Origin of the sequence: Actinoplanes sp. G11-F43 (assembly GCF_050589265.1) — a bacterium.
Classification (GTDB): Bacteria; Actinomycetota; Actinomycetes; order Mycobacteriales; family Micromonosporaceae; genus Actinoplanes.
Window position 1 is genome coordinate 114,373 of record NZ_JBNZCE010000001.1, and the last position, 55,478, is coordinate 169,850.

The window sequence follows — 55,478 nt, forward strand, 5'->3', positions numbered from 1 at the left end:
GATGGCGTCGAACAACAAGAAGCTCGGCACCTTCGAGCTCAGCGGCATCGCGCCGGCCCCGCGTGGCGTTCCGCAGATCGAGGTCTCCTTCGACATCGACGCGAACGGCATCGTGCACGTGTCCGCCAAGGACCTGGGCACCGGCAAGGAGCAGAAGATGACGATCACCGGCGGCTCCGCGCTGCCGAAGGACGACATCGAGCGCATGATGCGCGACGCTCAGGAGCACGCGGACGACGACAAGAAGCGCCGCGAGGACGCCGAGGCCCGCAACCTGGCCGAGCAGCTCCAGTGGCAGACCGAGAAGTTCCTGGCGGAGAGCGGCGACAAGCTCCCCGAGGAGAACAAGACCAAGATCAACGAGGCGCTCGGCGAGCTGCGTGGCGCCCTCGGTGGCACCGACATCGAGAAGATCAAGTCGGCCCACGAGCGGCTGTCCCAGGTCTCCCAGGAGGCCGGTTCGCTGCTCTACTCCCAGGGTGAGGCCCCGCAGGCCGCCGCGGGTGGCGCTCCCGGCGCCGCTCCGGGCGCTGGCGCCGGCACCACCGGCCCGGCGGCCGGCGGTGACGACGTGGTCGACGCCGAGATCGTGGAGGACGACAAGAAGTGAGTGCCAAGGACGACGAGAACGACGGTCAGGCGGCCGAGCGGGAAGTCATCCAGGGCGACATCGACGTGACGGCCGAGGAGACCCCCGCCGAGGAGCCCGCGAAGAAGCCGGCGAAGTCCAAGCCGGCCGGCGCGCACCGGGCTCCCGAGGAGGACGACGAGACCCCGGCCGTGGTGGCCGAAGAGCCCAAGCCCGGCCTCGGTGCCGAGCTGGAGGCGTTGCGGAGCGAGCTCGACGAGCGGACTCACGACCTTCAGCGCGTCACCGCGGAGTACGCCAACTACCGCAAGCGGGTCGACCGCGACCGGGGTGCGGCGGCCGAGCAGACGACCGGCAAGGTCCTCACCGACCTGCTGCCGGTTCTGGACGACATCGACCGGGCCCGGGAGCACGGTGACCTGGTCGGCCCGTTCGCCTCGGTGGCCGAGCAGCTCACCGCAGTGACCGGCAAGTTGGGTCTGGTGGCGTTCGGGGAGAAGGGTGACCCCTTCGACCCGAACCGGCACGAGGCGGTCGCGCATCTGACGTCCGCGGACGTCACCGAGGCGACCTGTGTCGAGGTGATGCGCCGGGGCTACACGCTGGGCGAGCGGTTGCTCCGCGCGGCGCTGGTCGCGGTCGCCGATCCGGAGTGAAATCAGTGACTGTGTCCCGCCCGCCGGTTCGCCGGCGGGCGGGACGTCGCCGAGTCGAGGAGGTGGACTGAGATGAGCTCGAAGGACTGGCTGGAGAAGGACTTCTACGCCGTGCTCGGCGTGAACAGGTCTGCCACCCCCGACGAGATCAAGAAGGCGTACCGGAAGCTCGCCCGCGATCTGCATCCCGACCGCAACCCAGACAACAAGGAAGCGGAAGAGAAGTTCAAGGCGGCCTCCGAGGCGTACGACGTGCTCGCCGACGACAAGAAGCGCAAAGAGTACGACGAGATGCGCTCGCTGTTCGGCTCGGGCGCGTTCCGGCGCGGTGCCCGGGGCGGTGCCGGCGGCACCCAGTTCGACCCGTCGGACCTGTTCGGCGGTTTCTCCGGAGCGGGCGGGCAGGCGGGCGCCGACCGGCGGTTCGGCGGCAGCGGCTTCTCCGACATCTTCAGTTCGATCTTCTCCGGCGGCCAGCAACAGGGCGGGCCGGCCCGGCGCGGGCCACAGCGCGGCCGGGACGTGGAGACCGAGGTGACCCTCGACTTCACCCAGGCGGTCCAGGGCACCACCCTGCCGCTGACCCTGCGGACGCCCGGCGCCTGTGACACCTGCCGGGGCAGTGGGGCGAAACCCGGCACCACCCCCCGGGCCTGTACGAAATGCCACGGCACCGGCCTGATCTCCAGCAATCAGGGGTCGTTCAGCTTCTCCGAGCCGTGCCGTGACTGTCAGGGCTCGGGCAGCATCGTGGACGAGAAGTGCCCGGAGTGCCGTGGCTCCGGCGGGGTCACCAAGACCCGCACGATCAACGTCCGGTTCCCGGCGGGTGTCGCCGACGGGCAGCGGATCCGGCTCAGCGGCCGGGGTGAGCCGGGCGATCGCGGCGGTGCCGCCGGCGACCTGTATGTGCAGGTCAAGGTGCGCCCCGACGACCTGTTCGGCCGCAACGGCGACGACCTCACCCTGGTCGTGCCGATCTCCATCGCCGAGGCCGTGCTCGGCACCGACCTGAAAGTGCCCACCCTGGACGGTCCGGTCACGCTGCGGGTGCCACCCGGCACTCCGAGCGGCCGGAAACTGCGGGCCCGGGGCAAGGGCGTGGTCCGTAAAGAGGGTCAGGCCGGCGACCTGATCGTCACGGTCGAGGTGCAGATCCCCTCCGGGGTGTCCGGCGAGGCCAAGGACGCGCTGGAGAGTTTCGCCAAGCTCACCCCGCCGCCCGCGCGGGACCGGCTCGACGCCCGTCTGCGCCGGGCTGGTTAGACCCGCACGGGAGGTGGCACATGTATGAAGAGATCAGCATCTCGGTAGAACAGGCCTCCGACGCGAAAGTCTTGATCATCTCGGTGGCCGCACGGCTCGCCGGGATGCATCCGCAGACCCTCCGGCAGTACGACCGGCTCGGGCTGGTGCAGCCCGGCCGGGCCGGTGGTGGCGGTCGGCGGTACAGCGAGCGCGATGTGGCATTGCTCCGTGAGGTGCAGCGGCTCAGCCAGGAGGACGGCGTCAACCTGGCCGGGGTCAAACGCATCATCGGGCTGGAACAGCTCGTCGGCGACCTCCAGCACCGGGTCGCCGAGTTGGAGCAGGAACTGCAGGCGGCGTACGACCGGGTCGCCCGGCTGGAGGCGATGAGTCCCTACTCGGGGCGCGATCTGGTCCGGCAGGAGACCCAGTCGACGGCTCTGGTCGTCTGGCGTCCCCGGCGCTCCCCGGATAGATGACAGAAACGGCGGCCCCTCTCTCGGAAGGGGCCGCCGTCACCGTTTGTGGTAACCGCGTGACTACTTTAAGTAGTCATCGGCGATTGAACAGGCCCAGTCGGCGCGGATAGCGCACCAGGCCGCCCTCCATCCAGTCGTGGTGGTCGAAGCTCTCCGGCCGGGTCATCAGCACCCGGCAGTTGTGCGCCCAGATCTGCATCGGCTCGTCGCCGACCTCCTCCGCGCGCTCCACGAACTTCTTGAGCCGGCGCTTGCGCTGCCCGCTCGCGTTCTGCCGCACCCCGTCCGCGGCGTAGATGTACATGCAGTGCTGCGCGAACCGGCGGGCCGGGCACTGCCGGTCCATGGCCAGTTCGAACAGCGTCGGGCCGAGCACATCGCCGGAGATCAGCAGATCCCAGTCTTTCGGCATGGTGTGCAACGGCACCGTGTCGGGGCTGTATGCCCAGGCCTGAATCTCGTCGGGCCGTGGATCGACAGGGTTACCGAAACCGAGGAATGTCGCTTCACGCACGCTCACGCCGCCGCCTCACTCAACCGTTCGCTTCACGGCCGGCATTACCCGCCGGCCATGGTGCCGAACGTCCCAATACTCAGAGTCGTCGCCGCGCAACGGTAGCGTGCGTCAAGCTGAGACGGAAGTGTCAAGGCTTCACATTCGGATACCTGACAGTAACTTAGGGCGTTTCTCAAAGAGACGCAGGTCACTCCGGTTTCAGTGCCGCCCGCTGTGCCGCCATGCGCTTGCGCAGCAGTTCCTTGAACCAGGCGTAGTCGGTCAAACGGGCCAGGAGCGGGCCGGTGACCACCGTGATCAGCACATAGGCGGCAGCCAGTGGAGCCAGCCGCGGATCGACCCCGTAGGACACCGCGAGACCGGCGATGACCACCGAGAACTCGCCGCGTGGCATCAGCGCCAGACCGGTCCGCCACCGGCCGGGCAGCGCGATCCCCGCCCGCCGGGCCGCCAGATAGCCGGTCACCACCTTGGTGGACATGGTCAGCACGGCCAGCCCGAGCGCGGGCAGGATCACCTTCGGGATGTCGGAGGGATTGGTGGAGAGCCCGAAGAAGACGAAGAAGACCGCGGCGAACAGGTCGCGCAGCGGCGACAGGATCTCGGTGGCGTGATGGGCGACCGGGCCGGAGATGGCGATGCCGACCAGGAACGCCCCGACCGCCTCGGAGACCTTCAGCTCCCCGGCGACACCGGCGATGAACAGGGTCAGGCCGAGCACGCTCAGCAGCAGCGCCTCCGGATCCTTCACCGACATGAAACGGCTGATCTCCCCGCCGTACCGGATGGCCACCACCAGCACCGCGACCACCGTGACCACCGCGACGCTCAGCGTGCTCAGCCCGCTGGCCAGACCCAGACCGGCCAGCACCGCGGTCACCAGCGGCAGGTAGAAGGCCATCGCCAGGTCCTCGATGACCAGCACCGAGAGGATCACCGGGGTCTCCCGGTTGCCGACCCGGCCCAGGTCGCCGAGCACCTTCGCGATCACGCCGGACGACGACACCCAGGTGATGCCGGCCAGCACCAGCGCGGCCTTCCAGTCCCAGCCGAGAAGCAGCGCGAACGCCGCCCCCGGCAGGGCGTTGAGCAGCATGTCGATCAGCCCGGCCGGGGCCGCCGAGCGCAGGTTGCCGACCAGCTCGTCGGCGGAGTACTCCAGGCCCAGCATCACCAGCAGCAGGATCACGCCGATCTGGGCGCCGATCGCGATGAACTCCTCGCTGGCCGAGAGCGGGATCAGCCCGCCCTGACCGAACGCCAGGCCGGCCAGCAGATAGAGCGGGATCGGGGAGAGGCCGAAACGACGCCCCAGACGACCGAGCATGCCGAGGCCGAACAGGAGCGCGCCGATCTCGATGAGCAGGATCGTCGTGTGGTGTTGCACGGCGTTCAGTCGTCGTCGCCGGCCAGGATGGCGGTCACGCCGTCCAGGCCCTGGCGGGTGCCGACCGCCACCACCACGTCATTCGCCTCGAAACGGAACTCCGGACCGGGTGAGGCGATCACCTCCCGGTCGCGCAGCACCGCCACGATGGAGGAGGTGGTGCGGCTGCGGGCCTGGGTGTCACCCAGCCGCCGGCCCACGAACCGGGAGCCGGCCGGCAATGCGATCTGCTCGGTCAGCAACCCGGCCGCCTGCTGCCGGAGCCCGGCGAGCTGTCCCAGCATCAGTGAGGCGCCGAGCACGTCGGCCAGGGCCTCGGCCTCGTCGTCGGTCAGCGGGATGGAGGCCAGGCTGGAGTCCGGATCGTCCACGTCGTACAGCACCAGGTCGCGGCGGCCGTTGCGATGGGACACCACCCCGACCGTCCGACCCGACGAGGTCACCAGGTCATGGCGGACGCCGATACCCGGCAGCGGAGTCTGTTCCACCCGTACACGCACGATCTCACAGTAGTGGGGTGAAAGATCCCGCGCGCGGCACCGGCCAGGATCGGGCGTGGCTCCCGTTACGACGCTACGGAGCCGTCCTACACGTCGGGTATCGTCTCGCGTACAACGGGGAAAGGAAAATGTCGATGCGTCGATTGTTTGTCGCTCTGCTGGCCGCGCCGCTTCTGGTGGTTCCGGCCGCCACACCGGCCTCGGCCGCCTGCGCACGGGTGCCGAGTGACTTCAACGGTGACGGGTTCGGCGATCTCGCCGTCGGCGCCCACAACCGGTACGAGCCGATCCAGGACGTTCCGTGGCAGGGCGCGGTCAACGTCGCCTACGGGTCGGCAGCCGGGGTCGGCAAGGGCTCGCTCGGCCCGGTGACCTTCACCGGGCATCCCACCAGCGTCGGTGAGGGCTTCAACGGGAGCATGCGTCTCGGGGAGGCGCTGGCGAGCGGCTACTTCGACGGGGACTGCTACGCCGACCTCGCCGTCAGCGCCGCCTCGGGCAGCAAGTTCCTGCTGCTCTACGGCAGCCAGTGGGGTCTGACCAAGGACCGGGCGATCGGGTTCGACCGGACCGCGATCCAGCCGGACGGCGCGTACGAGTCGGGAATCAGCTACGACCTGGCCGCCGGTGACTTCAACGGCGACGGCTTCGACGACATCGCGGCCGGCGCCCCGTGGACCGACGGCCAGCGGGGCGCGGTCGGTGTCCTCTACGGCTCGGACGCCGGCATCAGCGGCACCGGCAGCCAGTGGATCGATCAGGACAGCCCCGGCGTGCCCGGAGCGGCCGAGCCGGGCGACACCTTCGGCTGGTCGGTGGCCGCCGGTGACTTCGACGGCGACGGCCGGGACGAGCTGGTGGCCGGAGCGCCGAACGAGGCGCTCGGCGGCAACCGGGACGCGGGTGGCATCGTGGTCTTCCCGGGCACTGCGGCCGGCGTGTCGACCACCGGTTCGGTCTGGTGGGACCAGGACTCGCCCGGTGTGCCCGGCGCCGTCGAGAAGGAGGACCTGTTCGGTTACGTCCTGACCACCGGCGACACCGGTGGCGACGGCCGGGACGAGCTGATCGTCTCCGCTCCCCAGGAGTGGATCGGCACGAAGGCGGCCGCCGGCGCGGTGCATGTCTTCCACGGGGGCGCCTCCGGCCTGGTGCCGGGCGCCATGTTCAGCCAGGACGACGCCGCCATTCCCGGCACCTCGGAGAGCGGCGACTACTTCGGGACGGCGCTGGCGCTCGTCGACTTCAACCGCGACGGTAAGCGTGACCTGGCGATCGGCGTCCGTGGCGAGACCGCCGGCACGGCCCAGGCCACCGGCGCGATCAACGTGCTCTACAGCACCACCGCCGGTCCGGTCGCGGCCGGCTCGATCTACCTCGACCAGAACTCGGCCGGTGTGCCCGGGGCGAACGAGTCGCAGGACGGATTCGGCTGGACCCTGTCCCGGCTGGTCAACGTCCATGGCGGTGACACCCTGGTCGTCGGCGTTCCGGACGAGAAGGTCACCTACGACTGGGAGGGCGCCGTCGTCGTCCTGCCCGGCGCGGCCGTCGGTCAGACCCGGCCGGAGGGGTACGCCCTCACCGGCGCGAACTTCCCGGGTGGCGCCTCGGCCGAGTCGAACTTCGGCTGGGGTCTCGTCTCCTGAGGTTGGGCCGCGGCTTCTGAGGTTGGGCCGCGGCTTCTGATCAGCCCGGGTCGACGGCGTTCTTCGTCGTCACCCGGGCTGTCTCGTTCGCCGTTCGGGGCGGCCGGACGGCCAGCAGGATCAGCAGACCCAACACCGCCAGAACCAGATTCAGGGTGTACGCCAGCCGGAACCCGTACTCCTGGGCCAGCCCGAACAGCGGCGCCGACATGATCTGCCCGATCGGGAAGGTGTTGGCGAACATCGTCGACGCGCGGCCCGGGAACCGGGGCATCATGTCCTGGAAGTAGGAGATGCCTAGCCCGGAGACGGCCGCGATCAGGATCGCGTTCAGGATCTGGGCGGCGGCCAGCATCCAGACCGACGAGGCCGACACCGCCAGGGCCTGGTACCCGACGCCGCAGACCCCGCCGAACAGGATGATCCGGCGCAGTGGCATCCGGGTGGAGAGCTTGCCGAAGCCGAGCATCAGCGGGATCTCCAGCGCCGCACAGATGCCGAGGATGATGCCGGCGTCTCCGACCGTGCCGTCCAGTTCGGTGCGCAGGTACAGCGGCATCGCCTGGACGTTGAGCACCATGGAGGTCTGGATCAGCACGAAACCGGCCAGGATCGGGTAGACCTGCCACGGAGCCCGGGTCGAGACGGTGTCCCCGGGCGGGGGCGGGGCCGGCGCCTCCACCTCGGGCAGCCACTTGGCCGCCAGCAGGGCCGCCACCAGGTACAGCACGGAGGCGGTGCCGTAGACGTACTGGAAGTCGCCGGATTCCAGGAGGAACGCGGCCAGCGACGGGCCGCCCACCCAGGCGATCGAGAACACGGTGCGCAGCGCGCTGATGCCCATGGCCGCCCGGCTCGGGTCGTCCCGTTGCAGCGCCTCACGGGCGTACGCGAAGGATTGGGGGAACAGCGACCCGGCGATCGCGGAGGCCGTCGCGGTGAGCGCGAGCAGCACCCAGAAGTCGCGGACCACCGCGGTGAGACCGCTGCCGGCGCAGCCGGCGAGTGCCGCGGCGATCAGGATCGTGCGCCGCATCGGCCGCCGGTCCGAGACACGGCCGATCGCCCACGACATGGCCACGCCCGAGAGTGACGCGGTGATCAGGAAGAAGGTGACCTGGATCGGACTCGCCTGGACGGCGCTGCTCAGAAACAGGCCGAGGAACGGCCCGACGACCGCGGTGGCGATGCCGACAGTGAGGAAGACCAGACCGAGAGGGAGGAGCCGGCGGGACAGTGACACGTCTCCTGACGGTACGGGTTCCCGCCGATGCGCGACCCTGGCCGGTGGTGACTGTCACCGTGGTTCCGTCGCGCTAGAGTTGAGTGGAACACGCTCAAGTCTGCCGGTGCGTTCAGGGGAGCTGATGAACACCGAACGTTTGACCACCAAGAGCCGCGAAGTGATCACCTCGGCGGTCGCCGACGCCGGCCGCCGCGGGCACGCCACGGTCGAGCCGTGGCACATGCTGCAGTCACTGCTCGACACCGGCGGGTCCACCGCCACCGCCCTGCTGCGCGCGGTCGGCGCCAATCCGGCCGACATCCGCCGGGCCGCGGTCCGCGCCATCGAGCAGCTGCCGTCCGCCCGTGGCGCCAGCACCGTCGAGCCGAGCCTGTCCCGCGAGTTCGTCAACGCGATCGGGTCGGCCGACCTGATCGCCAAGCCGCTCGGGGACGAGTATGTGTCGACCGAGCACCTGCTGGCCGGTCTGGCCCGGGTCGGCGGCGCGGTCTCCCAGGTGCTGAAAGACGCCGGCGCCACCGAGGAGGCGCTGGTCGCCGCGTTCCCCCAGGTGCGCGGCGGGGAGCGGCGGGTCACCAACGCCGATCCCGAGCAGACCTACAAGTCCCTGGAGAAGTACAGCGTCGACCTGACCGCGCTGGCCCGGGACGGCAAGATCGACCCGGTGATCGGCCGGGACGCCGAGATCCGTCGTGTGGTGCAGGTGCTCTCCCGGCGTACCAAGAACAATCCGGTGTTGATCGGTGAGCCCGGTGTCGGCAAGACCGCGATCGTCGAGGGCCTGGCCCAGCGGATCGTGGCCGGCGACGTGCCGGAGACGCTGCGCGACAAGAAACTCGTCTCGCTCGATCTCGGCGCGATGGTCGCCGGCGCGCAGTACCGCGGCCAGTTCGAGGAGCGGCTCAAGAGCGTGCTGGAGGAGATCCGCAGCTCCAACGGCCAGGTGGTGACCTTCCTGGACGAGCTGCACACGGTCGTCGGCGCGGGCAAGGGCGAGGGCTCGATGGACGCCGGCAACATGCTCAAGCCGATGCTGGCCCGCGGTGAGCTGCGGATGGTCGGCGCGACCACGCTCGACGAGTACCGCGAGCACATCGAGAAGGACCCGGCCCTGGAGCGGCGCTTCCAGCCGGTGGTGGTGGGTGAGCCGACCGTCGAGGACACCATCGGCATCCTGCGCGGCCTCAAGGGGCGCTACGAGGCGCATCACCGGGTGCAGATCACCGACGCGGCGCTGGTCGCGGCGGCCAGCCTCTCCGACCGCTACATCAGCGACCGGTTCCTGCCGGACAAGGCGATCGACCTGATCGACGAGGCCGCCTCCCGGCTGCGGATGGAGATCGACTCCCGGCCGGTCGAGCTGGACCAGCTGCAGCGCCAGGTCGACCGGATGCGGGTGGAGCGCCTGGCCCTGGAGAAGGAGACCGATCCGGCGTCCCTGGCCCGGCTGGAGCGGCTGATCGCCGACCTGGCCGACCGGGAGGAGGAGCTGACCGCGCTGAACGCCCGGTGGGAGCGCGAGCGCGGCGGGCTGAACCGGGTCGGTGAGCTGAAGAAGCAGCTCGACGAGGCGCGGGCCGGGCAGGAGCGGGCCCAGCGTGACGGCGACCTGCTCCAGGCCTCCCGGCTGCTGTACGAGGTGATCCCGGCCCTGGAGAAGGAGATCGAGGCCGCCGCCGAGACCGAGGAGGAGCACGCCGAGCCGCCGATGGTCAAGGAGGAGGTGGCCGCCGACGACATCGCCGAGGTGGTCTCCTCGTGGACCGGCATCCCGGCCGGCCGGATGATGGAGGGCGAGACCGCCAAGCTGCTGCGGATGGAGGAGTCGCTCGCGGCCAAGGTGATCGGCCAGCGGGAGGCGATCGCGGCGGTCTCCGGCGCGGTGCGCCGGGCCCGCGCCGGCATCGCCGACCCGGACCGGCCGACCGGCAGCTTCCTCTTCCTCGGCCCGACCGGTGTCGGCAAGACCGAGCTGGTGAAAGCGCTGGCCGGCTTCCTCTTCGACGACGAGCGGGCGATGGTCCGCATCGACATGAGTGAGTACGGCGAGAAGCACTCGGTGGCCCGTCTGGTCGGCGCCCCGCCCGGCTACGTCGGCTACGAGGAGGGTGGCCAGCTGACCGAGGCGGTGCGCCGCCGGCCGTACAGCGTGGTGCTCCTCGACGAGGTGGAAAAGGCCCATCCGGACGTCTTCGACGTGCTGCTCCAGGTGCTCGACGACGGCCGGCTCACCGACGGGCAGGGCCGGACCGTCGACTTCCGCAACGCGATCCTGGTGCTCACGTCGAACCTGGGTTCGGCGACCGCCGACATCACCATGAGCGACGAGGAACGGCACGACGAGGTGCTGGCCGCGGTCCGTGCGCACTTCAAGCCGGAGTTCCTGAACCGGCTCGACGACATCGTGGTCTTCCACGCCCTGACCAAGGCCGACCTGACCGCGATCGTCGACATCCAGCTGGCCCGGCTGCGGGACCGGCTCGCCGAGCGGCGGCTGGTCCTGGAGGTGGCGCCGGCCGCGGTGGAGTGGCTGGGTGAGCACGGGTACGACCCGATCTACGGCGCCCGGCCGCTGCGCCGGCTGGTCCAGTCCTCGATCGGGGATCTGCTGGCCAAGGCGCTGCTCTCCGGGGAGATCCGGGACGGCGACACGGTGGTGGCCGACCTGAGCGAAACCAAGGACGGCCTGACGGTCTTCCGGCGGTAGGTGACGAAAAAGGGGGCCCCGTCGGGCCCCCTTTTTTCTTACTTGTCCGCCTCCCGTTGGCGGTAGGCGTGTGTCACCAGGACGTCCGTGAAGGCGTGTTCGCCGTCCGCGGACCAGATCCGGATGCCGTTGCGGTGCAGTTGATATCTGACATCCGTGAATCGGGTCGTGCTGTCGTCATGGTGAACGACGTCGAGGGTGTCGGCGTGGGGCATGGGACTCACCGGTCCTTAGGTCTGGGGCGGCCGCGGTGTGGACACGCGGCATGCGCAATCGGAGTGGCGCCGTCCACCGGTCTGCCTCGGCCCCGGAACGATGTGCGCGGGGCGGGCGACTCATGCGGGCACGGCGTGCCTCTGGAGCGGTCTGCTTCCAGGTGGACGCCACACAGCGAAGTCTAGGGTCCGCCGTCCAGGCGTGACGCCACCCGAACGGGCGACGTTTTGCGGTCATTTGGGGTCATCGTTGCCTGATATTTCCACATGCTCGCCGACCGTGAGGCTCGGTCGCGGGATCTGGCGTACGGCGGATACCGTGAATTGATCTATTGGAGGGCAGTGTGACCGTACCGACTTATCAGGTCCCCGACTCGGCCCCGTCCCGGCCGATGACGGTGACCTTCTCCTCGATACTGCTGTTCGTGGTCGCCGCCGTGCAGCTGCTGAGCGCCGTCATGGTCCTGTCGATCAGGGATTCGGTCGCCGGGGCGTACCAGAACACCATCGACGCCGAAGAGCTCGGCACCGACCTCGAGTCGGTCGTCGGCTTCGCCCTGGTCGGGACGGCGGTCATCTACGCCCTGATCGCGATCGTGGTCTCCGTGCTGGCGGTCTTCAACGGCCTCGGCAAGAACGGGTCGCGGATCACCACCTGGGTCTTCGGTGGCCTCGGGCTGTGCTGCAACTCGTTCGGGCTGGGCGGCACCGCGATCGGCACCATGGCCGGCACCGGGTCGTCCGGCGGCCTGAGCGAGCAGCAGATCGACGCCGAACTCACCACCGCGCTTCCCAGCTGGTACGAACCGGCCGGTACCGCCACCTCGGTGGTGATCGTGCTGGCCCTGCTCGGTGCGATCATCCTGCTGGCGCTGCCGCAGTCGAACGCGTTCTTCCGCAAGCCGGTGGGCTGGAACCCGGCGATGCCGTACCCGCAGTACCCGGGGCAGCCGGGCTATCCCGGCCAACCGGGGTACCCGGTCCAGGGCGGTCAGCCCGGTTATCCCGGATATCCGGCGCAGGCCGGCTACCCCGGCCCCTACGGGCAGCCGCAGCAGCCGTCGGCATATCCGCCGCCGTACCCGGGGCAGCCCGGGGCGCCCAGCCACTTCGGCACGCCGGAGCAGTATGGACAGCCGGGGCAGCCCGCGCCGGGTCTGCCGCCCTATCCGGGGCAGGCCGGGACGCCCGCTCCGGGCACGCCGTTCCCCGGGGCTCCGGGCGCTCCCGGGTCGTCCGCGGCACCGGGCGCTCCGGCGCCTTCCGCGGAGCCCTCCAGTGATCCGTGGGCGCGGCCGTCGTCCGGTGTCCCGGACGCCTCTCCGGAGCCCACCAGCGACCCGTGGGCGGCTCAGCCGGGTGCCACGCCGCCGTCTCCGGTTCCCCCGGTGCCGTCGGGTCCGCCCGCGCCGCCGTCCACCGAGCCCTCCAGCGATCCGTGGGCGGCCCCGCAGCAGCCGTTCCCGGAGACGCCGTCGCCGTTCGCGCCGCCGGCGCCCGCGCCCTTCCCGGTGTCCTCCTCGGCGGCGCCGGTGTCACCGCCGCCCGCCGCGCCGGAGCCGCCCAGCGATCCGTGGGCTACCCCGTCGGACGTGGCGCCGTCGTCTCCGGCTCCGACTCCGACGACCCCGGCTTCGACGACCCCGGCTTCGCCGGATCCGTCGGCTCCGGAGAGTGACCAGTCGCCGAAGAACGACTCCGACGGCGATTCGCCGCAGCGTCCCTCCTGATCGATTTCGGACCGGTTCACTGATGAGGTGGACCGGTCCGCCCACCTCCCCCAGCGGTACGCGATAGGTTCTTTGCCAGCCGAACCCGCGGGAGCCATCGATGTCCTACGCCGTCCAGCAGCCGCCTGCCGCAGTGCCGTTCCCGGCCCGCCGCCCGGCTGCCGTCACGACCGCGGTCGCCCTGCTCTGGGCCATGGCGGCGGCCGGCCTGACCTACGCGATCAGCATGGTCGCGGTCACTCCCGGCGTGGTCGGCCGATTCCGTGACGCCACCGCCGGATCCAGCGCGGCGGAGAACTTCATCACCGTGATCTGGCTGGTCGGGGCGCTGGCCCCGGTGCTGGCCCTGATCTTCGCCGCGCTCTTCGCGGTCCTCGGGGTGGCCCTGCGACGGGGTAACCGGCTGGCGCGGGCGGTCGCCGTCGGCGTGTGTGGGCTGGGTCTGCTGACCGGTCTCGGGACGGTGGGCATTCTGGCCGCTCAGCGCTCCGGTGACGCGGTTCCCGGCTCGATCGGCGCGGCGCTGAGCGACGCGTACCCGTCCGGGTGGATCACCCTGAACGCGGTGGTGGCCGTCGCGCAGGTGCTGGGTTACCTCGCGGTGGGCGGGCTGCTGCTGGCCGCGCCGCGAGAGTATTTCGGAGCCGCGCCGGGTTTTGTGCCACCGAGCCAATTTGAGGCGCCGGCGAGCGAGCCGCAGTGGGCTGGCCCACAAACGAAGCCTTTTGTTACCGGCGGGTCCGAACCCGATCAGTTCTCGGATCCGGCGGTTCTGCCGAAGTCGGCGCCGATCCAGGAAGACGAGTACTGGTCGCGACCGCACGAGTGAGCGGTTCCGTATCGACGACTGTGGGTCACTCGAACGGGTACGGTCCGTTTCTGGCGTTGTCACTCGATCGGCTGTACGGATAGATCGAGATCGGCCGGACGGTGGGTGTTTTCCCCCGTACGGACAAACGTCTTTTGATGGGTTCACAGCCTCTTCACAGCGCAGCTACCAGGTGATCCTGAGCTTGGCGCGGGTAACGTACCGACGATAGCTGCTTTGAGCTGCGTCTATGGTCAAACTACGGGGTGAGGCCACCTGGAGGATTAGTAAACCTTCTTTACAAAGCCACGTAAAGCTGCGCGTCAATAGTTCCGTTCCGCCCTGGCGGGGCGAAAGATTCCGGTTTTCGTACAGCCAGTACGCTCGATGTCGTGGAAGCACGGCACGACCTGGGTAAATTCATCACTGAATTGTCCGTCGCGCAGCGTGGCGTCGTGCTTTCATCGGGTCGTGGGGTGTGTGGCGAACTGATGATCGCGCAGTGTGGCGTGATGGTCTCGCCGCGTTCCGTGCCGAGTCATCGTCGGGGATCGGTGAGTCGAAAAAATCGACGAATTGGCAATGTGGCCGGCCTCACCCCGGAGGCGGGGATCGAGAGCTCGACACGGATGGGTAGCGACCAGATGGCGACTGAGGCGTTGCAGGAGGCAGAGACCGAAGTCGTCGTTGCACGAACGGTTGACCCGGCGAAGGTGTCCGGGGTGGCCGTCTCGGCGATCGATGTCGGCCTTACGGCCTGAAAGTTAGCCGGTTCGTTCCTGCGGACATGCAGGAGAATCGATGCAGTTGGTGGAAGGATGGAGATCGTGGGAACTGCGTTGGCGGAAATGACGATGCCTCAGATCTCGCCGCTTGCCGGCGAGCCTATTGAACGCGCTGACGCTGAGCGCCTGGCGGGAGTGCTGAAGGCGCTCGCCGACCCGGCCCGGCTACGGCTGCTGAGCCTTATCCAGTCCGCAACGGACGGTGAGGCGTGCGTCTGCGACCTGACGGCCCCCCTGGGCCTCTCGCAGCCCACTGTGAGTCACCACCTTCGGATTCTCACCGAGGCTGGTCTTCTCGAGCGGGAGAAGCGGGGTGTGTGGGCGTACTACCGGCTGGTGCCGACCGCTATCGCCACCATCGCCGACCTGCTGACCCCGCCGCGGAAGCGGGCCACCAAGAAGGCCCGCTGAAGCGAGACAGGGTTAATGCCTGGCGTCACTTAGCAATGGGGGCGTGACGCCAGGCTGAGGACCCCGGCCCCGCGACGGCCGGCGGACCTGAGGAGGAACGGGTGAACTACGTCCCCGGTGACCTGCGTGACCAGCTCGCGCACGTGGGTTACGACGTGGTGCAGGCGGGCCTCGTGTGTGGATCGGGCGGCAACCTGTCCGCCCGTATTCCCGACGAGGACGCCATCTGGGTCACCGCGAGCGGATCATGGCTGGATCGTCTCAGCCGCACCACCTTCGCGCCGGTACGGATCTCCGACGGGGCCCCGGCCGTCGTCGGCAGCACCCCGCCGCCGCGGACCGAGCCGACCAGCGAGTTGGCTCTGCATCTCGCGCTCTACCGGGCCAGGCCGGACGTCAACGCGGTGGTGCACCTGCACCCGCAGACCGCGCTGCTGCTGGACGCCCTCGGCGAGCACGTCCGGATCGTCACCACCGACCACGCCTTCTACCTGAGGCGGGTGTCGACAGTGCCCTTCCGGCTGCCGGGCAGCACCGAGCTGGCGGCCCTGACCGCGGCGATGGCCGCCGACGGCACCGACTGCCTGGTGCTCAGCCAGCACGGGTGCGTGGTGATGGGCGACTCCGTCGAGCTGGCCCACAAACGGGCCCGCAACCTGGAGGAGGCCGCGTCGCTCACCTACCGGGCGCTGACGGCCGGACGGCTGGAACACCTGCGGGAGTGCCCCGAGGAGTTCCTCGAGAAGCTCTCCGGATCCACCACCGTCACGGTGTGAGCGTTCCACGAAAAAGGCCGGCCCTCGGGCCGGCCTTTCGCGTTCGCTCAGCGGTCAGTCGCGCGGCGGCCACTGCTGCTGGTCGTCGTAACGGGGCTGCTGCTGCCCGTACTGGGGCTGGCCGTAGTCCTGCGCCGGGTACTGCTGCTGCGGCGGATAGCTCTGCGGGGTGGGCTGGTACCCCTGCTGCGGGTAGGCCGGCTGCTGCGGCTCCTGATACTGCTGCGGCCGCCCGTACGTCCCGCCCTGCTGGGGTTGACCGTAGGTCCCGCCCTGCTGGGGCGCGTTGTAGGCGCCGGCCTGGTGGAACGTCGTCGCCTCGTTGTACTGGTCCTGCCCGGCCCGCTGCTGCTGGTGCTGGTTGTGCTGCTGGCCATGGTGGTCGAAGTGCTCGTGGTACTCCTCGCGGGCGGCGTCGGCCACCCCGACCGGGCTCGCGATGGCGACCGCACCGAGCGCCTCGGCCACCCCGGGACCGGTGAGCGTGCCGTTCTTCTTCGCCCGGCGCTCGCGCAGGATCTCGATCCCGATCGGCAGCACCGACACCAGCACGATCAGCACCACCACCGGCAGGATGTAGTGGTCGATCTGGTCGCCGATGGCCGCGTAGATCTGCTCGGCCAGCAGGTAACCGATCAGGATGATGCCGTCGGTCCAGAGGATCGCGCCGACGACGTTCCACAGGAAGAACTGCTTGGCCGGCATGCCGAGGGTGCCGGCGACCGGGTTGAGGAAGGTCCGCACGATCGGGATGAAGCGCGCCAGCACCACGGCCTTGGCCGGGCCGAACTTCTCGAAGTAGTACTCCGCCTTCTCGACGTACTCCTTCTTGAAGAGCTTCGAGTCGGGTTTGTCGAACATCCGGCGCCCGTACCTCGCCCCGAGCCAGTGCCCGAACTGGGCGCCGACGATGGCGCAGATGGGCGCGCCGATCAGCAGACCGACGATCGACAGTTGCGCTCCGTCACCGAAGATCGAGTTGGCGACCTCGGAGGCGGCGACTCCGGCGAGGAAAAGCAGTGAATCGCCTGGGAAGAAGAAACCGGCCAGAAGACCGGTCTCGGCGAAGAGGATGGCCAGGACACCCGGCAACCCGAAGGCCGAGAGCAGGTCCTTCGGGTCCATCGGGTTGAGAGCTAGCTGCTCGGTGAGCGCTTGGATGTCCACGAGGAGCCAGGGTACCGGCCCGATGAGGGCCGGAACCTGAATGAATGCTGAGTACTTCAGGACGTAACAGTCCGCTTACAGGCGGGGGTCGACGGGCTCCGACTCGGCGGCCAGGATCGCGAAGACCAACTCGTGCACCCGCCAGGCCGGCGCGCCCTCGGCCAGCCGGTCCAGCGCGGCCAGTCCGAGCCCGTGCTCGCGCAGCGCCAGCGCCCGTTTCCGGCCCAGATTGCGCTGCCGAAGCCGGTCCAACTGGTCCGGACGGGTGTATTCCGGCCCGTAGATGATCCGCAGGTACTCCCGGCCACGGCACTTCACTCCGGGCTGGATGAGACGACCGTCACCACCGGTCGCGCCCAGGCCCACCCACGGCTTGACCACCATGCCCTCGCCGCCGGCCCCGGTCAGTGTCAGCCACCACTCGGTCGCGGCGGACTCGGCGGCCGGGTCGGCCAGGTCGACGATCATCCGCCGGGTCGGGGTGAAGAGTTGCGGGTCGGCGGAGACGAGCCGATCGGCCAGCGCCAGATGCCAGTCGTGATCCTTCGTGGCGTACGACACTCCGGTCCCGGCCAGGATCGCGAACGGTGCCAGGGTGACCCCGTCCAGCCCGTCGGTCGGTTTCACGTACGCCCGGTACGCCGCGGTGTAGCCGTCGATCTCGGCCGACCGCAGCTGGAGACGATCCCGCAGTGCGGTCACGTCGAGCCCTCGCCCGGACACCCGCTCCAGCACCGACCGGGCGGCCGGCAGCGCGGCCCGGGCGGCGGCGCCGACCGCGGCGTACTGGTTCCGGATCAGGCTGCCCGCCTTGGCCGACCAGGGCAGCAGCTCGGCGTCGATCAGCAGCCAGTCGGTCGCCAGCTCGGTGAAGAGTGGTGCGGCCGCCGCCCGGACCCGGGCCAGCAGCGGCTCGTCGCGCTCCGGGCCGAAGAACGGCCGGCCGGTCCGGGTCCAGATCGCGTCACCCGCGCCGGTGACGGAGACCCGCACCACGGCCCGGGAGCCCATATGTTTCTCCTCACACACGACCCGGTCCACGTCGGCGGCGCGCAGGTCGGCGAAGGCGGACGACGGGTGCTCCAGGTAGCCCTCCACCGACGAGCTGGTGCACGGGGCCATCGTCGGCGGCAGCCAGACCAGGGCCTCCGGATCGACCGAGAACCGGCCCATCACCTCCAGCGCGGCCGCGGCGTTCTCGGCGGGGACCGTGGTCCGCCCGTACCCGTAATCGATGTGCCGCCGCCCGGTGACGTCCGCGATGTCCAGACCCTCGTCGGGTTTGGCGGTGGTGGTGAAGATCGGCCGGACCGGCTCGTAGTACTCCTTCGCCGCGGGCACCGCGACCAGCTCACGGGACGGCCAGCGCAGCGCGGTCAGCGAGCCGCCGAAGACGCAGCCGGTGTCCAGGCAGATGGTGTTGTTGATCCACTCCGGAACCGGGGTGGGCACGTGGCCGTAGACGACCGCGGCGGAACCCCGGTACTCCCGGGCCCACGGGTAGCGGACCGGCAGCCCGTACTCGTCGGTCTCACCGGTGGTCTCGCCGTAGAGCGCGAAACTGCGCACCCGGCCGGACGCCCGCCCGTGGTACGCCTCCTTCAGCCCGGCGTGCGCAACCACCAGCTTGCCGTCGTCCAGCACGTAGTGGCTGACCAGGCCGTCGATGAAGCTGCGCACCTCGGACACGAACTCGGCCGGCTCGGCCTCCAGCTGGGCCAGGGTCTCCGGAAGACCATGCGTCAGCTGTACGTTGCGGCCGTTCAGCTTGCGGGCCAGCTTCTGCTCGTGGTTGCCCGGCACACAGATCGCGTGCCCGGCCGCCACCATGCCCATCACCAGGCGCAGCACACCCGGCGAGTCCGGTCCGCGGTCGACCAGGTCGCCGACGAAGACGGCCGTCCGGGCCTCGCCGGGAAAGACGGCGTCCACCGGCCGGCCCGCGTCGTCCCGGACGATCTCCCAGCCGAGTTTCTCCAGCAGCGACTCCAGCTCGGACCGGCAGCCGTGCACGTCACCGATGATGTCGAACGGCCCGTGCTCGTCCCGCTTGTCGTTGAACAGCTTCTCGTAGCGGATCTCGGCCGCCGCGATCTCGTCCACCCCGCGCAGCACGTGGATCTTGCGGAAGCCCTCCTTGGCCAGCTGGCCCAGGGACCGCCGCAGGTCACGGCTCATCCGGGAGAGGACCCGGCGATCGAACGTACGGTCCGGGCGGGCCTCGGTGCGCTCCCAGGCCAGCGGCTCCGGGACGTCCAGCACGATCGCCACCGGCAGCACGTCGTGCTCGCGGGCCACCTTGACCAGCCCGGCGCGGGCGTGCGCCTGAAGGTTGGTGGCGTCCACGACGGTGAGCCGGCCGGCCGCCAGCCGCTTGCCGGCCACGTAGTGCAGCACCTCGAAGGCGTCACCGGAGGCCGACTGGTCGTTCTCGTCGTCGGCGACCAGACCGCGGAAGAAGTCCGAGGAGAGCACCTGGGTCGGCTTCCAGTGCCGGCCGGCGAAGGTGGACTTGCCGGAGCCGGAGATGCCGACCAGGGCGACCAGGGACAGCTCGGGAACGTCGAGGATCATGCGGACACCGCCTTGAACAGAGCGAGCTGGGTGGGGGCGCCGGTCTCCTCGTGAGACTCGCCGACGCCACGGATGGTGACGGTGTAGCCGTACGCCTCGGCCGTCCGCGCCGCCCACTCGGCGAACTCGGCACGGGTCCACTCGAAGCGATGATCCGAGTGACGCATCCCGGTCAGGCCCTCGTAGTGCACGTTGTACTCGACGTTCGGCGTGGTCACGATGACCGCGCCGGGCTTCGCGTGCCCGAAGACGGCAGCCTCCAGCGCGGGCAGCCGGGGCAGGTCCACGTGCTCGATGACCTCCATCAACACCGCCGCGTCGAAGCCGCACAGCCGGTCGTCACGGTAGGTGAGCGCGGTCTGGATCAGCCTGATCCGATCCTTCTGCCGCTCCGGCAGCCGGTCCAGCCGCAGCCGGCGGGCCGCCTGCTCCAGCGACCGGGTGGCCACGTCGGCACCGACGATCTCGGTCAGGTTCCGGTCCTTGACCAGCGCGGTGAGCAGAGCCCCACCGCCACAGCCCAGATCGAGCACCCGGGCCGCGCCCACCTCGGTCACCGCGGCCAGCACCGCGTCCCGGCGCTGCTCGGCCAGCGGGGCACGGCGGGCCACCGGCAGCTCGGCCTCCTCCTCGGTGACCGGCTGGTCGGCGTCCAGCAACTGCAGCGCGGTGGTGGTCAGAGACTTGCGATGGGCCAGGTAACGGCGGGCGATCAGCACCTTCTCCGGGTGACCGGCCAGCCAGCCCTCACCGGAGCGCAGCAGTTTCTCGATCTCGTCCGGGGCCACCCAGTAGTGCTTGCCGTCGTCCAGCACCGGCAGCAGCACGTAGAGGTGGTTCAGCGCGTCGGCGACCCGCAGCTCGCCGGTCAGAGACAGGTCCACGTAACGGCTGTCGCCGCCGATCTCCGGCTCGAACGGGATCGCCGTCGCCGACACCGCCCAGCCCAGCGGCGCGAACAGCCGGGTCACCAGATCCACCGTGCCGCGCAGCACCGGGACCCGGACCTCCAGCGGGATCGGTGTCGCGGCCAGCTCCGGGCGGTCCTTCGAGGCGCCGCGCAAGGCGGTCCGGAACACTTTCGCGAGAGCGCTGGCCAGGAGGCTGGAGGCGGCGTACGGCCGGTCGTTCACATACTGACTCAGCTCGAAGGCGTCTCGCTGCGCCCGCAGCAGCCGCGGATCCACGTCCAGCATCAGCGCGGCGGTGCAGCGGTCCTCGCCCACTTCGGGATAGAGGACGTACGCCGTACCGGTCGGCATGTCGAACGAGTGCACCTTGTCGGGATGCTTGACCAGCAGGTAGCCCAGATCCGTCGCGGGCCGGTGAGTGGTCGTCAGGGTGAGCAGCACCCGTCGATCGTGGCAGCGCCGCGCCGATCAGGCGATCGATTTGCCGGCCGCGGTCAGCGGTAGTCGTCGTCGAACTCGACGATCCGGTTCTCCGCGTCGTCGACGGGCGCCTGCTCCTCCGAGTCGTCCTGCCAGCCGGGGACCGGGGTGGCCTGCTCGGCCGCGTCGGCCTCGGGTGTCTCCAGATCGACTTCCACCGGGTTCGTCATCTCCGGCCTCCTTCCGTCTCGTTCATGGCTTCCGTCTCGTTCATGGTGGGGCTTCCCCGGTCGTGATGTCGTACAAACGGGCACGAGCCGACTTTCGGGCCGGGTTCCGCTTCCGTGCGTCAGCGCCGGGCTCACCAAATGTTCCTTAGGTCACAGTATGTAGTAATCGTTGATGCAGATTTCGGGGCGATTTCAGTTACGCACCGCGACTGCGGAATACTTTCTTGCGGAGGACAGCGCGGTCCTGCCCTCTGCTTCCCGTGACAAAGAGCTAGGAGCGTCTTCCGATGCCTATCGCTTCTCCCGAGGTCTACGCCGAGATGATCGATCGCGCCAAGTCCGGCGCGTTCGCCTACCCGGCGATCAACGTGACGTCCTCGCAGACTCTCAACGCGGCCCTGCAGGGCTTCGCGGAGGCCGGCAGCGACGGCATCATCCAGATCTCCACCGGTGGTGCCGAGTACGTGTCCGGCCCCACCATCAAGGACAAGGTCGTCGGCGCCGTGGCGCTGGCCGAGTTCGCGCACCACGTCGCGAAGCAGTACTCGATCAACATCGCGCTGCACACCGACCACTGCCCGAAGAACCACCTCGACGGGTTCGTCCGGCCGCTGATCGACATCTCCGCCGAGCGGGTCGCCAAGGGCCAGGCGCCGCTGTTCCAGTCGCACATGTGGGACGGTTCGGCCGTGCCGCTGGACGAGAACCTGCAGATCGCCGAGGAGCTGCTGGCGAAGACCGCGGCCGCCAAGATCATCCTGGAGATCGAGGTCGGCGTCGTCGGTGGCGAGGAGGACGGCGTCTCCGCCGCGATCGACGACAAGCTGTACTCGACCGTCGAGGACGGCCTGGCCACCGCCGCTGCCCTGGGCCTGGGTGAGAAGGGCCGCTACCTGACCGCCCTCACCTTCGGCAACGTGCACGGCGTCTACAAGCCGGGCAACGTCAAGCTCCGCCCGGAGATCCTCAAGGAGATCCAGGACGCGATCGGCGCCAAGTACGGCAAGGACAAGCCGCTCGACCTGGTCTTCCACGGCGGCTCCGGCTCGCTGCTGTCGGAGATCCACGGCGCCCTGGACTACGGCGTGGTGAAGATGAACATCGACACCGACACGCAGTACGCGTTCTCCCGCCCGGTCGCCGACCACTTCTTCAAGAACTACGACGGTGTTCTGAAGATCGACGGCGAGGTCGGCAACAAGAAGGCGTACGACCCCCGCGCCTGGGGCAAGCTCGCCGAGAACGGTCTCGCCAAGCGGGTCGTCGAGGCCGCCCAGCACCTCCGCTCGGCCGGAACCACCCTCGGGAAGTAATCGAACGGCAACGGCCGGTCCCCGTCAGTGGGGGACCGGCCGTTTTGTCTTGCGGGACTACACAGAGGCGCGGGTACCATCGTCAAGTCTTGATCAAGGGACGGTGGTCGTGCTCGTAATCGAGGGCTGGAAACCCGAGTGGCATCACGATGCCGAAGCCCTCGCCGCCACCCATCGACACATGTTCGTCCGGCTCATCGGCCGGAAACTGCGATCGAGCCACCTGCTGTGGGATGTGGCCGAGCGAGGCTGGTTCGCCGACGGCCCGGTGATCCTCGACTTCGGACTGAGCCGGGTGGAAATCACCCATCGTAAGTTCGATGAATGTGCCATCACCTGGGACCAGATCGACATGGCCGTCCCGATCGACCTCTACGAGCACTTCGACTGGCGTTCCGACCCGCACGCCGCGCTGCGCAAGGCCCGGGGCCGGCAACTGCGGGCGGTCAACATCGTCGAGCGGACCACCACGGCCGACTGGCGGCCCCGGGTGCTGCACGCCGTCGAGTTCCTGTTCGACGGCGCGCGCCTGGCGATCTACAACGCGATGGACGAGAACGGTCTCACCGACGTGCCCGAGGCCGAACTGCCGGCCGCGCACTGGCGCCGCGTGCACGTGGCCTAGCTGCTGCCGCCGCCTCCGCCACTGCCGCCGTCACCGCCCCAGGACGAGCCGCCGCCGTCACCGCCGCCGCCCCACCAGCTACCGCCACCGCCGTGGTCGCTGGTCGCCGAGCCATCGGAGCCCGACGACCCGCCGTAGTACGCCGCATCTGATCCGGCGCCGTGACGCGACCCACGACGGGACCGCGGGTTACCACCGGTCAACTTCGTCACGACCACCATGAACACCGTGAACGCGAGGCCGATCACCACGATGTAGAGGACCATCTCCATGGGTGCAGTGTGGGGTAACCGCACAACTACCGGGAGAGGGCGTCCATCGCCTCGTCCAGGGAGTCGGTGACCACCACCAGACCGGACTGGTCACCGTGCGGCGAACGGGCCAGCAGCGGCCGCAACAGCTCCTCCACCGGCAGCCTCGACCAGTGTTCGGTGCCGAGGAACACGTACGCCCCGGACGGCCCGTCGGTCGCGTAGAACGTCTTCGTCGCCGCCTGGAAGATCTCCTGCACCGTCCCGGCCCAGCCCGGCGCGAAGACGATCCCGCCCCGGGCCAGCCGCAGGATGGTGTCCTCCCGCACCGCGTTGGAGAAGTACTTGCCGATCTGCCCGGCGAACAGGTTGGCCGGCTCGTGGCCGTACAGCCAGGTGGGCAGGGCCAGCCCGCCGTGCCGGAGCCGCCCGGCCACGTCCAGATCGGGCAGCGGGTAGGCCCGCCGGACCGATAGAGCCGCCGCCGTGTACGGGTCGTGGTCCATGAAGTGCGGCGCCACCGAGAGCCGGTCGATCGCCTCGTCCAGCTCGCCCGGCGTCCGGGACGCGAAGTAGGCGCCCAGGTTGGCCGCCTCCATCACCCCGGGACCCCCGCCGGTCACGATCAGCCGCCCGGCCGCGGCCAGCCGTTGGGCCAGCACACCGGCCATCCGGTACGGGTCCGAGCCGCGCGCCGCCGCGTGCCCGCCCATGATCCCGATCGCGCCACCGGGGCCGTTCACGTGCGCCCAGTCGTTGAGGGCCTTGCCGAGCGCGTTGTCGACACCGGCGTCGTGCAGCCGCTGGGACAGCGCCTCCCGGATGTCCGGGACCGCCCCGCCGTGTGCCGTGAAGTGCTGGTAGACGAGGGTGTCGAACATGCCGGCGAAGCCGTGCTCGGCGAACCCGGCGGACAGATCCTCGGGGGTGTAGAGCAGCGCCGGATGGGTCGGGTAGGGGCAGTCGTCGAACGGCGGGATGACGTGCGCGCCCCGCCGGATCAGCTCGGCCTCCACCTCCGGATCGGCCAGGTGACATCCGACGAACATGGTCTCCCGTACGTCCACACCGGTCAGATCCGGCGGATCCCGGTCCAGGCGCAGGCCGAGCACGCAGAGCCCGGCCAGGGAGTTCTTGGCCAGGTGCACATCCAGTTCGGCACGGGTTTCGATCTCGTCGGCGGTCGCGTCGAACGGCGCGTCCCCACCGAGTACGGGTTGCAGCGGATCGGGCATGGATCCATCTTGCTCTCGGGAGGCACGTCGTCGACGTCTTACCTAGAGTTGTCCGCATGCGTGCTGCGTCGGGTTCACTTTTCGGGTTGGCGTACGGGGACTCTCTGGGCAAACCGACGGAGTTCCAGGAGTACGCGACGATCGTGGCCCAGTACGGCCCCGGCGGCCCCCGGCGGCTCGTCGGCGAACCGGCGCTGGTCACCGACGACACCCAGATGGCGCTGGCCGTCGGGGAGGCCCTGGCCGAGGTGGGCCGGATCACTCCGGAGGCGTTCGAGCCGGTGCTGCGGCGCCGTTTCCTGGAGTGGGCGGCCAGCCCGGAGAACGATCGGGCCCCCGGCATGACCTGTCTGCGGGCGTGCGCGAACCTGGCTGACGGCCGCCCGTGGGTCCGGGCCACCCAGACCGGTTCCAAGGGCTGCGGCGCCAACATGCGGGTCACCCCGGTCGGCCTGATGCCGGGCCTGTCCGACGATCAGCGGGCCGGCGCGGCGCAGCTGCAGGCCGCTCTGACCCACGGGCATCCGACCGGTCTGGCGGCGAGTGAGCTGACCGCGTGGGCCGTCCACCTGCTCGCCGCGGGTCTGCGGCCGGCCGATCTGCTGACCGCGCTCCGGGACCGCTGCGCCGAGCAGCGCAAGGTCTACCGCGGCGACTGGCTGGGTGACCTCTGGCAGCAGCCGTGGGCGGACTCGCCGGAGGAGTTCATCGCCCGCGGCTGGGACGAGTGCGCGGCCGCCCTGGACCGGGTCGCGGCGGCGCTGGCGTCCGGCGACCACACCGGCGATCCCTGCCTGGCCACCGGTGCCGGCTGGATCGCCGAGGAGGCCCTGGCCACCGCGCTGTACGTCTACCTGATCTCGCCGGACGAGCCGGTCGCGGTGGTGGGCCGGGGCGCGGCGTCCTCCGGCGACTCCGACTCGATCGCCTGCCTGGCCGGGGCGTTCGCCGGCGCGTCGCTGGGCCTGCCGGCCTGGCCGGCCGAGTGGCAGACCCAAATCGAGTACGCCGATCGGCTGTTCAAGCTCGGGATCGCCTGGGATTAGGTGCGGTGTCGCGGATCGCGACACAGAACCCAACTTTCGTGGCGGCGGAATGAACGCGGCCCGGCCGGGTTGAATGGGGGCATGCAGAACCTCCTTCCCGAGCCGCCGGCCACCCGACTGCCCGCCGACGCGGAGGCCGACAAGGCTCTCGCCGAGGCCGCCGCGACGGGCACCGACGAGGCCTTCAAGGCGGTCGCCGCCAAGTTCCCGTCCTACAGTGCCGCCTGGGCGCCGCTGGCCGCGTCCGCGCTGGCCGCCGGTGAGCCGGTCACCGCCTACGCCTACGCCCGCACCGGTTACCACCGGGGTCTGGACGCGCTGCGCCGCAACGGCTGGAAGGGCCACGGCCCGGTGCCGTGGGCGCACGAGGCCAACCAGGGTTTCCTGCGTTGCCTGCACGCCCTGTCGCAGGCCGCCGCCGTGATCGGTGAGGCGGACGAGGCGGCCCGTTGTGCCCAGTTCCTGCGGGACAGCGACCCGGCCGCCGCCGACGCCCTGACATAGCCAGACCCTGTGCCGATTTCCGGTGCGCTCCGCGCCGGAAGTCGGCACGCATCCCCGCGTTCCGGCATCTGTGCCGATTTCCGGTGCGTTTCGCGCCGGAAGTCGGCACGCATCCCCGCGTTCCGGTACCCGTGTCGATTTCCGGTGCGCTTCGCGCCGGAAGTCGGCACGCGGGTGGGGTGGTGCTACAAGCCTGAGGCGACCGCTGCGGCGATCTTGAGCCACGCATCCTTCGTGGAAGTGGACAGTTCGCCGTAGCGGATCGGCTCGCCCGAGTCGATCAGCCGCTCGTAGGGTGCCACCAGCACCGCCCGGGTCCGGGCCGCGAAGTGCTGCTGGATCCACTGCAGGTCGATGTCCTTGCGGGTCGGCGGCATGGTGACGATGGTCACCGCCTGCCGGACCAGCCGTCGCCGGCCACCCTGCTCCAGGTGGTCGAGCATCCGGGCGGCGGTCTCGGCCGAGTCGTTACGCGCCGACATGGTGATCACCAGCTGGTCGGTGGCGTCCATCGAGGCCTGCCAGTTCTCCGCGCGCACGTTGTTGCCGGTGTCCACGAAGATCAGCTTGTAGAACCGGCTGACCACGTCCCGGATCTCGGCGAACGAGTTCGCGGTCAGCATCTCACCGGCGGTCGCCGACTCGTCCGAGGCGAGCACGTCGAACATGCCCTCGCCCTGGGCCCGCACATACTGCGACAGGTCACCGACCCGGCCCTGGGCGCCCTGGAAGAGATGCAGGTCACGCATCATGTCGCGGACGGTCCGGGCGTGGAAATCCTGCTGCGCCCGCATCCCCAGAGTGCCCTGGGTCTCGTTGTTGTCCCAGGCCAGCACGTAGCCACCGCGCTTCTGCCCGAACGTCATCGCCAGCAGCAGCACGGCCACCGTCTTGCCGGCCCCGCCCTTCGGGTTGACCACCGTCACCTGGCGCAGCCCGCCGAAGTTGCGGCGGACCATCTCGACGTCCTGCTTGTACTCTGTCTCATACTGCCCCGGAGCCATCTTGAGCAGGCCGAACGTGGCGTTCTGCAGCATCGCCCGAGCACCCATCGTGGCACTCTGCTGCTGCGGGCGGGCCAGCCGCCGCTTGGCGAACTCCTCAGCGGTCGGGGTGTTGTCGGCCAGCCAGTTCAGCTCCTGGAACGGGTCCTCCGCGGCCGGCGGCTCCGGGTTGTCCCGCGGAGGCGTGGGCTGGTTCGGCGCCGTATAGAGCGGGGTGGTGTGCACCGGCGGCGGCACCGCCGATCCCTGGACGGGCCCCGGCCAGGCGCTCTGCTGCGGGGGCACCGCCGCGGCGTTCCCCCGGTGGGCGGTCTCGGCCGCGTGCCGCGCTGGTCCGGGCTCCTCGAACTGCCGATTGGGTACGGCCGGAGCAGGCTGCTGTGCCACCGGCCGAGGCGACGGCGGCGGTGTCGGAGCCGCCTCGCGCACCGGCGGCGGCGTGGCCTCCCGCCGCGGCGGCGTCTCCCACTGCGACGGCCCGGTCTCCCGCTGCGGCGGTGTGACCTGCTTCAAGACCGGCTGCACCGGAGTCTGCTGGACCGGAGTCGGCGGGGCCGGAGTCTGCTGGACCGGGGCCGGTGGGGCCGGAGTCTGCTGGACCGGGGCCGGTGGGGCCGGAGTCTGCTGGACCGGGGTCGGCGGGGCCGGAGGCAGCTGGACCGGGACCGGCGGCGTCGGGGCCTGATGGATCGGAGCCGGTGGGGCCGGGGGCTGCTGGACCGGGGTGGGCCGGGCCGGAGTCTGCTGGACCGGGGTGGTCGGGGGCTGCTGGATCGGGCCCGGCGGCTGCGCCCACGCCGACTGGGCGTGCGCCGGGCGCTCACCCGGGGAGACCGGCAGCCCGAACTCGTCGACCGGCCACCCGGGCGACTCGGCCGGCCACCCGGACGACGTGCGCTGGGTGGGCACCTGGGCGCCCGTCGGCCCCACGCCGTCAGCCGGCCGGAACACCCCGGGCTCGACCTGGACCATCCCGACCGGTGGGGTCCGATCGCCAAGCGGCACGGCTCGGCCGTGCACCGGCGTCTCGGGCTCGTCGGCCCAGAACGGCTCCACGTCTCGGGGCGCCGACTCGGCGCCCTGGCCGTGGGTGCGGTCGGCGTGCTCGTCCGCCACGGATGAGACCTCCGATATCACAACGTTCCTGCCGCCGGGCCCGCGCGACGGGCACGGGACCAGGTGGGGATGACCCGTCCAAGAGTTGCACGGGTTTCAGCCCGCGTACACCGCCCAGGCACCGGCCTCGGTCCACCAGGATCGCTTGCGGCTCGTCGATCCCGCCACCCCGTCGTCGAGGAACTGGATCTCACCCTCGCGCGGCAGCACCGACACCGCACGGCCCCGGGCCCGGCGCACTTCGACGCGGACCTTCGTGCCCCGGAACCGCTGCTTGATCACGGTGGGGACGGCCACCGACACCTCGACCCGGCCGTCGGTGGGGTCGCCGTCACTGAGCAGGCGCAGGCCGTCGAACTCGGCGTATCCACCGGCGTTGCCGATCACGCAGGCCAGCACCGGCTCCTCGCCGTCGGTGAGCACGGTGTCGTCCACCTCGACCCGGCCGCGCCACGGCACCGCCCGGCCGTCGTCGTCGGAGCCGCCGAGCAGCGCGCCGTCCAGGGTGACCGAGCCGCCGTCGTTGCGCAGCAGGTCGAGCCGGCGGACTGTGCCGTTCATCACGGCCGAGGCGACCCCGGTCGGGGTCCGGGGCAGGCCGAGCTGGGCCGCGATGTCCTCGGTGTTGGTGGGGTCGAGCGGCAGGATCGCCACCGGCGGCAGGTCCGGCACGGTGCGGGTGCGGGCCAGGTCGTCGGGGCGTTTGCTGGGCGGCGGGGCGTACCGCCGGACCAGCCGGCGCATCACCGCGCGCAGCTGGCCGTCGGTGACCGTCGCCACCACCAGGCGCATGGTGCTGTCCGGGTCCGGCCAGGTCAGGCCGTCCGGGCGGGCCGGGCCGTCGAACCGGGCCAGGACCGCGTCGATCTCCTGGTCCGACCCGGCCAGCACGGTCTCCACCCGGGCGCCGGCCTCGCGGAGCGCGTCCGCACAGGCCAGCACCGGGGTGCGTGGGGTGGCACAGGCCGACTGGCAACCACCGCAGCCGGCGCCGCAGCCGTCACCGGATCCTTCGGCCAGACTCAGGAGAACGACGTCGAACATCACACGCCGCCGAGCACCGAGTGCCGCTCGATGACCGCCTCGCGGCCGGGGCCGACGCCGACGATGGAGATCCGGGCGCCGATCCGGGCCTCGACGAACTCGACGAAGTCCTGCGCCTGCTGGGGCAGGTCCTCGAACTTGCGGCAGCCGGAGATGTCCTGCTTCCAGCCGGGCAGCGTCTCGTAGACCGGGGTGGCGTGGTGGAAGTCGGTCTGGTTGACCGGCATCTCGTCGTAGCGGACGCCGTTCACCTCGTACGCCACACAGACCGGGATCTCGTCCAGCCCGTCGTAGTTGTCCAGCTTGGTCATGGCGAAGTCGGTGACGCCGTTGATCCGCTGCGCGTACCGGCCGATCACCAGATCCAGCCAGCCGATCCGGCGCGGGCGGCCGGTGGTGGTGCCGTACTCGTGGCCGACCTCGCGCAGGTAGTCGCCGAACTTGTCGTGCAGCTCGGTCGGGAACGGGCCCTCACCGACCCGGGTGGTGAACGCCTTCAGCACGGCGACCACCCGGTCGATCCGGGTCGGCGGGATGCCGGAGCCGGTGCAGGCGCCGCCGGCGGTCGCGTTCGAGCTGGTCACGAACGGGTAGGTGCCGTGGTCCACGTCGAGCAGGGTGGCCTGGCCGGCCTCACACAGCACGACCTTGCCGCCGTCGATCGCCTGGGACAGCTCCAGGGCGGTGTCCGCGACGTACGGCCGGAGCCGGTCGACGTAGGAGAGCAGCTCCTGCACGACCTCCTCGCCCTTGACCGCGCTGCGGTTGTAGATCTTCGACAGGATCTGGTTCTTGTGGGCGAGTGCCGCGGTGACCTTCTGCCGCAGGATCGACTCGTCGAAGAGGTCCTGGACGCGGATGCCGATCCGGTTCATCTTGTCGGCGTAGGTCGGGCCGATGCCCCGGCCGGTGGTGCCGATCCGGCGGGCGCCGAGGAAGCGCTCGCTGACCTTGTCGAGGGACCTGTTGTACGAGGCGATGACGTGCGCGTTGGCGCTGATCCGCAGACGCGAGGTGTCGATGCCGCGGGCCTCCAGGCCGTCGATCTCCTGGAACAGCACGTTCAGGTCGACGACGACACCGTTGCCGATCACCGGGACGACCCCCGGGGAGAGGATCCCGCTCGGGAGGAGGTGGAGTGCGTACTTCTCGCCGTCGATGACGACGGTGTGGCCCGCGTTGTTGCCACCGTTGAACTTGACCACGTAGTCCAGCCGGTCACCCAGCAGATCCGTGGCTTTTCCCTTGCCCTCGTCGCCCCATTGGGCGCCGACCAACACGATCACCGGCACTTTTAGATATGCCTTTCCCCAAGGTCGTACCGCGGAGGACCCCGGGTACTGCCGAAGTTTACGCGACGGTGACGCAGGTAGGATGGGCCGTCGTGCGCGTACTTCTGATCGGCTCCGGCGGGCGTGAACACGCGCTCGCTGTCGGACTAGCCGCCGACCCGTCCGTCGACTTCCTGGCCGCCGCGCCGGGCAACCCGGGCATCGCCCAGCACGCCGAGCTGCATGAGGTGAAAGCCGTCGATCCAGCGGCGGTCGCCGCGCTCGCCGTCGAGCTGAGCGCCGACCTGGTCGTGATCGGTCCCGAGGCGCCGCTGGTGGCCGGGGTCGCCGACGCGGTCCGGGCCAAGGGGATCGCCTGTTTCGGGCCGTCCGCCGCGGCCGCCCGGCTGGAGGGCTCGAAGGCGTTCGCGAACGAGGTGATGGCCGCCGCCGGGGTGCCGACCGCCCGGTCGTTCGCCTGCTCCGACATGGACGCGGTGCGGGCCGCGCTCACCGAGCTGGGCGCTCCCTACGTGGTGAAGAACGACGGCCTGGCCGCCGGCAAGGGCGTGGTCGTCACCGACGATCTGGACGAGGCCCTGATCCACGCCGAGGCGTGCGGTTCGGTGGTCATCGAGGAGTTCCTGCCCGGCCCCGAGGTCTCGCTGTTCGTGGTCACCGACGGCACCGCGGTCGCCCCGCTGATGCCGGCCCAGGACTTCAAGCGGCTGCTCGACGGCGACGAGGGGCCGAACACCGGCGGCATGGGCGCCTACGCCCCGCTGGACTGGGCGCCGGCCGACCTGACCGAGCGGGTGCTGCGGGAGACGGTCGAGCCGACCCTGGCCGAGATGCGTGAGCGGGGCACACCGTTCGCCGGCCTGCTCTACGTCGGGCTCGCGCTGACGCCGGACGGACCGAAGGTGATCGAGTTCAACGCCCGGTTCGGTGACCCGGAGACCCAGGTGGTGCTGGCTCTGCTGGAGACGCCGCTGGCCGGTCTGCTGCACGCCGCCGCCACCGGGACCCTGGCCGGCCACGAGTCGCTGCGCTGGAAGTCCGGCTCGGCGGTCACCGTGGTGGTGGCGAGCCACAACTATCCGGGTACGCCGCGGACCGGTGACGTCATCGAGGGTGCCGAACGGCCCGGGGTGATCCACGCCGGCACTGCCCGCAACGCCGACGGTGACCTGGTCTCGGCCGGTGGCCGGGTGCTCAGCGTGACCGCCGCGGGTGACGACCTGACGGGTGCCCGGGAGGCCGCCTACGCCCTGGTCGAGGGTGTGCGGCTGGCGGGTGCGCAGTACCGGACGGACATCGCGCTGCGCGCGGTGCGGGGCGAGATCACCGTCTGACCACCGGATTCGCCCGGCGGCCGCGTCGACGGCCGTGCCCATCGCCCTGCCTCGCGTGGACGAGGCAGGGCGATTCGCTGCTTCTGTGGGGCCGTCGGGCGTACCGGAAGAAGGGTCTTGATCAGCCCTTGGGGATGTCGAACAGCTTCGGAATGCTGGTGGCGAGCATCACGTCGCCCTTGGTTTTGATCTTGCCGCTCATGAAGAGCATGACCGGGTTGCCGGTCCCGGAGACGATCTTGAGGAACGTCAGCCCGTCCATCGTCATGGCCAGTTTCGGCTCGCGGACCGGGGTGCTGGTGACCGTGCAGGTCTTGTTCTCGATCACCGTCTCGTAGGTGTCGCTGGCGCCCTCCGGGCCGCCGGAGATGATCCAGTGGATCACCGTGGCGGTGTCGCCGGCCCGCTCCGGGCGGAACATCCCGGGCATCCGGTGGAAGATCTCGTCGAGGATCTTGGTACGGCGTTCCGACGCCATGACCTCGGTGATCTTCGCATCCGAGGTGGACTTGACGAGCTGAGTGAACTCCTTCGGTCCGATCGCCGCGAGCGATTCGGGGCTGAAATCAGTCATCAACAGTCCTTTCGGGAATTTACTCGCCGGTAACCCTGACGAGAATGCCGCCTGCCCGTGCAGTGTGCCACTCCCCAATAAGTGTTGGACAGTCGACCCTGCCTGTTCGTAGACTCCCCAACATGCCTTTGGGAGACGATCGGACGGCCTCGCTGCGCGCGATGGCCCACCCGCTCCGGTTGCAGATCATGTCGTTGCTGACCGCCGCCCCGCTGACCGCCGCCGAAGTGGCCCGCGAGCTCGGCGTCACCCACGCCAACGCTAGCTACCACCTGCGCAATCTGCTCTCCGGCGGCCTGATCGTGGTGGCCGGCGAGGAGAAGATCCGCGGGGGAGTGGCCAAGCGCTACCGCTATGACACGCACAGCGAGCCGCCCGGTCCCCGGCCCGACGAGCAGCGCCGGGCCGACTTCGCCACCCTCGCCCACGAGCTGATCCGGCGCAGCGCGCAGGCCCGGTTCGAGGCGGACGCCGGGCTCTACGCCGACGGCGACTTCTGGATCGACCCGGACGTCTGGCTCGGCATCCGCGACCGGATCTCCCAGGCCGTCGACGACCTGCACGACGCCGCCCAGCCACCGCGCACCCCCGGCACCGTGCGCACCAGCACCACGGTGGCGATGTTCCAGCATCGTCCGGAGGTGCCCGAGTGAGGGACGCACTCGCCCCGCTCCGGTTCACGCCCTACCGGTTCCTGCTGGCCGGCCGCACCATCAACGCGCTGGGCAACTCGTTCGCGCCGATCGCCCTCGCCTTCGCCGTCCTCGACCTGACCGGCTCGGCCCGCGACCTGGGCCTGGTCGTCGGCGCCCGGACCCTGGCCAACGTGCTCTTCCTGCTCTTCGGCGGAGTGCTGGCGGACCGGCTGCCCCGGCAGCTGCTGCTGGTCGGGTCCAACACCCTGGCCGCCCTGACCCAGGCCGCGGTCGCCGCCCTGGTGCTCACCGGCGCCGCGACCATCCCGCTGCTCATCGGCCTGTCCGTGCTCAACGGGGTGGCCAGCGCGGTGGCGTTGCCGGCCAGCGGCGCACTGTTGCCGCAGACCGTGCCCGAGCGGATGCGCCTGCCGGCCAACGCCCTCAGCCGGATCAGCCTGAACAGCGCGATGGTCCTCGGCGCCCCGGTCGCCGGGGTGGTGGTCGCGGCCACCAACCCGGGCATCGGCATCGCCGTCGACGCGGCCACCTTCGTCGTCGCCGGGCTCTGCTTCGCCTTCGTCCGGGTCACCGCCCCGCCGGCCAGCCGCTCCCACGTGCTCGCCGACCTGCGGGTCGGCTGGCGAGAGTTCTCGTCACGCACCTGGCTGTGGGTGGTGGTGGCCGGATTCTCCCTGCTCAACGCGGCCTGGACGGGTGGGCTGTTCGTGCTCGGCCCGATAGTGGCCGACGAGACCATCGGCCGGCAGTCGTGGGGGCTGGTGCTGGCCGCCGAGACGGTCGGGATGATCCTCGGCGGGCTGGTCGCCATCCGCCTGCGGCTGCGCCGGCTGCTCTACTTCGGGGTGGCCAGCTGCTTCGGGCTGGCGCTGCCGCTGTTCGTGCTGGGCGCCTACCCGCGGCTCTGGGCGCTGTTCGTGGCGATGTTCCTGACCGGGCTGATGCTCGAACAGTTCGGGATCGCCTGGGAGACCACGATGCAGGAGCACGTGCCCGCCGACCGGCTGGCCCGGGTCTACTCGTACGACATGGTCGGCTCGTTCGCCGCCATCCCGCTCGGGCAGGTCGCCATCGGCCCGATCGCCGAGGTGGTCGGGCTCCGTCCCGCGCTGATCGGGGCCGGTGCGGTCACAGTGATCGCCACCCTGGGCATGCTGGCCAGCCGCGATGTCCGCACCCTGCGTCACCGGCTGCCGGAGGACGAGCCCGGGACCGTGAAAGAATCAGTCCCGTGACCATCCCGAACGTGCTCGCCGCCCGGTACGCCTCCGCAGACCTCGTCAGCCTCTGGTCCCCGGAGGAGAAGATCCGGATGGAGCGCAAGCTCTGGCTCGCGGTCCTCAAAGCCCAGCGTGACCTCGGCGTGGACGTGCCGGCCGGCGCCGTCGAGGCGTACGAGGCGGTCCTCGACCGGGTCGACCTGGAGTCGATCGCCGCCCGTGAGCGCGTCACCCGGCACGACGTGAAGGCCCGCATCGAGGAGTTCAGCGAGCTGGCCGGCTTCGAGCAGATCCACAAGGGGATGACCTCCCGCGACCTCACCGAGAACGTGGAGCAGCTGCAGATCCGCGCCTCGCTGGAGCTGATCCGCGGCCGGGTGGTGGCCGCCCTGGCCCGGCTGACCACGCTCGCCGTCGAGCACTCCGACCTGGTGATGACCGGCCGGTCGCACAACGTGGCGGCGCAGGCGACCACCCTGGGCAAGCGGTTCGCGTCGGCGGCCGAGGAGCTGCTCATCGCGTACGAGCGGCTGGACGAGCTGATCGCCCGCTACCCGCTGCGCGGCATCAAAGGCCCGGTCGGGACGGCCGCCGACCAGCTCGATCTCTTCGACGGGTCCTTCGAGAAGGCCGCTGAGCTGGAACGGAAGGTCGCCGAGCACCTCGGGTTCAACCGGGTGCTGTCCAGCGTCGGCCAGGTCTACCCGCGCTCACTCGACTTCGACGTCGTCTCCGCCCTGGCCCAGATCGTCGCCGGCCCGTCGTCGCTGGCCACCACGATCCGGCTGATGGTCGGCCAGGAGCTGGTCACCGAGGGCTTCAAGCCCGGCCAGGTCGGCTCGTCGGCGATGCCGCACAAGATGAACACGCGCTCGTCGGAGCGGGTCAACGGCCTCGCGGTGATCGTCCGCGGCTACCTGTCGATGGTCGGCGAGCTGGCCGGCGACCAGTGGAACGAGGGGGACGTCTCCTGCTCGGTGGTGCGCCGGGTGGCTCTGCCGGACGCGTTCTTCGCCACCGACGGGCTGTTCCAGACGTTCCTGACGGTGCTTGACGAGTTCGGGGCGTACCCCGCGGTCATCGGCCGTGAGCTGGACCGCTTCCTGCCGTTCCTGGCCACCACCAAGGTGCTCGTCGCCGCGGTGCGTAAGGGCGTCGGCCGGGAGGTCGCCCATGAGGTGATCAAGGAGCACGCTGTCGGGGTGGCGCTGGCCATGCGGGAGAAGGGTGTGGCGGTCAACGACCTCTTCGACCGGCTCGCCGGCGACGAGCGTCTCCAGCTGTCCCGGGCCGAGATCGACACCCTGGTCGCGGACCGTGCCGCCTTCGTGGGCGCGGCGCCGGCGCAGGTGCGCGCGGTCGCCGACCGGGTGGCCGAGATCGTCGCCCGGCACCCGTCGGCGGCCGCATACGCCCCCGCCCCGATCCTCTGAGTGCCGCGTAGCGGCGCGTTCCGCGCCGGAGTGCGGCACGGTGTGGCCGTGCCGTTCTCGCGTGGTGATTTGGGGCGCGGAGCGCACCCCAAATCACCACGCTGAACGTCAGACCCCGGCGACCGAGGTGATCCACGCCCGGTTGTAGGCCACGCTGCCGTAGTACTGGCGGCTCGTGCCGTCCGCCGTCGACGCGACACCTACCTGAGCGCCGTTGTAGACCTGCGGGCCGCCCGAGTCGCCACGCCACGCGTTGCCGTTGATCCGGGTGCTGCCGATGGCCCGGCCGCCGTACGCGTCGGTCTGGTTGGTCGAGGTGACCTGCACGGTGGCGGTCTTCAGGGTGGGCGACGCCCCGCAGCCGGAGTAGCAGGTCCGGCCCCAGCCGTAGATGCTGTTGGTCGACCCGACCGGCGGGTACGCGCTGGACAGCGGCATGTAGCTGGTGCTGACCGAGCTGCTCAGGCGCAGCAGGGCCAGGTCGTACCGGGAGGACGAGGACGCGACGGTACGGGTGACGCCGCCCGAACCGTAGGTGACGCTGCCGACCCGTACCGACATGGTGCCGCTGACGCAGTGACGCGCGGTGAGCACGTAGTTCGCCGAGATGATCGTCCCGGAGCAGGTGAAGCTGCCGTTGCTGAAGACCGCGGCGGCCCACGGCGCGGAGGAGACGGTGCTGCCCCCGATGATGAACGGGGTGACGGGGTCGGCGGCCTGGGCCGCGCTCGGTGCGACCAGGGCCGCGATGGTGCCGGCGACGGCTGCCAGGAGTCGAATGCGCACGTCGAGATTCCTTTCAGGGGATCGGGTCGACGGGGCGCGCGCGCTGTGGTGAATCGAATTCGATGGATCGAACCTAAGGCATCGTTCACACCGGGCCAACAGTTCAATTGACCTATATCACTGAGTGATGGTCCTGGGGCGGGAGTGCACGCCCTGCTCAATGCTTGTCGGGTCGGGCTGCCGACACCGGCCCCCGGCCCTGGCGTGAGTTACACCGGGTAGGCTTCGCCTGCTTACACCTATCAGTCAGGAGTGCCCGTGGCTCGCGTCGTGGTCGACGTCATGCTCAAGCCGGAGATCCTGGACCCGCAGGGTCAAGCGGTGGCGAACGCGCTGCCCCGGCTCGGCGTCACCGATGTCTCTTCTGTCCGCATCGGTCGTCGGATCGAGATCGATTTCACCGGGGAACCCGACCTTGACCGGGCTCGGGAGATCGCCGACAAGCTGCTCGCCAACCCGGTGATCGAGGACTTCGAGATCCGCGTCGAGTCCGCCTCGGCGGAGGTCGCCTGACCATGCGGATCGGTGTGGTCACCTTCCCGGGTTCGCTCGACGACGGGGACGCCGCCCGCGCCGCCCGGATCGCCGGAGCCGAGGCGGTCCGCCTCTGGCACGGCGACCCGGACCTGCACGGGGTCGACGCCGTCGTCCTGCCCGGTGGTTTCTCGTACGGCGATTATCTGCGCTGCGGCGCGATCGCCCGGTTCGCCCCCGTGATGGAGTCGATCATCGACGCCGCGCGGGGCGGCCTGCCCGTGCTGGGCATCTGCAACGGTTTCCAGGTCCTGTGCGAGGCGCACCTGCTGCCCGGCGCGCTGACCCGCAACCAGCACCTCCACTTCCGCAACCGTGACCAGTGGCTGAAGGTCGAGGCGACGAACACCGCCTGGACCAACGGGTTCACCCCGGGTCAGGAGATCCTGATCCCGGTGAAGAACGGCGAGGGCTGTTTCGTCGCCGACCCGAAGACGCTGGACGCGCTGGAGGCCGAGGGCCGGGTCATCGCCCGCTACATCAAGGGCAACCCGAACGGTTCGCAGCGCGACATCGCCGGCATCACCAACGAGGCCGGCAACGTGGTCGGCATCATGCCTCACCCGGAACACGCCGTGGAGGCGCTGACCGGCCCGTCCCTGGACGGCCTCGGCTTCTTCACCTCCGTCCTGCGCAGTCTGGCGAAGGACGGTCAGCTCGCAGGGGGACAACAGTGACGACGCAGCAGGAGAAGTCCAGTGGCTTCGCTGCGACCGACGTGCTCGCCACCGGCTCCGACGAGCCGGACACCGTGGAGCGGGCGGAGAAGTCTCCGGACGAGTTGCAGCCCTTCGCCGAGTTGGGCCTGAAGGACGACGAGTACGCCAAGATCCGGGAGATCCTGGGCCGCCGGCCGACCGCGTCCGAACTGGCGATGTATTCGATCATGTGGAGCGAGCACTGCTCCTACAAGTCGAGCAAGGTGCATCTCAAGCAGTTCAGTGAGAAGGCCCCGAAGAACACCCGGATGCTGGCCGGTATCGGCGAGAACGCCGGTGTGGTGCAGATCTCCGACAAGATCGCGGTCACCTTCAAGGTCGAGTCGCACAACCACCCCAGCTACGTCGAGCCCTACCAGGGTGCGGCGACCGGTGTCGGCGGCATCGTCCGCGACATCCTGGCGATGGGCGCCCGGCCGATCGCGGTGATGGACCCGCTGCGCTTCGGTGCGCACGACCACCCGGACACCGCGCGGGTGCTGCCCGGCGTGGTGGCCGGCATCGGCGGCTACGGCAACTGCCTGGGCCTGCCCAACATCGGCGGCGAGATCGTCTTCGACCCGTGTTACCAGGGCAACCCGCTGGTCAACGCGCTCAGCATCGGCGTCCTGCCGGTCGAGCGCCTCCAGAAGAAGGAGGCCACCGGCACCGGCAACATCGTCGTGCTGCTCGGTGCGCGGACCGGCCGGGACGGCATCGGCGGTGTCTCCGTGCTGGCGTCGGCGACCTTCGACGAGGAGGCCGAGCAGCGCCGCCCGTCGGTGCAGGTCGGCGACCCGTTCATGGAGAAACTGCTGATCGAGAGCTGCCTGGAGCTGTACGACGCCGGTCTGGTCTCCGGCATCCAGGACCTCGGTGGCGCCGGCCTCACCTGCGCGCTCACCGAGACCGCCGCCGCGGCGGGCACCGGCATGCGGGTCTGGCTGGAGCGGGTTCCGCTGCGCGAGGCCTCGATGTCGCCGACCGAGATCCTGGCCAGCGAGTCGCAGGAGCGGATGCTCCTGATCGTCACGCCGGAGAACCTGGACGAGGTGCTCAAGGTCGCCGAGAAGTGGGGCGTCTGGGCCACCGCGATCGGCGAGGTGACCGCGGCCGCCGAGGACGGCACCCCCGGCCGTCTGCTGATCACCTGGAACGACCACGTCGTGGTGGACGTGCCGCCCGGCTCGCTCGCCGACGACGGCCCGGTCTACAACCGGCCGTTCCGGGAGCCGAACGACGTCATGCTGCTGCAGGCCGACCGGGCCGAGACCCTGCCCCGGCCCAGCACCGGCGACGAGCTGCGGGAGACCCTGCTGCGGATGGCCGGCTCGCCGAACCTGTGCGACAAGACCTGGGTGACCGAGCAGTACGACCGGTACGTGCTCGGCAACACGGTGCTGGCCCAGCCGGAGGACTCCGGTGTGCTCCGGATCGACGAGGAGACCGGCCTGGGTGTGGCGCTCTCGGTCGACGGCAACGGACGGTTCGCCCGTCTCGACCCGTACGAGGGTGCCAAGCTCGCGCTCGCCGAGTCGTACCGCAACGTCGCCGTCACCGGTGCCGAGCCGATCGCGGTGACCGACTGCCTCAACTTCGGTTCCCCCGAGGACCCGACGGTCATGTGGCAGTTCTCCGAGGCCTGTAAGGCTCTCGCCGACGGCTGCCTGGAGCTGGGCACCCCGGTCACCGGTGGCAACGTCAGCTTCTACAACCAGACCGGCGCCGCGGCGATCCACCCCACCCCGGTGGTCGGCGTGCTCGGCATCTTCGACGATGTGGCCCGCCGCATCCCGATGGGCTTCCCGAAGCCCGCGAAGCCGGCCGGTGACCTGCTCTTCCTGCTCGGTGAGACCCGCGTGGAGCTCTCCGGTTCGGAGTGGGCCTGGGTGACCCACAACCACCTCGGTGGCCGGCCGCCGAAGGTCGACCTGGCCGCTGAGCAGGCGCTCGGCAAGGTGATGGCGCAGGCCTCCAAGTCGGGTCTGGTCAGTGCCGCGCACGACCTGTCCGACGGTGGTCTGGCCCAGGTGCTGGTGGAGAGCACGCTGCGCCACGAGGTGGGCGCGAAGGTGACCCTCCCGGAGGACGGCAACTCGGCCTTCGTGCACCTGTTCAGCGAGTCCGCGGGTCGTGCCGTGGTCGTCGTGCCCCGTGGCCACGACAAGGCGTTCCTGGCCCTGGCGGCCGAGCACGGCGTGCCGGTCACCCCGATCGGGGTCACCACCGAGGAGTCGGTGCTGCAGGTCGAGGGCCAGTTCAGCATCCCGCTGGACGAGGTGCGCACGGCCTGGTCGTCGACCCTGCGTGACCTCTTCGGCGGGACCGCCGAGCTGGTCAACCGGAACGCCGAGGCCGAGTCGGCCGCCGAGCCGGTGACCACCGAGAAGGTCCAGTCGATCACGCTGGAGCTGAACCCGCAGACCCCTGGCGGCCCCATCACGCCGCAGGACTGACGCATACGAGAAGGGCCCCCGCTCGATGTGAGCGGGGGCCCTTCTCGTTGTCGGTGCTCGCGGTCAGCCGTTCCAGTTGCGGTTCTGGCCGTTGTTGCCGTACGACCCACCACGCTGGTCGTAGCCCTGCTGGTCGTCGTCCCAGCCGCCGCCCTGCTGCTGCGGCGGGCGCTGCTGGCCGTAGCCGCCCTGACCCTGCTGCTGGCCGTTGTTGTCCCAGTCGCCCTGGTCGTAGCCCTGCTGCTGACCGTTGTCCCAGCCGCCCTGTTGGTGGCCCTGGTCCCAGCCGCCCTGGTCGTAGCCCTGCTGCTGGCCGTAACCCGGCTGGCCGTAACCCTGCTGGTCGTAGCCGCCCTGCTCGTAGCCACCGTTGCCGTACCCGCCGTTGCCCTGCTCGGGCTGGTACATGCCGGTGGCCTCGTCGTAACGCTGCTGCTGGTGCGGGACCTGCGGCTGCTCCGGCTGGTACATGTTCGTACCCTCGTCGTAGCGCTGGGTGCCCCCACCGCTGTAGCCGCCCTGAGCGCCGCCGTAGCCGCCGCCACCCTGCTGGCCGTAGGGCTGGGTGCCTCCGGCGTAGTTGTCGTCGCCGTAGCCGTTCCCGGCGGGCTGGTTGCCCCACTGATCGTTCTGGCCGACGAAGCCGCCGTTGGCCGGGAGCGGAGCCCCGTACGGATCCGGGAACTCGTCCTCGGCCGGCCGGTGGATCACCGTGGGCGCGTCGCCCAGGCTGCCGCCACCGCCCATGCCGCCACCCATGCCGGCCGCCGGGGCGATCATCGTGGCGTCGTTGCCGCGGCCGCCGCCGACCGGCGCGGCCACCCGGGTCTGGTCGAAACCGCCACCGGCACCGCCGCCACCGCCGCCCGGGACGACCGGGGTCATGCCGGTGTTCGAGCCGTCGCCCGGCTTGGCGTTCTTGCGGCGCAGCCAGACCAGCACCATCGCGCCGATGCCGGCCGCGACGAGCAGGACGCCCATGATGATGAGCAGCCAGTTGCTGCCCTCGTCCTCGGAGTTGCTGGCCGCCTCGTTGGTGTCCGGGAGGTTGACCCCGGTCTCCTCGTCGGTCGGCTCCTCCTCGGTCTCCTCCTCGGTCGCCGACGGGCTGGCCGAGGCGCTCGCGGAGGCGGACGCCGAGGGGCTCGGGGCGACGACCTTCTTGATCGTGAGGGGGACGTTCACGGTCTGGCCCACGCCGCCCTGGACCTGCGCCGACGCGGACTCGTAGCCGTCCTTGGCCGCGGCGATCCTGATGCTGCCGGCCGCGATCGGGTTGGCGTCGGACGACGAGAAGGCGTAGCCGCCACTGCCGTTGGTCGAGGTGTTGAACTGCTTGCCGGCGCTGTCGCGCATCACGACCCGGACGCCGGAGACGCCGTCGCCGCCGTCGTCCTTGACCCGCCCGGAGACCTGCCGCACGTTGGTCGGCGCGTCCGGTCCCTTCACGGTGATGGTCGTCGACTTCGAGTCGGTCGCCGGCTCGCCCGCGGCGTTCTTGCCCTGGGCGGCGATCGTGATGGTCACCTGCCGGGACTGGCCGGCGGCCACGGTCGGCATGGTGACGGACGAGTCGAACCCCTGCGGGTTGGTGATCGACTGGCTCGGTGTGCAGTTGCTGCTGCACGAACCACCGTTGTTCGCGGAGACCTCGATCTCGATGAGGTTGTCTCCGTCAGCAGGGGCCTCCCCCTGGTTACTAACGGTGTAGCTAATGGTTACAGTAGAGCCGGACGCGACATTTCTCTCCGACACCCTGTTGATCTGCACTCCTGGAGCCGCCAGAGCAGCTGCTGGATTGATTGCCACCAACCCGGCCACCAGTGCCAGGAACGCACCGGCCTGGGCCGTCCGGGCACGTAGGTGCGTTGTCACGTCCACCGCCTTCCGGTCGCGCGGTCCCCGGTTCCTTCGATGTCCGGTGGATCCCGCGACGTGTACACCAGTCGGCAACTATGCCTTGTCGCACGTCACTCGCGCGACCCAGGGCGGTGTGCCGTTCTTTGTGGAGCAGGTCGTATCGTCCCGCTATGTCTCCTGCGCACAATAAATCCGAGTCGGTCGCCGAGGCGTTGGACGCGCTCGACACGGGCGCCGAACCCAGTCGTGCGGTACTCCGTGACGCCGTGCGAGCACTGCTGACCGAGTTGTCCCACCGAGCGCCTGGCCGTTCGGTGGAGGTGCGAATTCCACCTTTCGGTGCGATTCAGTGCGTCCCCGGCCCGCGGCACACGAGAGGCACACCGCCCAATGTGGTCGAAACGGATCCGATGACCTGGCTGCTGGTGGCCACCGGCCGCCTGGCGTGGGGCGACGCGGTGCACGACGGCCGGGTTCGGGCCAGCGGAATCCGTACCGATCTCAGCGAGTACCTCCCGCTGACCGGCGATCAGCCCGGGTGACGAGCCAGGTGGCCGTCCCGCGGGCTCGCGTACACTGGGCGGTCGGACGGACCGCCTAGTCAAGGGGTTCGTGCAGACCCCGACATTGAGGGAGCGAACAGGTGCCCCGAGGCGACGGCCTGTTGACCGACGATCTCGACCCCCAGGAGCGCGGCCCCCAGGACGCCTGTGGCGTCTTCGGCGTCTGGGCCCCCGAAGAAGAGGTCGCCAAACTCACCTACTTCGGGCTCTACGCACTGCAGCACCGGGGGCAGGAAGCCGCCGGCATCGCGGTCAGCGACGGCTCCGGCGTAGTGGTCTACAAGGACATCGGCCTGGTTTCCCAGGTGTTCGACGAGCCGACGCTGGCGAGCCTCCGCGGCCACCTCGCGATCGGCCACGCGCGCTACTCCACCACCGGTGGCTCGAACTGGGAGAACGCGCAGCCCACCATCCGTGCCACCCCGGCCGGGACGACCATCGCCCTAGCCCACAACGGCAACCTGGTCAACACGGCCGACCTCGCCAAGGAGGTCGCCGACCGCGGTCTGGAAGTGGGCGACGCCACATCCGACACGGCTCTGGTGACCACGCTGCTCGCCGGCCGCCCCGATCTCTCGGTCGAGGCCGCCGCGCTGGAGCTGCTGCCCACCCTGCGGGGCGCCTTCAGCTTCGTCTTCATGGACGAGCACACCCTCTACGCCGCCCGTGACCCGCAGGGCGTCCGCCCGCTGGTGCTGGGCCGGATGGAGCGCGGCTGGGTGGTCGCCAGCGAGACCGCCGCGCTGGACATCACCGGCGCCAGTTTCGTCCGCGAGGTCGAGCCGGGCGAGATCATCGCGATCGACGAGCACGGCCTGCGGTCCAGCCGCTTCGCGGCCCCCGAGCCCAAGGGCTGCCTCTTCGAGTATGTGTACCTCGCTCGCCCGGACACCACGATCGCCGGGCGCAACATCTACTCGGCCCGGGTCGAGGTCGGCCGCAAGCTGGCCAAGGAGCATCCGGTCGAGGCCGATCTGGTGATCGGTGTGCCGGAGTCCGGCATCCCGGCCGCCATCGGGTACGCCGAGGCCTCCGGCATCCCGTACAGCGCCGGTTTCATGAAGAACGCCTACGTCGGCCGGACCTTCATCCAGCCGTCGCAGACCATCCGCCAGCTCGGCATCCGGCTGAAGCTGAACCCGCTGCGCGAGGTGGTCCGCGGCAAGCGGATCGTGGTGATCGACGACTCGATCGTCCGCGGCAACACCCAGCGGGCCCAGATCCGGATGCTGCGCGAGGCGGGCGCTCTGGAGATCCACGTCCGGATCTCGTCGCCGCCGGTGAAGTGGCCGTGCTTCTACGGCATCGACTTCGCCACCCGGGCCGAGCTGATCGCCAACGGCCTGGAGATCGACGGCATCCGTCGCTCGATCGGCGCCGACAGCCTCGGCTACGTCTCGCTGGACAACCTGGTCCAGGCCACCGAGCAGCCGAAGTCCCGGCTCTGCATGGCCTGTTTCGACGGCGAGTACCCGATCAAGCTCCCGACCGAGGACCTGATCGGGAAGCATGTCCTGGAGGGTGTGGGCCGCCGGGCCTCGATGCCGGGCGCCACCCCTGAGACGGCCACCGCCGCCGTCGCCGACCTCGAGTCGGACTACGACGAAGACCTGTCGGCATCGGAGCCGCTGGTCGGCAGTCCCGGCGGCGCGACCGCGCTGCACCACCCGTGACCTTCAGTTACACAGAACCGCTAAGGGGAGAACCGTGACGCACGTGTCCGAGCGCAGTAGTGCCGGATCGAACGGCGCCGAGGGAGGCGACCGTCAGCCTTGGACGGCCGGCTCAGGACGCGGAGCGCGCAAGCGCTCGGCCACGTACGCGGCCGCGGGTGTCTCCATCGAGGCCGGTGACCGTGCCGTCGAGCTGCTCAAGTCGAAGGTGAAGAAGACCACCCGGCCCGAGGTGATCGGTGACCTGGGCGGCTTCTCCGGCCTGTTCCGGCTGAACACCGCGAAGTACAAGAGCCCGATCCTGGCCTCGTCCACCGACGGTGTCGGCACCAAGCTGGTGATCGCCCAGCAGCTCGACATCCACGACACCATCGGCATCGACCTGGTCGCGATGGTCGTCGACGACCTGGTGGCCTGTGGCGCCGAGCCGCTGTTCCTGCTCGACTACATCGCCTGTGGCGAGGTCGTCCCGGACAAGGTGGCCGAGATCGGCGCCGGTATCGCCGACGGTTGCCGGTACGCCGGCTGCGCCCTGCTCGGTGGCGAGACCGCCGAGCACCCGGGTGTGCTGCGCCCGGACGAGTACGACGTCTCCGCCACCGGCGTGGGTGTGGTCGAGGAGAGCGAGATTCTCGGCAAGGAGCGGGTCGAGCTGGGTGACGCGGTCATCGCGATGCGCTCGTCCGGTCTGCACTCCAACGGTTACTCGCTGGTCCGGCACGTGCTGCTGGGCGCCGGCCGGATGCGCCTGGACACCGTGGTCGACGACTTCGGCACCCAGCGCACCCTGGGCGAGGAGCTGCTCACCCCCACCAAGATCTACGCCAAGGACTGCCTGGGCCTGATCGAGGAGACCGACGTCCGGGCGTTCTCGCACGTCACCGGCGGTGGTATCCCCGGCAACCTGAACCGGGTGCTGCCCGCCAACATGGACGCCGTGGTGGACCGCTCCACCTGGCGCCCGCAGCCGATCTTCGACCTGATCCAGGCCAAGGGCCGGATCGAGGACACGGAGATGGAGGCCACCTTCAACATGGGCGTCGGCATGTTCGCCGTCGTCTCCTCCGATGACGCGGACCGGGCGATGGCCTACCTGACCGGCCGTGGCATCGAGGCCTGGCAGGTCGGCGAGGTCGTCGAGGGCAACGGCGACGTGCAGATGATGGGGTCCTACACACGCGGCTGACCGTCCGCGCATGAAATGATCCGTGTGTGTCGATGTCCGGCACATGCGGATCTTTTCGCTTTGCGGTGGACTGTGGGGCCTAGCCTGACCTGAGCCGAGTGCCGGACGGGAGCGTGGATGACCATGGCGGTCGCGTGGACTGGGATGCGGGGCGTCGCGCCGGATCCCGGATATGTGGTCATGCAGCCCACCACCCTCTGCAACCTGGCCTGTGACTACTGTTACCTGCCGTTCCGCCGGGAGAACCGGAGGATGCCGGTCGCCGTCGCCGAGGCGGTGGCCGCGCAGGTGGCCGGCTTCGCCCGTACCGGCAGGTTCTCGGTGGTGTGGCACGGCGGCGAACCGCTCGCCGCCGGACGCGCCCATCTCGCCGCCCTCCTTGCGCCGTTCGGTGCCGGCGTGGAGCATCACGTGCAGACCAACGCCACCCTGATCGACGACGCGTGGTGCGCGTTCTTCGCCGAGCACGACGTGCGGGTCAGCGTCAGCGTGGACGGCCCCCGGGAGCGCAACGGCGACCGGGTCGACTGGGCGGGGAAGCCCGCCTACGACCTGATCGCGCGGGGGATCGGCCGGCTGCGCGAGCACGGCATCCCGTTCTCCACCCTGTGCGTGGTCGGCGATCCGCGCCCCGGCGTCGCCACCGAGCTGTACGAGTATTTCCTCGGCCTGGGCTGTGAGGTGCTCGGCATCAACATGGAGGAGACCGAGGGCGTCAACACCCGGCTCAACCGGCACGACCCGGCGATGGTGAGCGGGTTCTGGGCCGAGCTGGTCACCGCGTGGCGTCGCGATCCCCGGATCCATCTGCGCGAGATCGAGTGGTCGCTGCGTTATGCGGCGGCGGTCCTGGACGGCACCGCCGACGAGCTGCTGCCGCGGCGGATGGACCCGATCCCGACGATCGCCCATGACGGCTCGGTGGTGCTGCTCTCGCCCGAGCTGGCCGGCTTCCACGATCCGCGGTACGGCGACTTCACCAGTGGCAACGTGCTCACCACGCCGCTGCCCGAGATCCTCGCGGCTGCGGACGGCACGCCGTGGATAGCGGAGTTCCTGCGGGGGATAGAGGCCTGCCGCAGCACGTGCCCCTACTTCGGGTTCTGCGGTGGCGCGCACGCGGCCAACCGCTACTTCGAACACGGCAGGTTCGACGGCACCGAGACGAACCACTGCCGGAACAGCAAGATTCGCCTATTGGAGGGAGTGCTGGATCATGCCCGAGATCACGAAGCCACGGCTGTCTGACGGCGTGGAGACGGATCCGGTGACGGCACGGGTGCACGACACTCGTGCCGGGCTGGCCGCGCTCATCGCGGAGGCGGAGGAGGCCAGGCAGCAGCGCGCCGGCGAGTCGCCTCGGGATGGAGGCACGGCGGTGTGCGCCTGGAACCACTTCGAGAACATTCCCACGTTCTACAACTGGAACAACCGCCCACGCTGAAGCGAGGGACCGGTCGAAGCCCACGCGGAGCATGCACGCCGCCCGCGTGGGCATCAGCCGTAATCAACCGTAGGAATCGTGACCACGTGACACACGGGAGCACGCGGTGAGCCCGCGTGCTCTGTACGAAACGGGGTCAGCGCCGCCTTGAAGGCGACCAGGAGTCCTGGTCGTTCCAGGTGTCCTGATCCTCCGCAGCGTCGTCCTCGTCATCGTCGACGAACTCTTCGTTGTCGTCGTCGAAATGACGGTTCGGTTGGTGGGTTGTACCCGCCAATTCGCGCTGCAAGGCGGTGAGGTCGGTGTTCGGGGAGTGATACTTCAACTCCCGGGCCACCTTCGTCTGCTTGGCCTTAGCACGGCCGCGCCCCATGGCTCGACCCCCTCGCACAGAATTCGGGGCAGCCCGAAGGCTGGGCCCCGATGACGTCAGGCATCTCTCGTGGGTCTTACGGTACATGGACGATGCCTAGTTCGGCACCTCGGGTTGCGTGTGACACTGCCGCGCGTCGCGGTTGACCTTTCCGGGCGGCGCGCGGCAGGCACTCCGAGACGTCAGCCGAGATGGATGGACCGGAGCCGGCCGACGTCGGCCATCCGCCGCTCGGCGAGCCGGTCCGCGGCGATCGCGGGCGGCACCCCCTCGTCCCCGGCCAGCGCCAGGATCCGCCGGGTGGTCTCGAAGATCCCGGTCGCCCGCAGCTTGGCCCGCGCGAAGTCGAAGCCGTGGATCTCGTCGGCCACCTGGATCACACCGCCGGCGTTCACCACGTAGTCCGGGGTGTAGAGGATGCCGTGGTCCTCCAGCAGCTTGCCGATCCCGGCGTGGGCCAGCTGGTTGTTGGCGCCACCGGTGACCACCTTGGCGCGCAGTGCCGGCACCGTCTCGTCATTCAGCGCGCCGCCCAGCGCGCACGGGGCGTAGACGTCGATGTCGGAGGTGATCAGCGCGGTGGTGTCGGCGACCAGCTCGATCTGCGGGTGGGTGGTCCGGGCCCAGGTCCGGGCGGCCTCGCTGACGTCGGTGGCGAGCACCGTCGCGCCGTCCTCCAGCAGATGGCCGGCCAGGTATTTGCCGACCTTGCCCAGGCCGGAGATGCCGACCGTGCGGCCGCGCAGCGACGGGGCGCCCCAGGTGTGCTCGGCCGCGGCCCGCATGCCCTGGAAGACGCCCCAGGCGGTGAGCACCGAGGAGTCGCCGGCGCCACCGTGCTCGACACTGCGGCCGGTGGCGTACCGGGTCTCCCGGGCCACCATGTCCATGTCCGGCACATAGGTGCCGACGTCACACGCGGTGTAGTAGCGGCCCTTGAGGGATTCGACGAACCGGCCGTACGCCCGCAGCAGTGCCTCGCTCTTGAGCCGCTCCGGGTCGCCCCAGATGACCCCCTTGCCACCACCGAGGTCCAGTCCGGCCATCGCGTTCTTGTAGGCCATGCCGCGGGACAGCTTCAGCACGTCGGCGAGGGCGGCCGCCTCGCTCTCGTACGGATAGAACCGGGTGCCGCCGAGCGCGGGGCCCAGTGCCGTCGAGTAGATGCCGATGATCGCCTTGAGACCGGTGGCCCGGTCCTGGCAGAAGACGACCTGTTCGTGCTCGTTGCCGTCGAACACGTCCATGTTCAACTCTCCTGATCTGTTGCGTGGCCTTCGTGGGGCCATGATCCGGCAAGGGTGGAGCCGGGTATGCCGAGCCTATGCCTTGCACGGTCTGGCGAATGGCGCGCCGATTACGTCCGCGCGGGAAGTTCCACCCGGCCGGATTCGTGAAAGACTCGCGCCGTGCCGTCACTGTTCGCGTCGTACCTACGGGTTTACGAACCCCTGACCGCCTTCGACCGGGAGCGCCAGGTCTTCTGGCGTGACTACGCGCGCGAGGGCCGTGACCTGGGCCTGGTCGAGGGTCCCGCCCGGCAGCGCACCGCGGTCCTGGAGGCGCTCGGCGCCGGCTGGACCCGGCTGCCCGACCTGCCCGACGAGGCCTACGTGCTGGAGTGGGACGGCTCGGTGCTGGTCTGCCCGTGGAACCTGCGGCTGCGGGTGGCCGAGGCGGCGCTGAGCGCCCGGGACGGGGTGCCCGCGGTGCTGGCCGACGCGTTCGTGCCGCCGGTGCTGGCCGGTCAGGCCAAGGCGGTGGTGGAGGACTGGCGCAGCGGCGCCAAGGTCCTGGAGCAGGGTGTGCCCCGGGTGCACGAGCAGATCGCCACGTGGGGGGTGCCGCTGCGCTGGTTCGCCTTCGTCGACCTGGAGGAGCGGGAGATCGCGCTGACCGGCCGCCGGCGGGTGCTGCGCTATCGCACCGAGATCTCCAAGTCGCGCCGCCGGGCGCACCGGGCGGTCTCGGTGCTGCGCAAGGCGCTGGGTGACGCCCCGATCACCGAGGCGGTCGAGGAGGGCGCCCGGTGGCTGGAGGAGTTCCACCCACGGTCGGTGGTCGAGTTGGACTACGGCGGCCTCGTCAACCTCCTGCCGGAGGACAAACTCTCCGAGGACGATTCCCCCGGATTGGTGGCAGCCGGACTTTCGGCACTTTCTCGCGGTGACGCTGAGTCAGCTAGCGAGGCCTACGAGAAGCTGGTGGCGCGGTGGCGTCTCGTTCAGCTTCTCGAGCGAGGCAACTGACCTGCGGAAATGGGACAGACGCGTACGATTTGCGGTCCGTGGGAACGCTCCCGAAGTGAACACTCTTCGTAATCAGTGACCGGCGAAGCGTGATAATCGGACTAAACAAGGCACTATCTGGCGTAGAAAACGCGCAAAAATCGGGCATGCTTCATCCGTCTATCTGGGGACGTTCGTCCGTTCGGCCCATGTCGGACATCGGGGACTAGCCGGACCATGAGAGACGCACCGGCCGGCGGGACCCCGGCCGATGTTTTTTAGGCACATGTGGAGGAGTGACCGATGGCATCGCGTACGCACGATCCCGAGCCGCTACTAACGCCGGCCGAGGTGGCGTCGATGTTCCGTGTCGACCCGAAGACCGTTACCCGGTGGGCGAAGGCGGGAAAGCTCAGCGCAATTCGCACGCTGGGTGGCCACCGTCGCTACCGGGAGTCGGAGGTCCGCGCCCTGCTGCAGGGGCAGATCCCCACGCAGCGCCAGGGCGACTGACCAAGTCGACCGGAAGTCGTTGTGAGGGGCGAGCGCTGGGGAAGGCGATCGCCCCTTCTTCGTTTCTTCAATGATCAGACGAGCTTTCGAATGATCAAACGAGCACAGAGGGCGCCGGCAACTGCCGGTGCCCTTCTGTCTCTCTAGTGGGTGATCATTCGACCAGGACCGCGACCGTTCCGTCGTTGCCGCGGCGCAGCCGGCTGCCGAGCAGCGTCAGGGTGCCGACCAGGCCGTACTTCTTCCGGATCCCGGCGCGGACCCGCTGGAGATCGGCCCCGTCGCCGATCCGCGCGGTGGCTTCGACCGGTTCGCCGCCGGTGGGATTGCCGCGCATGTCGCAGGGCGCCACGGTGACCCGCCCGCTGTTGCGGATCCGCTTGAGCTTGCCGCTGCCCGCCACCGTCCAGAAGCCGAGCCCGGCCCCGTCGGGGACGACCCAGAGTGGGGTGGGGACCGCCCGGCCGTCGCGGCGGAATGTGGTGAGAAGGACGTATTTCTCCGACCCGAGTTGCTCCAGTGCGGTCATGCCTAAAGAGTATTGACCATGACTCCACCGACCGTCGGCGACGCTTTCGGCGAGATGATCCGCGACGCCTGGGCGGTGCACACCGGAGTGGGACCGCGGCCGCTGGCCGGCGGGCGCTGGCCGCGACCGGTGATCGAGGTGATCGAACGGGACGACGGCCTGATCAACGGGGCTCCCGCCGATCACTACCTGAGTGAGCCGGCCGACTGGCGGCCGTTCGACCACCGCGCCGTGGGCCTCTGCCGGGGCCGGGTGCTCGACATCGGCACCGGCGCCGGGCGGGCCGCGATCGAACTCCAGAACCGGCAGATGGCGGTGACCGCCCTGGACACCTCGCTGGGCGCGATCGAGGTGGCCCGCAAACGCGGGGTGCGCGACACGGTGCTCGCCACGGTGGACGAGTTCGCCCGGGCGACCGTCCGGTACGACACCTTCCTGCTGCTCGGCAACAACCTCGGCCTGCTGGAGGGCCCGGAGCGGGCGCCGGTCCTGCTGGCCGCGCTGGCGAGACTGGCGGCCCCCGGGGCGCGGATCATCGCGCAGGGCACCGATCCGTACGGCACCACCGACCCGCTGCACGTCGCCTATCACCGGGACAACCGGGCCCGGGGGCGGCTGGGCGGGCAGTTGCGGCTCCGGCTGCGGTACCGGGAGCTGGCCACCGACTGGTTCGACTATCTGAACTGCTCGGCCGCCGAGCTGGAGGCGCTGCTGGCGGGCACCGCGTGGCGGCTGAAATCGATCGACGACCGGGATCGCCCGTACTACCTTGCGGTGATGGAGTTCACCGGATGACAGCTGACCACGTCCGTCTCAGTAAACGGATGTCCCTGGTGCTGCGGCACCGGCCGGAGACCGCCGGCCTGACCCTCGACCCGAACGGCTGGGTGCCGGTCACCGATCTGATCGAGGCCTTGGGGATGACCCGGGCCCAGCTCGACCACGTGGTCGAGACCAACGACAAGTCGCGCTTCGCGATCAGCACCGGGCCGGACGGTGTCGACCGGATCCGGGCCAGCCAGGGGCATTCGCGCCGGGTCGGGGTGGACCTCGATCTGCCGCCCACCCCACCGCCGGCCGAGTTGTTCCACGGCACTCCGCGGGCGAACAGTGAGGCGATCCTGCGGGAGGGCCTGCGGCCTCGGAGCCGGAGCCATGTGCACCTGTCGGCGGATGTGCCGACCGCGCTGACCGTCGGGCGCCGGCGCTCGCCGGACGTGATGGTCTTCCGGGTCGCGGCGGGGGAGATGGCCGAGGCCGGACACCTCTTCCAGCGCAGTGACAACGGGGTATGGCTCACCTCGTTCGTACCACCACTGCACCTTTCGATAAAACGGACAAATCCGTAATCTGCCAGGTTGATCCTCCCTCCACTGTGGGCGGCCAGTAGTTCGCCGGACAACGGCGGGTAACCGCCGTTAGCGTGGACGGATGGGGAGGGTCACTCGGCGTCAACTCACCGATCTTCCCGGCACACTCGGTCTTCCCATCGCACTCGTGCTGGCATCGATCCTGGCCTTTCTCGCCTGGGGTCTGCCCGTGCTGGACCGGGCCGTGCCGGCTGAGCAACCCGTCGCGTCCGGCGAGCCCTACCGGGTCGGCGCCGGAATCACCGTGGTGCCGCCGCCCGGCGCCACCCTCGACGTCACCGGCACCCGGCCCGGCGACGACCGCGGCACCGTCCTCTTCCGGGTCGGCCAGGTCCGCTACACCATCGAGGTCGGGCCCTTCGCCGGCGACCTGACCGCCGCCGCGGTCCGGCTGCGCCAGCGCATCACCGGCATCTCCGGCCACCAGATCACCGGCACCCAGCTCGCCGTCTCCACCGCCGGCGGCCTCGCCGGGATCCAGGGCGGCTACACCGCCGGCGACCGGGACGGCCGCTATGCCGTCTTCGTCGCCCAGGGCTCGATCATCGAGGTCATGGTCAGCGGGGACGACGGCGACCTGACGTCCCTCCTGCCGGTCATCGACGCCAGCACCCGCACCCTGCGATACGAGACCAGCCGATGAGCGAGGCGGTGCGCCCCGGCGCGCCCCGAGCGGTCCCGTACCTCCGTCAGCCCGCCTTCTGGATCGTGATCGTCCTGCTCGTGGTGGGCGCGGTCCGTATCGCCCAGATCGCCGCCCTGTTCTTCGGGTCCTTCCCGCTCGCCACCCTCACCGCGATCGTGATGTTCGGGCTGTTCGCCGTCCCGTTCTGGCTCCTGCTCGCCGAACTCGACTTCCTGGAACGCGAGCCGGCCGGACTGCGGGTGCTCGCCTTCGCCTGGGGCGGCCTGGTCGCGACCAGCGTCTCCATCCCCGGCAGCACCGCCCTGGACAACCTGATCGCCAAACTCGGCTCCCCCGACCTGGCCGCCGAGTGGGGTGCCGCACTGGCCGGGCCCACCGTCGAGGAGATCGCCAAGACCCTCGGTGTGGTGGCCATCGTGCTGATCGCCCGTACCCAGGTGAACAGCGTGCTCGACGGCATCGTCTACGGCGCCCTGGTCGGCCTCGGCTTCCAGATCGTCGAGAACGTGGTCTTCGCGATCGGCGCGGTGCAGCAGGCCGGCCTCGGCGACCGGGTGCAGCCGGTGATCACCACGTTCCTGGTGCGCGGCTTCCTCGCCGGCATCTGGAGCCACACCCTGTTCGGCGCGCTGGCCGGCGCCGGGATCGGCTATCTGGTGGTGCGGCGCGAGCGCAGTCGCCGGCGCCGGGTGGCGGTGGCCGGCCTCGCCCTGTTCGGCGCCTGGGCGTCGCACTCGCTGTGGAACTCGCCGATCCTGCGGGACAGCTTCGGCGACAGCGTGCCGGCCGTCCTGGCGATCCTGCTCCTCAAAGGCCTGCCGCCCCTGCTGCTGGTCCTCTACCTGGTGCGCCGCGCGCACGACCGGGAGGCGGCGTACTACGTGGGGATCCTGGCCACCGTCCGGGACCCCGGCCTGATCACCGAGAGCGAACTGCGGGCCCTCGGATCCGGTTCGCGCCGGGGTGCGGCCCGCCGGCACGCCGCGGCCAGCGCGGGCCGGGAGGCCAAGCTTGCGGTACGCCGGCTCCAGCGCGCCCAGGCCGGACTCGCCGTCGAGCTCAGCCGCGGGTCGGACGGCGCCGGAGCCTGCGCCGACCGGGTGCGGCGGCACCGGGCCACCCTCGCCGCCCTGGGCTATCCCGAGGCGGTCGAGGGCGCGCGATCCTGGCGGCACACCGCCTCCACGGTCGGCACCGCGGCTCTGGCCCTCGCGGTGCTCTGGGTGGCGCTGTCCGCGCTCGGTACCGCCTGATCAGACGGTCGCCGCCGGGGGGAGTCCACCGTCGCCGTTGACGACCAGGTCCGGGGTGCCGTCCTCGTCCAGGTCGACCATGGTGACGTCGACCTTGCCGTCGCCGTCGGTGTCGAACTGGTAGAGATCGGGCTTGCCGTCGCCGTCGGTGTCCGACACCCACACGTCGACCTTGCCGTCGCCGTTGGCGTCACTGGTGAGCAGGTCGACGCGCTCGTCACCCCGGGTCTCGACCACCTCGGGGGCCTCGGTGCTCTGCGGCTCGCTCATGGTGCTCCTCTCGTCAGCCGGTCGTACCGGCCGGTACGACCGGTCTGTACCCAGCGGTTCAATCGATCAGTCCCCGAACCTGTGATGGTTGTCGCTGGTCGTCGCCCGTGACCGGCGTAACGTACGCCGACGTGGATATCGCTGAGGACGGCAAGCAACACCTGTTCACCAGCGGTGGCGGCGGTGCGCTCGCCGAGCGGATGGGCATCGAGATCACCGAGGCCACCGCGGAACGGGTTGTGGGAATCATGCCTGTCGAAGGCAACACCCAGCCGTACGGGCTGCTGCACGGCGGTGCCTCCTGCGTGCTCGCCGAGACACTCGGTTCGGTCGGGGCGGTGCTGCACGGCCAGACCGTCGACCGGCCCTTCGCCGTCGGCGTGGACATCAACGCCACCCACCACAAGGCGGCCCGGTCCGGCCTTGTCACCGGGGTGGCCACGCCCGTGCACCGGGGCCGTGCGGTGGCGACCTACGAGGTGGTCCTCACCGATGAGGCCGGCGACCGGGTGTGCACGGCCCGGATCACCTGCCTGCTCCGCGGCGCCTGACCGGAAACGGTGCCTGATCTTCGCGTGGTGCGGGATCTCGTCCACCAGGATGCGTGGCTTGACCGCCCGACGTACCTTTTCTGACGTGACCGAAGTACCACAGACCGCATTCGACGACGCCGCGCAGGTCCTGCAATGTGCGCTCAGCGGGGACAGCACGGCTGTGGCCGACACCTTCGACGCGGTGGTCGACCGGGAGGGTGTCGTCGGGGCCTGGGATGTCGCCTGGTGTCTCGCCGCCACCATGGTCGGGCAGGTGCCGCCGGGTGGCGCGTGGACCCTGGAGTTCCCCGGGATCGACGACGCGCGGTATGACAAGCGCTGGGTGGCACGGTTCGTCAGCGCCTATGTCAACGGCGACTTCCCCACCGGTGAGGCGCTTTTCGGCGCGGCCATCGCCGACGGGACCCTGCCGGACTGCCTGCTCGCCCTCGCCGGCTCGACGGTGGCGACGCTGCGGCACCGGGCGGCCTGAGCGTCACTTGCTCTTGTGGTAGAGCGCCTTCGCATACTGAGCGGCGGCCGCCGCGTTGTACATCGAGGCCTGTGACATGAAGAAGCCGTTGTCGCCGATCGCCCGGGCCGCCTGTGAGGTGCCCGCCCAGCGGATGTCGGCCTCCGCCTCGGACAGCCCGCGCGCCTTGAACTGACGGCGCATCGCCATCTTGCCGGCCCGGAACGCCTCGGCCGCCTCCTCCGCATACTTCATGCAGGACATTGCCTTCTCGCTGAGCGCCTCAGCCAGGGTGTAGGCCGTCTGCTCTGCATCATTGGTGAAGCCATCCACGGCGACGCCTCCTCGCGTGTCCGAGTGACCGATCCCGTCAACACTCTGAAGGACCCGGCGATGGCCTTCAAGTGCCCTCCGTGACGCTGTGGACAACGGCATGTAG

The 55,478-nt window shown here is 70.1% G+C and carries 57 protein-coding genes (1 of these 57 running past the window's edge); 35 read left to right on the top strand and 22 right to left on the bottom strand.

Annotated elements, in window-relative coordinates:
* The 4 genes from dnaK to ACQ0O7_RS00565 all read left to right on the top strand — a co-directional run.
* Positions 1-610: the end of a molecular chaperone DnaK gene (gene dnaK / locus ACQ0O7_RS00550; RefSeq protein ID WP_430779698.1), read on the top strand. 1,253 nt of this gene lie to the left of the window's left edge; only the last 610 of its 1,863 coding nucleotides appear in the window; its start codon lies off the left edge, out of view; the stop codon is at positions 608-610.
* Complete coding sequence (gene grpE, locus ACQ0O7_RS00555) at positions 607-1,245, top strand: nucleotide exchange factor GrpE (protein WP_430779699.1); 639 nt, start codon at positions 607-609, stop codon at positions 1,243-1,245. The genes dnaK and grpE overlap by 4 nt, the downstream gene beginning before the upstream one ends.
* A 72-nt stretch (positions 1,246-1,317) precedes the next feature.
* Positions 1,318-2,511, top strand: a complete 1,194-nt coding sequence (gene dnaJ, locus ACQ0O7_RS00560) for a molecular chaperone DnaJ (RefSeq protein ID WP_430779700.1) — start codon at positions 1,318-1,320, stop codon at positions 2,509-2,511.
* 20 nt (positions 2,512-2,531) lie between these two features.
* A complete protein-coding gene (locus tag ACQ0O7_RS00565) occupies positions 2,532-2,972 on the top strand; it encodes a heat shock protein transcriptional repressor HspR (protein ID WP_430779701.1) in 441 nt (146 codons plus the stop codon).
* Positions 2,973-3,045: 73 nt separating this feature from the next.
* Here the strand turns inward: ACQ0O7_RS00565 and ACQ0O7_RS00570 are convergent, their stop codons facing one another.
* The 3 genes from ACQ0O7_RS00570 to ACQ0O7_RS00580 all read right to left on the bottom strand — a co-directional run bounded on the left by ACQ0O7_RS00570 (position 3,046) and on the right by ACQ0O7_RS00580 (position 5,376).
* Entirely contained in the window at positions 3,046-3,492 is a 447-nt protein-coding gene (locus tag ACQ0O7_RS00570) for a hypothetical protein (RefSeq protein ID WP_430779702.1), read from the bottom strand.
* A 184-nt stretch (positions 3,493-3,676) separates the two neighbouring features.
* Positions 3,677-4,816, bottom strand: coding sequence for a cation:proton antiporter (locus ACQ0O7_RS00575; protein WP_430779761.1), 1,140 nt, complete (start codon positions 4,814-4,816; stop codon positions 3,677-3,679).
* A 65-nt stretch (positions 4,817-4,881) separates the two neighbouring features.
* Entirely contained in the window at positions 4,882-5,376 is a 495-nt protein-coding gene (locus ACQ0O7_RS00580; RefSeq protein ID WP_430779703.1) for a cation:proton antiporter regulatory subunit, read from the bottom strand.
* Between the two features lie 134 nt (positions 5,377-5,510).
* Here ACQ0O7_RS00580 and ACQ0O7_RS00585 point away from each other — a divergent pair, with 134 nt between their 5' ends.
* Positions 5,511-7,025, top strand: coding sequence for an FG-GAP repeat protein (locus tag ACQ0O7_RS00585; protein WP_430779704.1), 1,515 nt, complete (start codon positions 5,511-5,513; stop codon positions 7,023-7,025).
* A gap of 40 nt (positions 7,026-7,065) precedes the next feature.
* On the opposite strand, the gene ACQ0O7_RS00590 is transcribed toward ACQ0O7_RS00585, so the two are convergent.
* Positions 7,066-8,268, bottom strand: a complete 1,203-nt coding sequence (locus ACQ0O7_RS00590) for a sugar efflux transporter (protein ID WP_430779705.1) — start codon at positions 8,266-8,268, stop codon at positions 7,066-7,068.
* A 124-nt stretch (positions 8,269-8,392) separates the two neighbouring features.
* Between ACQ0O7_RS00590 and clpB the strand changes: the two genes are divergently transcribed.
* On the top strand, positions 8,393-10,978 hold the full coding sequence (gene clpB, locus ACQ0O7_RS00595; protein ID WP_430779706.1) for an ATP-dependent chaperone ClpB: 2,586 nt from the start codon (positions 8,393-8,395) through the stop codon (positions 10,976-10,978).
* 38 nt (positions 10,979-11,016) lie between these two features.
* Here clpB and ACQ0O7_RS00600 read toward each other — a convergent pair whose 3' ends face one another.
* Positions 11,017-11,193: a hypothetical protein gene (locus tag ACQ0O7_RS00600; protein ID WP_430779707.1), complete on the bottom strand. Its 177-nt coding sequence runs from the start codon at positions 11,191-11,193 to the stop codon at positions 11,017-11,019.
* Positions 11,194-11,537: 344 nt separating this feature from the next.
* On the opposite strand from ACQ0O7_RS00600, the gene ACQ0O7_RS00605 reads away from it, so the two are divergent.
* The 5 genes from ACQ0O7_RS00605 (at position 11,538) to ACQ0O7_RS00625 (ending at position 15,703) form a co-directional block, all read left to right on the top strand.
* Entirely contained in the window at positions 11,538-12,923 is a 1,386-nt protein-coding gene (locus ACQ0O7_RS00605; RefSeq protein WP_430779708.1) for a hypothetical protein, read from the top strand.
* A gap of 100 nt (positions 12,924-13,023) precedes the next feature.
* Entirely contained in the window at positions 13,024-13,752 is a 729-nt protein-coding gene (locus tag ACQ0O7_RS00610; RefSeq protein WP_430779709.1) for a hypothetical protein, read from the top strand.
* A 371-nt stretch (positions 13,753-14,123) separates the two neighbouring features.
* A complete protein-coding gene (locus ACQ0O7_RS00615) occupies positions 14,124-14,492 on the top strand; it encodes a hypothetical protein (protein WP_430779710.1) in 369 nt (122 codons plus the stop codon).
* A gap of 57 nt (positions 14,493-14,549) precedes the next feature.
* On the top strand, positions 14,550-14,927 hold the full coding sequence (locus ACQ0O7_RS00620; protein WP_014440216.1) for an ArsR/SmtB family transcription factor: 378 nt from the start codon (positions 14,550-14,552) through the stop codon (positions 14,925-14,927).
* 101 nt (positions 14,928-15,028) lie between these two features.
* Positions 15,029-15,703, top strand: a complete 675-nt coding sequence (locus tag ACQ0O7_RS00625; RefSeq protein ID WP_430779711.1) for a class II aldolase/adducin family protein — start codon at positions 15,029-15,031, stop codon at positions 15,701-15,703.
* 54 nt (positions 15,704-15,757) lie between these two features.
* On the opposite strand, the gene ACQ0O7_RS00630 is transcribed toward ACQ0O7_RS00625, so the two are convergent.
* The 4 genes from ACQ0O7_RS00630 to ACQ0O7_RS00645 all read right to left on the bottom strand — a co-directional run bounded on the left by ACQ0O7_RS00630 (position 15,758) and on the right by ACQ0O7_RS00645 (position 21,005).
* A complete protein-coding gene (locus ACQ0O7_RS00630) occupies positions 15,758-16,870 on the bottom strand; it encodes a DedA family protein (RefSeq protein WP_430779712.1) in 1,113 nt (370 codons plus the stop codon).
* 75 nt (positions 16,871-16,945) lie between these two features.
* Positions 16,946-19,444 carry a polynucleotide kinase-phosphatase gene (locus ACQ0O7_RS00635; protein WP_430779713.1) on the bottom strand — a complete coding sequence of 833 codons (2,499 nt, stop codon included), beginning with the start codon at positions 19,442-19,444 and terminating at the stop codon, positions 16,946-16,948.
* On the bottom strand, positions 19,441-20,796 hold the full coding sequence (locus tag ACQ0O7_RS00640; RefSeq protein ID WP_430779714.1) for a 3' terminal RNA ribose 2'-O-methyltransferase Hen1: 1,356 nt from the start codon (positions 20,794-20,796) through the stop codon (positions 19,441-19,443). Before ACQ0O7_RS00640 ends, ACQ0O7_RS00635 begins: the two co-directional genes overlap by 4 nt.
* 53 nt (positions 20,797-20,849) lie before the next feature.
* Positions 20,850-21,005, bottom strand: a complete 156-nt coding sequence (locus ACQ0O7_RS00645) for a hypothetical protein (protein ID WP_430779716.1) — start codon at positions 21,003-21,005, stop codon at positions 20,850-20,852.
* A 287-nt stretch (positions 21,006-21,292) separates the two neighbouring features.
* Here ACQ0O7_RS00645 and fbaA point away from each other — a divergent pair, with 287 nt between their 5' ends.
* Together fbaA and ACQ0O7_RS00655 are read left to right on the top strand one after the other, a co-directional pair.
* Positions 21,293-22,318, top strand: coding sequence for a class II fructose-bisphosphate aldolase (gene fbaA / locus ACQ0O7_RS00650; RefSeq protein WP_430779718.1), 1,026 nt, complete (start codon positions 21,293-21,295; stop codon positions 22,316-22,318).
* 103 nt (positions 22,319-22,421) lie between these two features.
* On the top strand, positions 22,422-22,943 hold the full coding sequence (locus tag ACQ0O7_RS00655) for a hypothetical protein (RefSeq protein ID WP_430779719.1): 522 nt from the start codon (positions 22,422-22,424) through the stop codon (positions 22,941-22,943).
* On the opposite strand, the gene ACQ0O7_RS00660 is transcribed toward ACQ0O7_RS00655, so the two are convergent.
* Together ACQ0O7_RS00660 and ACQ0O7_RS00665 are read right to left on the bottom strand one after the other, a co-directional pair.
* Complete coding sequence (locus ACQ0O7_RS00660) at positions 22,940-23,215, bottom strand: hypothetical protein (RefSeq protein WP_430779720.1); 276 nt, start codon at positions 23,213-23,215, stop codon at positions 22,940-22,942. The genes ACQ0O7_RS00655 and ACQ0O7_RS00660 overlap by 4 nt on opposite strands.
* A gap of 26 nt (positions 23,216-23,241) precedes the next feature.
* Positions 23,242-24,429 carry an LOG family protein gene (locus tag ACQ0O7_RS00665; protein WP_430779721.1) on the bottom strand — a complete coding sequence of 396 codons (1,188 nt, stop codon included), beginning with the start codon at positions 24,427-24,429 and terminating at the stop codon, positions 23,242-23,244.
* Positions 24,430-24,485: 56 nt separating this feature from the next.
* Here ACQ0O7_RS00665 and ACQ0O7_RS00670 point away from each other — a divergent pair, with 56 nt between their 5' ends.
* Together ACQ0O7_RS00670 and ACQ0O7_RS00675 are read left to right on the top strand one after the other, a co-directional pair.
* Positions 24,486-25,475: an ADP-ribosylglycohydrolase family protein gene (locus ACQ0O7_RS00670; protein WP_430779722.1), complete on the top strand. Its 990-nt coding sequence runs from the start codon at positions 24,486-24,488 to the stop codon at positions 25,473-25,475.
* 81 nt (positions 25,476-25,556) lie between these two features.
* Positions 25,557-25,979, top strand: a complete 423-nt coding sequence (locus ACQ0O7_RS00675) for a DUF3151 domain-containing protein (protein ID WP_430779723.1) — start codon at positions 25,557-25,559, stop codon at positions 25,977-25,979.
* A 185-nt stretch (positions 25,980-26,164) separates the two neighbouring features.
* On the opposite strand, the gene ACQ0O7_RS00680 is transcribed toward ACQ0O7_RS00675, so the two are convergent.
* The 3 genes from ACQ0O7_RS00680 to ACQ0O7_RS00690 form a co-directional block, all read right to left on the bottom strand.
* Complete coding sequence (locus ACQ0O7_RS00680) at positions 26,165-28,099, bottom strand: chromosome partitioning protein (RefSeq protein ID WP_430779724.1); 1,935 nt, start codon at positions 28,097-28,099, stop codon at positions 26,165-26,167.
* A 96-nt stretch (positions 28,100-28,195) separates the two neighbouring features.
* Positions 28,196-29,143 (bottom strand): hypothetical protein, encoded by a 948-nt coding sequence (locus ACQ0O7_RS00685; protein WP_430779725.1) that lies wholly within the window; start codon positions 29,141-29,143, stop codon positions 28,196-28,198.
* Positions 29,143-30,435, bottom strand: coding sequence for an adenylosuccinate synthase (locus ACQ0O7_RS00690; RefSeq protein ID WP_430779726.1), 1,293 nt, complete (start codon positions 30,433-30,435; stop codon positions 29,143-29,145). The genes ACQ0O7_RS00685 and ACQ0O7_RS00690 overlap by 1 nt, the downstream gene beginning before the upstream one ends.
* A gap of 92 nt (positions 30,436-30,527) precedes the next feature.
* Here ACQ0O7_RS00690 and purD point away from each other — a divergent pair, with 92 nt between their 5' ends.
* The gene (gene purD, locus ACQ0O7_RS00695; protein ID WP_430779727.1) at positions 30,528-31,769 is read left to right on the top strand and encodes a phosphoribosylamine--glycine ligase; all 1,242 of its coding nucleotides are present in this window, start codon (positions 30,528-30,530) and stop codon (positions 31,767-31,769) included.
* Positions 31,770-31,890: 121 nt separating this feature from the next.
* Here purD and ACQ0O7_RS00700 read toward each other — a convergent pair whose 3' ends face one another.
* Entirely contained in the window at positions 31,891-32,343 is a 453-nt protein-coding gene (locus ACQ0O7_RS00700) for an SCP2 sterol-binding domain-containing protein (RefSeq protein ID WP_430779728.1), read from the bottom strand.
* A gap of 122 nt (positions 32,344-32,465) precedes the next feature.
* On the opposite strand from ACQ0O7_RS00700, the gene ACQ0O7_RS00705 reads away from it, so the two are divergent.
* From ACQ0O7_RS00705 to purB, 3 genes are read left to right on the top strand one after another with little or no spacing between them, the layout of a single operon-like run.
* Complete coding sequence (locus tag ACQ0O7_RS00705; RefSeq protein ID WP_430779729.1) at positions 32,466-32,996, top strand: ArsR/SmtB family transcription factor; 531 nt, start codon at positions 32,466-32,468, stop codon at positions 32,994-32,996.
* Positions 32,993-34,234, top strand: a complete 1,242-nt coding sequence (locus ACQ0O7_RS00710; RefSeq protein ID WP_430779730.1) for an MFS transporter — start codon at positions 32,993-32,995, stop codon at positions 34,232-34,234. Before ACQ0O7_RS00705 ends, ACQ0O7_RS00710 begins: the two co-directional genes overlap by 4 nt.
* Positions 34,231-35,652 carry an adenylosuccinate lyase gene (gene purB, locus ACQ0O7_RS00715; RefSeq protein WP_430779731.1) on the top strand — a complete coding sequence of 474 codons (1,422 nt, stop codon included), beginning with the start codon at positions 34,231-34,233 and terminating at the stop codon, positions 35,650-35,652. The genes ACQ0O7_RS00710 and purB overlap by 4 nt, the downstream gene beginning before the upstream one ends.
* A gap of 108 nt (positions 35,653-35,760) precedes the next feature.
* Here the strand turns inward: purB and ACQ0O7_RS00720 are convergent, their stop codons facing one another.
* On the bottom strand, positions 35,761-36,438 hold the full coding sequence (locus ACQ0O7_RS00720; protein WP_430779732.1) for a S1 family peptidase: 678 nt from the start codon (positions 36,436-36,438) through the stop codon (positions 35,761-35,763).
* A gap of 258 nt (positions 36,439-36,696) precedes the next feature.
* On the opposite strand from ACQ0O7_RS00720, the gene purS reads away from it, so the two are divergent.
* From purS to purL, 3 genes are read left to right on the top strand one after another with little or no spacing between them, the layout of a single operon-like run.
* The gene (gene purS, locus ACQ0O7_RS00725) at positions 36,697-36,951 is read left to right on the top strand and encodes a phosphoribosylformylglycinamidine synthase subunit PurS (protein WP_109601077.1); all 255 of its coding nucleotides are present in this window, start codon (positions 36,697-36,699) and stop codon (positions 36,949-36,951) included.
* Positions 36,948-37,649, top strand: a complete 702-nt coding sequence (gene purQ, locus ACQ0O7_RS00730) for a phosphoribosylformylglycinamidine synthase subunit PurQ (protein WP_430779762.1) — start codon at positions 36,948-36,950, stop codon at positions 37,647-37,649. Before purS ends, purQ begins: the two co-directional genes overlap by 4 nt.
* Positions 37,650-37,690: 41 nt before the next feature.
* Entirely contained in the window at positions 37,691-40,126 is a 2,436-nt protein-coding gene (gene purL, locus ACQ0O7_RS00735; protein WP_430779763.1) for a phosphoribosylformylglycinamidine synthase subunit PurL, read from the top strand.
* Positions 40,127-40,189: 63 nt separating this feature from the next.
* Here purL and ACQ0O7_RS00740 read toward each other — a convergent pair whose 3' ends face one another.
* Positions 40,190-42,001 (bottom strand): carboxypeptidase regulatory-like domain-containing protein, encoded by a 1,812-nt coding sequence (locus ACQ0O7_RS00740; protein ID WP_430779733.1) that lies wholly within the window; start codon positions 41,999-42,001, stop codon positions 40,190-40,192.
* 155 nt (positions 42,002-42,156) lie between these two features.
* On the opposite strand from ACQ0O7_RS00740, the gene ACQ0O7_RS00745 reads away from it, so the two are divergent.
* The 5 genes from ACQ0O7_RS00745 (at position 42,157) to amcA (ending at position 46,852) form a co-directional block, all read left to right on the top strand.
* The gene (locus tag ACQ0O7_RS00745) at positions 42,157-42,528 is read left to right on the top strand and encodes a sterol carrier family protein (protein ID WP_430779734.1); all 372 of its coding nucleotides are present in this window, start codon (positions 42,157-42,159) and stop codon (positions 42,526-42,528) included.
* A 101-nt stretch (positions 42,529-42,629) separates the two neighbouring features.
* The gene (gene purF / locus ACQ0O7_RS00750) at positions 42,630-44,222 is read left to right on the top strand and encodes an amidophosphoribosyltransferase (protein WP_430779735.1); all 1,593 of its coding nucleotides are present in this window, start codon (positions 42,630-42,632) and stop codon (positions 44,220-44,222) included.
* Positions 44,223-44,256: 34 nt separating this feature from the next.
* Positions 44,257-45,408 (top strand): phosphoribosylformylglycinamidine cyclo-ligase, encoded by a 1,152-nt coding sequence (gene purM, locus ACQ0O7_RS00755; protein ID WP_430779736.1) that lies wholly within the window; start codon positions 44,257-44,259, stop codon positions 45,406-45,408.
* A gap of 144 nt (positions 45,409-45,552) precedes the next feature.
* Positions 45,553-46,656, top strand: a complete 1,104-nt coding sequence (gene amcB / locus ACQ0O7_RS00760; RefSeq protein ID WP_430779764.1) for a cyclophane-forming radical SAM peptide maturase AmcB — start codon at positions 45,553-45,555, stop codon at positions 46,654-46,656.
* Positions 46,625-46,852 (top strand): multiple cyclophane-containing RiPP AmcA, encoded by a 228-nt coding sequence (amcA, locus tag ACQ0O7_RS00765; protein WP_430779737.1) that lies wholly within the window; start codon positions 46,625-46,627, stop codon positions 46,850-46,852. The genes amcB and amcA overlap by 32 nt, the downstream gene beginning before the upstream one ends.
* 136 nt (positions 46,853-46,988) lie before the next feature.
* On the opposite strand, the gene ACQ0O7_RS00770 is transcribed toward amcA, so the two are convergent.
* Both ACQ0O7_RS00770 and ACQ0O7_RS00775 read right to left on the bottom strand, forming a co-directional pair.
* The gene (locus ACQ0O7_RS00770) at positions 46,989-47,225 is read right to left on the bottom strand and encodes a DUF3073 domain-containing protein (RefSeq protein ID WP_430779738.1); all 237 of its coding nucleotides are present in this window, start codon (positions 47,223-47,225) and stop codon (positions 46,989-46,991) included.
* A gap of 182 nt (positions 47,226-47,407) precedes the next feature.
* Positions 47,408-48,472 (bottom strand): Glu/Leu/Phe/Val family dehydrogenase, encoded by a 1,065-nt coding sequence (locus ACQ0O7_RS00775; RefSeq protein WP_430779739.1) that lies wholly within the window; start codon positions 48,470-48,472, stop codon positions 47,408-47,410.
* A 162-nt stretch (positions 48,473-48,634) separates the two neighbouring features.
* Here ACQ0O7_RS00775 and ACQ0O7_RS00780 point away from each other — a divergent pair, with 162 nt between their 5' ends.
* On the top strand, positions 48,635-49,474 hold the full coding sequence (locus tag ACQ0O7_RS00780) for a hypothetical protein (protein ID WP_430779740.1): 840 nt from the start codon (positions 48,635-48,637) through the stop codon (positions 49,472-49,474).
* A gap of 282 nt (positions 49,475-49,756) precedes the next feature.
* Positions 49,757-49,966, top strand: coding sequence for a BldC family transcriptional regulator (locus tag ACQ0O7_RS00785; protein ID WP_014687221.1), 210 nt, complete (start codon positions 49,757-49,759; stop codon positions 49,964-49,966).
* A 154-nt stretch (positions 49,967-50,120) separates the two neighbouring features.
* Here ACQ0O7_RS00785 and ACQ0O7_RS00790 read toward each other — a convergent pair whose 3' ends face one another.
* Positions 50,121-50,495, bottom strand: a complete 375-nt coding sequence (locus ACQ0O7_RS00790; protein WP_430779741.1) for a PPOX class F420-dependent oxidoreductase — start codon at positions 50,493-50,495, stop codon at positions 50,121-50,123.
* 18 nt (positions 50,496-50,513) lie between these two features.
* On the opposite strand from ACQ0O7_RS00790, the gene ACQ0O7_RS00795 reads away from it, so the two are divergent.
* From ACQ0O7_RS00795 to ACQ0O7_RS00810, 4 genes are all read left to right on the top strand, one after another.
* Positions 50,514-51,290 (top strand): class I SAM-dependent methyltransferase, encoded by a 777-nt coding sequence (locus ACQ0O7_RS00795; RefSeq protein WP_430779742.1) that lies wholly within the window; start codon positions 50,514-50,516, stop codon positions 51,288-51,290.
* The gene (locus ACQ0O7_RS00800; RefSeq protein ID WP_430779743.1) at positions 51,287-51,844 is read left to right on the top strand and encodes an RNA 2'-phosphotransferase; all 558 of its coding nucleotides are present in this window, start codon (positions 51,287-51,289) and stop codon (positions 51,842-51,844) included. Before ACQ0O7_RS00795 ends, ACQ0O7_RS00800 begins: the two co-directional genes overlap by 4 nt.
* 82 nt (positions 51,845-51,926) lie before the next feature.
* Complete coding sequence (locus ACQ0O7_RS00805) at positions 51,927-52,508, top strand: hypothetical protein (protein WP_430779744.1); 582 nt, start codon at positions 51,927-51,929, stop codon at positions 52,506-52,508.
* Positions 52,505-53,764, top strand: a complete 1,260-nt coding sequence (locus ACQ0O7_RS00810) for a PrsW family intramembrane metalloprotease (protein WP_430779745.1) — start codon at positions 52,505-52,507, stop codon at positions 53,762-53,764. Before ACQ0O7_RS00805 ends, ACQ0O7_RS00810 begins: the two co-directional genes overlap by 4 nt.
* On the opposite strand, the gene ACQ0O7_RS00815 is transcribed toward ACQ0O7_RS00810, so the two are convergent.
* Positions 53,765-54,034 carry a hypothetical protein gene (locus ACQ0O7_RS00815; protein WP_430779746.1) on the bottom strand — a complete coding sequence of 90 codons (270 nt, stop codon included), beginning with the start codon at positions 54,032-54,034 and terminating at the stop codon, positions 53,765-53,767.
* Between the two features lie 200 nt (positions 54,035-54,234).
* On the opposite strand from ACQ0O7_RS00815, the gene ACQ0O7_RS00820 reads away from it, so the two are divergent.
* Together ACQ0O7_RS00820 and ACQ0O7_RS00825 are read left to right on the top strand one after the other, a co-directional pair.
* Positions 54,235-54,585 (top strand): hotdog fold thioesterase, encoded by a 351-nt coding sequence (locus tag ACQ0O7_RS00820; RefSeq protein ID WP_092557957.1) that lies wholly within the window; start codon positions 54,235-54,237, stop codon positions 54,583-54,585.
* Positions 54,586-54,670: 85 nt separating this feature from the next.
* Complete coding sequence (locus ACQ0O7_RS00825) at positions 54,671-55,060, top strand: hypothetical protein (protein WP_430779747.1); 390 nt, start codon at positions 54,671-54,673, stop codon at positions 55,058-55,060.
* 3 nt (positions 55,061-55,063) lie between these two features.
* Here the strand turns inward: ACQ0O7_RS00825 and ACQ0O7_RS00830 are convergent, their stop codons facing one another.
* On the bottom strand, positions 55,064-55,372 hold the full coding sequence (locus ACQ0O7_RS00830) for a hypothetical protein (RefSeq protein ID WP_430779748.1): 309 nt from the start codon (positions 55,370-55,372) through the stop codon (positions 55,064-55,066).
* Positions 55,373-55,478: the final 106 nt, after the last annotated feature.

Coding starts and splice junctions, on each gene's coding strand:
- dnaJ (WP_430779700.1), top strand. CDS start 1,318: ATGAGCTCGAAGGACTGGCTGGAGAAGGACTTCTACGCCGTGCTCGGC.
- ACQ0O7_RS00565 (WP_430779701.1), top strand. CDS start 2,532: ATGTATGAAGAGATCAGCATCTCGGTAGAACAGGCCTCCGACGCGAAA.
- ACQ0O7_RS00575 (WP_430779761.1), bottom strand. CDS start 4,816: ATGCTCGGTCGTCTGGGGCGTCGTTTCGGCCTCTCCCCGATCCCGCTC.
- ACQ0O7_RS00585 (WP_430779704.1), top strand. CDS start 5,511: ATGCGTCGATTGTTTGTCGCTCTGCTGGCCGCGCCGCTTCTGGTGGTT.
- clpB (WP_430779706.1), top strand. CDS start 8,393: ATGAACACCGAACGTTTGACCACCAAGAGCCGCGAAGTGATCACCTCG.
- ACQ0O7_RS00600 (WP_430779707.1), bottom strand. CDS start 11,193: ATGCCCCACGCCGACACCCTCGACGTCGTTCACCATGACGACAGCACG.
- ACQ0O7_RS00610 (WP_430779709.1), top strand. CDS start 13,024: ATGTCCTACGCCGTCCAGCAGCCGCCTGCCGCAGTGCCGTTCCCGGCC.
- ACQ0O7_RS00620 (WP_014440216.1), top strand. CDS start 14,550: ATGGAGATCGTGGGAACTGCGTTGGCGGAAATGACGATGCCTCAGATC.
- ACQ0O7_RS00635 (WP_430779713.1), bottom strand. CDS start 19,444: ATGATCCTCGACGTTCCCGAGCTGTCCCTGGTCGCCCTGGTCGGCATC.
- ACQ0O7_RS00645 (WP_430779716.1), bottom strand. CDS start 21,005: ATGACGAACCCGGTGGAAGTCGATCTGGAGACACCCGAGGCCGACGCG.
- fbaA (WP_430779718.1), top strand. CDS start 21,293: ATGCCTATCGCTTCTCCCGAGGTCTACGCCGAGATGATCGATCGCGCC.
- ACQ0O7_RS00660 (WP_430779720.1), bottom strand. CDS start 23,215: ATGGAGATGGTCCTCTACATCGTGGTGATCGGCCTCGCGTTCACGGTG.
- ACQ0O7_RS00665 (WP_430779721.1), bottom strand. CDS start 24,429: ATGCCCGATCCGCTGCAACCCGTACTCGGTGGGGACGCGCCGTTCGAC.
- ACQ0O7_RS00670 (WP_430779722.1), top strand. CDS start 24,486: ATGCGTGCTGCGTCGGGTTCACTTTTCGGGTTGGCGTACGGGGACTCT.
- ACQ0O7_RS00675 (WP_430779723.1), top strand. CDS start 25,557: ATGCAGAACCTCCTTCCCGAGCCGCCGGCCACCCGACTGCCCGCCGAC.
- ACQ0O7_RS00685 (WP_430779725.1), bottom strand. CDS start 29,143: ATGTTCGACGTCGTTCTCCTGAGTCTGGCCGAAGGATCCGGTGACGGC.
- ACQ0O7_RS00700 (WP_430779728.1), bottom strand. CDS start 32,343: ATGACTGATTTCAGCCCCGAATCGCTCGCGGCGATCGGACCGAAGGAG.
- ACQ0O7_RS00705 (WP_430779729.1), top strand. CDS start 32,466: ATGCCTTTGGGAGACGATCGGACGGCCTCGCTGCGCGCGATGGCCCAC.
- ACQ0O7_RS00745 (WP_430779734.1), top strand. CDS start 42,157: ATGTCTCCTGCGCACAATAAATCCGAGTCGGTCGCCGAGGCGTTGGAC.
- amcB (WP_430779764.1), top strand. CDS start 45,553: ATGCGGGGCGTCGCGCCGGATCCCGGATATGTGGTCATGCAGCCCACC.
- amcA (WP_430779737.1), top strand. CDS start 46,625: ATGCCCGAGATCACGAAGCCACGGCTGTCTGACGGCGTGGAGACGGAT.
- ACQ0O7_RS00770 (WP_430779738.1), bottom strand. CDS start 47,225: ATGGGGCGCGGCCGTGCTAAGGCCAAGCAGACGAAGGTGGCCCGGGAG.
- ACQ0O7_RS00775 (WP_430779739.1), bottom strand. CDS start 48,472: ATGGACGTGTTCGACGGCAACGAGCACGAACAGGTCGTCTTCTGCCAG.
- ACQ0O7_RS00785 (WP_014687221.1), top strand. CDS start 49,757: ATGGCATCGCGTACGCACGATCCCGAGCCGCTACTAACGCCGGCCGAG.
- ACQ0O7_RS00790 (WP_430779741.1), bottom strand. CDS start 50,495: ATGACCGCACTGGAGCAACTCGGGTCGGAGAAATACGTCCTTCTCACC.
- ACQ0O7_RS00795 (WP_430779742.1), top strand. CDS start 50,514: ATGACTCCACCGACCGTCGGCGACGCTTTCGGCGAGATGATCCGCGAC.
- ACQ0O7_RS00800 (WP_430779743.1), top strand. CDS start 51,287: ATGACAGCTGACCACGTCCGTCTCAGTAAACGGATGTCCCTGGTGCTG.
- ACQ0O7_RS00805 (WP_430779744.1), top strand. CDS start 51,927: ATGGGGAGGGTCACTCGGCGTCAACTCACCGATCTTCCCGGCACACTC.
- ACQ0O7_RS00810 (WP_430779745.1), top strand. CDS start 52,505: ATGAGCGAGGCGGTGCGCCCCGGCGCGCCCCGAGCGGTCCCGTACCTC.
- ACQ0O7_RS00815 (WP_430779746.1), bottom strand. CDS start 54,034: ATGAGCGAGCCGCAGAGCACCGAGGCCCCCGAGGTGGTCGAGACCCGG.
- ACQ0O7_RS00820 (WP_092557957.1), top strand. CDS start 54,235: ATGGGCATCGAGATCACCGAGGCCACCGCGGAACGGGTTGTGGGAATC.